This window comes from Leucobacter sp. (genome assembly GCF_053528595.1).
Genome location: NZ_JAIVPF010000062.1, coordinates 1 through 57,259, shown reverse-complemented (window position 1 = coordinate 57,259; position 57,259 = coordinate 1). Strand labels below are relative to the sequence as shown.

Annotated in this window: 50 protein-coding genes (1 of these 50 cut by a window edge); 31 read left to right on the top strand and 19 right to left on the bottom strand. The window is 70.5% G+C overall.

All coding sequences use genetic code 11. The features are described 5' to 3' along the window. The 3 genes in view from ACWKZU_RS12775 to ACWKZU_RS12765 are tightly spaced (at most 30 nt apart) and all read left to right on the top strand, a layout consistent with a single transcriptional unit that may run on beyond the window. A protein-coding gene (locus ACWKZU_RS12775) for an ATP-binding cassette domain-containing protein (protein ID WP_449282709.1) crosses the window boundary here: on the top strand, positions 1–90 show its final stretch. Its footprint begins 759 nt before the window's first position; only the last 90 of its 849 coding nucleotides appear in the window; its start codon lies off the left edge, out of view; it ends in the stop codon at positions 88–90. Beyond that, a complete protein-coding gene (locus ACWKZU_RS12770; RefSeq protein ID WP_449282708.1) occupies positions 87–1,664 on the top strand; it encodes a chlorohydrolase family protein in 1,578 nt (525 codons plus the stop codon). The genes ACWKZU_RS12775 and ACWKZU_RS12770 overlap by 4 nt, the downstream gene beginning before the upstream one ends. Before the next feature lie 30 nt (positions 1,665–1,694). Next, positions 1,695–2,093 (top strand): acyl-CoA thioesterase, encoded by a 399-nt coding sequence (locus tag ACWKZU_RS12765; RefSeq protein ID WP_449282707.1) that lies wholly within the window; start codon positions 1,695–1,697, stop codon positions 2,091–2,093. A gap of 135 nt (positions 2,094–2,228) precedes the next feature. On the opposite strand, the gene ACWKZU_RS12760 is transcribed toward ACWKZU_RS12765, so the two are convergent. Genes ACWKZU_RS12760 through ACWKZU_RS12750 form a run of 3 tightly spaced genes read right to left on the bottom strand, consistent with a single transcriptional unit; the run spans position 2,229 to position 4,283 of the window. Next, complete coding sequence (locus tag ACWKZU_RS12760) at positions 2,229–2,723, bottom strand: N-acetyltransferase family protein (RefSeq protein ID WP_449282706.1); 495 nt, start codon at positions 2,721–2,723, stop codon at positions 2,229–2,231. Beyond that, entirely contained in the window at positions 2,720–3,010 is a 291-nt protein-coding gene (locus ACWKZU_RS12755) for a cupin domain-containing protein (RefSeq protein ID WP_449282705.1), read from the bottom strand. Before ACWKZU_RS12755 ends, ACWKZU_RS12760 begins: the two co-directional genes overlap by 4 nt. A 49-nt stretch (positions 3,011–3,059) precedes the next feature. Then, on the bottom strand, positions 3,060–4,283 hold the full coding sequence (locus ACWKZU_RS12750; protein WP_449282704.1) for a PucR family transcriptional regulator: 1,224 nt from the start codon (positions 4,281–4,283) through the stop codon (positions 3,060–3,062). A 171-nt stretch (positions 4,284–4,454) separates the two neighbouring features. On the opposite strand from ACWKZU_RS12750, the gene ACWKZU_RS12745 reads away from it, so the two are divergent. The 3 genes from ACWKZU_RS12745 to ACWKZU_RS12735 all read left to right on the top strand — a co-directional run bounded on the left by ACWKZU_RS12745 (position 4,455) and on the right by ACWKZU_RS12735 (position 10,257). Beyond that, complete coding sequence (locus ACWKZU_RS12745; RefSeq protein ID WP_449282703.1) at positions 4,455–6,494, top strand: hydantoinase/oxoprolinase family protein; 2,040 nt, start codon at positions 4,455–4,457, stop codon at positions 6,492–6,494. After that, the gene (locus tag ACWKZU_RS12740; RefSeq protein WP_449282702.1) at positions 6,494–8,482 is read left to right on the top strand and encodes a hydantoinase B/oxoprolinase family protein; all 1,989 of its coding nucleotides are present in this window, start codon (positions 6,494–6,496) and stop codon (positions 8,480–8,482) included. Before ACWKZU_RS12745 ends, ACWKZU_RS12740 begins: the two co-directional genes overlap by 1 nt. Positions 8,483–8,856: 374 nt before the next feature. After that, on the top strand, positions 8,857–10,257 hold the full coding sequence (locus tag ACWKZU_RS12735) for a purine-cytosine permease family protein (protein ID WP_449282701.1): 1,401 nt from the start codon (positions 8,857–8,859) through the stop codon (positions 10,255–10,257). Between the two features lie 137 nt (positions 10,258–10,394). On the opposite strand, the gene ACWKZU_RS12730 is transcribed toward ACWKZU_RS12735, so the two are convergent. Beyond that, a complete protein-coding gene (locus tag ACWKZU_RS12730) occupies positions 10,395–11,861 on the bottom strand; it encodes a helix-turn-helix domain-containing protein (protein ID WP_449282700.1) in 1,467 nt (488 codons plus the stop codon). A 93-nt stretch (positions 11,862–11,954) separates the two neighbouring features. Between ACWKZU_RS12730 and pxpA the strand changes: the two genes are divergently transcribed. The 7 genes from pxpA to ACWKZU_RS12695 all read left to right on the top strand — a co-directional run bounded on the left by pxpA (position 11,955) and on the right by ACWKZU_RS12695 (position 17,283). Next, positions 11,955–12,689 (top strand): 5-oxoprolinase subunit PxpA, encoded by a 735-nt coding sequence (pxpA, locus tag ACWKZU_RS12725; protein ID WP_449282699.1) that lies wholly within the window; start codon positions 11,955–11,957, stop codon positions 12,687–12,689. A gap of 79 nt (positions 12,690–12,768) precedes the next feature. Beyond that, the gene (locus ACWKZU_RS12720) at positions 12,769–13,005 is read left to right on the top strand and encodes an acetyl-CoA carboxylase (protein WP_449282698.1); all 237 of its coding nucleotides are present in this window, start codon (positions 12,769–12,771) and stop codon (positions 13,003–13,005) included. A gap of 48 nt (positions 13,006–13,053) precedes the next feature. Beyond that, entirely contained in the window at positions 13,054–14,409 is a 1,356-nt protein-coding gene (locus ACWKZU_RS12715) for an acetyl-CoA carboxylase biotin carboxylase subunit (protein ID WP_449282697.1), read from the top strand. Continuing rightward, positions 14,406–15,299, top strand: a complete 894-nt coding sequence (locus ACWKZU_RS12710; RefSeq protein ID WP_449282696.1) for a 5-oxoprolinase subunit B family protein — start codon at positions 14,406–14,408, stop codon at positions 15,297–15,299. The genes ACWKZU_RS12715 and ACWKZU_RS12710 overlap by 4 nt, the downstream gene beginning before the upstream one ends. Next, positions 15,289–16,254, top strand: a complete 966-nt coding sequence (locus ACWKZU_RS12705) for a 5-oxoprolinase subunit C family protein (protein ID WP_449282695.1) — start codon at positions 15,289–15,291, stop codon at positions 16,252–16,254. Before ACWKZU_RS12710 ends, ACWKZU_RS12705 begins: the two co-directional genes overlap by 11 nt. A 10-nt stretch (positions 16,255–16,264) precedes the next feature. Further along, a complete protein-coding gene (locus tag ACWKZU_RS12700; RefSeq protein WP_449282694.1) occupies positions 16,265–16,459 on the top strand; it encodes a tautomerase family protein in 195 nt (64 codons plus the stop codon). 251 nt (positions 16,460–16,710) lie between these two features. Beyond that, the gene (locus ACWKZU_RS12695) at positions 16,711–17,283 is read left to right on the top strand and encodes an HdeD family acid-resistance protein (RefSeq protein ID WP_449282693.1); all 573 of its coding nucleotides are present in this window, start codon (positions 16,711–16,713) and stop codon (positions 17,281–17,283) included. A gap of 240 nt (positions 17,284–17,523) precedes the next feature. On the opposite strand, the gene ACWKZU_RS12690 is transcribed toward ACWKZU_RS12695, so the two are convergent. From ACWKZU_RS12690 to ACWKZU_RS12670, 5 genes are all read right to left on the bottom strand, one after another. Continuing rightward, a complete protein-coding gene (locus ACWKZU_RS12690) occupies positions 17,524–18,126 on the bottom strand; it encodes an SseB family protein (RefSeq protein ID WP_449282692.1) in 603 nt (200 codons plus the stop codon). A gap of 367 nt (positions 18,127–18,493) precedes the next feature. Next, positions 18,494–19,108 carry an energy-coupling factor transporter transmembrane component T family protein gene (locus tag ACWKZU_RS12685; protein ID WP_449282691.1) on the bottom strand — a complete coding sequence of 205 codons (615 nt, stop codon included), beginning with the start codon at positions 19,106–19,108 and terminating at the stop codon, positions 18,494–18,496. Further along, positions 19,105–19,812, bottom strand: coding sequence for an energy-coupling factor ABC transporter ATP-binding protein (locus ACWKZU_RS12680; protein ID WP_449282690.1), 708 nt, complete (start codon positions 19,810–19,812; stop codon positions 19,105–19,107). The genes ACWKZU_RS12685 and ACWKZU_RS12680 overlap by 4 nt, the downstream gene beginning before the upstream one ends. A 57-nt stretch (positions 19,813–19,869) precedes the next feature. After that, positions 19,870–20,568, bottom strand: a complete 699-nt coding sequence (locus ACWKZU_RS12675; RefSeq protein WP_449282689.1) for a biotin transporter BioY — start codon at positions 20,566–20,568, stop codon at positions 19,870–19,872. A gap of 328 nt (positions 20,569–20,896) precedes the next feature. Further along, positions 20,897–21,235, bottom strand: coding sequence for a CHY zinc finger protein (locus tag ACWKZU_RS12670; protein ID WP_449282688.1), 339 nt, complete (start codon positions 21,233–21,235; stop codon positions 20,897–20,899). 129 nt (positions 21,236–21,364) lie between these two features. On the opposite strand from ACWKZU_RS12670, the gene ACWKZU_RS12665 reads away from it, so the two are divergent. Next, on the top strand, positions 21,365–21,961 hold the full coding sequence (locus ACWKZU_RS12665; RefSeq protein WP_449282687.1) for a TetR family transcriptional regulator: 597 nt from the start codon (positions 21,365–21,367) through the stop codon (positions 21,959–21,961). Between the two features lie 12 nt (positions 21,962–21,973). On the opposite strand, the gene ACWKZU_RS12660 is transcribed toward ACWKZU_RS12665, so the two are convergent. The 3 genes from ACWKZU_RS12660 to ACWKZU_RS12650 are packed head-to-tail and all read right to left on the bottom strand — an operon-like array spanning position 21,974 to position 25,672. After that, on the bottom strand, positions 21,974–23,479 hold the full coding sequence (locus ACWKZU_RS12660; protein ID WP_449282686.1) for a sugar ABC transporter ATP-binding protein: 1,506 nt from the start codon (positions 23,477–23,479) through the stop codon (positions 21,974–21,976). Beyond that, complete coding sequence (locus ACWKZU_RS12655) at positions 23,476–24,501, bottom strand: ABC transporter permease (protein WP_449282685.1); 1,026 nt, start codon at positions 24,499–24,501, stop codon at positions 23,476–23,478. Before ACWKZU_RS12655 ends, ACWKZU_RS12660 begins: the two co-directional genes overlap by 4 nt. Before the next feature lie 28 nt (positions 24,502–24,529). Then, complete coding sequence (locus ACWKZU_RS12650; protein WP_449282684.1) at positions 24,530–25,672, bottom strand: sugar ABC transporter substrate-binding protein; 1,143 nt, start codon at positions 25,670–25,672, stop codon at positions 24,530–24,532. Positions 25,673–25,956: 284 nt separating this feature from the next. On the opposite strand from ACWKZU_RS12650, the gene ACWKZU_RS12645 reads away from it, so the two are divergent. The 5 genes from ACWKZU_RS12645 to ACWKZU_RS12625 all read left to right on the top strand — a co-directional run bounded on the left by ACWKZU_RS12645 (position 25,957) and on the right by ACWKZU_RS12625 (position 32,737). Further along, positions 25,957–28,083: a hydantoinase/oxoprolinase family protein gene (locus ACWKZU_RS12645; protein ID WP_449282683.1), complete on the top strand. Its 2,127-nt coding sequence runs from the start codon at positions 25,957–25,959 to the stop codon at positions 28,081–28,083. Beyond that, the gene (locus ACWKZU_RS12640) at positions 28,080–29,852 is read left to right on the top strand and encodes a hydantoinase B/oxoprolinase family protein (RefSeq protein ID WP_449282682.1); all 1,773 of its coding nucleotides are present in this window, start codon (positions 28,080–28,082) and stop codon (positions 29,850–29,852) included. Before ACWKZU_RS12645 ends, ACWKZU_RS12640 begins: the two co-directional genes overlap by 4 nt. Positions 29,853–29,906: 54 nt before the next feature. Continuing rightward, positions 29,907–31,841 carry a hybrid sensor histidine kinase/response regulator gene (locus ACWKZU_RS12635; protein WP_449282681.1) on the top strand — a complete coding sequence of 645 codons (1,935 nt, stop codon included), beginning with the start codon at positions 29,907–29,909 and terminating at the stop codon, positions 31,839–31,841. After that, entirely contained in the window at positions 31,838–32,476 is a 639-nt protein-coding gene (locus tag ACWKZU_RS12630; RefSeq protein WP_449282680.1) for a response regulator, read from the top strand. Before ACWKZU_RS12635 ends, ACWKZU_RS12630 begins: the two co-directional genes overlap by 4 nt. 81 nt (positions 32,477–32,557) lie before the next feature. Next, positions 32,558–32,737, top strand: coding sequence for a hypothetical protein (locus ACWKZU_RS12625; protein WP_449282679.1), 180 nt, complete (start codon positions 32,558–32,560; stop codon positions 32,735–32,737). A gap of 221 nt (positions 32,738–32,958) precedes the next feature. On the opposite strand, the gene nucS is transcribed toward ACWKZU_RS12625, so the two are convergent. From nucS to ACWKZU_RS12610, 3 genes are all read right to left on the bottom strand, one after another. Further along, positions 32,959–33,651, bottom strand: a complete 693-nt coding sequence (gene nucS / locus ACWKZU_RS12620) for an endonuclease NucS (protein WP_449282678.1) — start codon at positions 33,649–33,651, stop codon at positions 32,959–32,961. Between the two features lie 18 nt (positions 33,652–33,669). Next, positions 33,670–34,971, bottom strand: coding sequence for an MFS transporter (locus ACWKZU_RS12615; RefSeq protein ID WP_449282677.1), 1,302 nt, complete (start codon positions 34,969–34,971; stop codon positions 33,670–33,672). 77 nt (positions 34,972–35,048) lie between these two features. After that, entirely contained in the window at positions 35,049–36,404 is a 1,356-nt protein-coding gene (locus ACWKZU_RS12610) for an MATE family efflux transporter (RefSeq protein ID WP_449282676.1), read from the bottom strand. Positions 36,405–36,504: 100 nt separating this feature from the next. Here ACWKZU_RS12610 and ACWKZU_RS12605 point away from each other — a divergent pair, with 100 nt between their 5' ends. Continuing rightward, entirely contained in the window at positions 36,505–38,490 is a 1,986-nt protein-coding gene (locus tag ACWKZU_RS12605; RefSeq protein WP_449282675.1) for a M13 family metallopeptidase, read from the top strand. Positions 38,491–38,503: 13 nt separating this feature from the next. On the opposite strand, the gene ACWKZU_RS12600 is transcribed toward ACWKZU_RS12605, so the two are convergent. Continuing rightward, positions 38,504–39,001, bottom strand: a complete 498-nt coding sequence (locus ACWKZU_RS12600) for an Lrp/AsnC family transcriptional regulator (protein WP_449282674.1) — start codon at positions 38,999–39,001, stop codon at positions 38,504–38,506. A 260-nt stretch (positions 39,002–39,261) separates the two neighbouring features. On the opposite strand from ACWKZU_RS12600, the gene ACWKZU_RS12595 reads away from it, so the two are divergent. The 11 genes from ACWKZU_RS12595 (at position 39,262) to ACWKZU_RS12545 (ending at position 52,145) form a co-directional block, all read left to right on the top strand. After that, entirely contained in the window at positions 39,262–40,485 is a 1,224-nt protein-coding gene (locus ACWKZU_RS12595) for a M24 family metallopeptidase (RefSeq protein WP_449282673.1), read from the top strand. Between the two features lie 50 nt (positions 40,486–40,535). Then, positions 40,536–42,077: a sugar ABC transporter ATP-binding protein gene (locus tag ACWKZU_RS12590; protein ID WP_449282672.1), complete on the top strand. Its 1,542-nt coding sequence runs from the start codon at positions 40,536–40,538 to the stop codon at positions 42,075–42,077. After that, positions 42,074–43,102, top strand: coding sequence for an ABC transporter permease (locus ACWKZU_RS12585; protein WP_449282671.1), 1,029 nt, complete (start codon positions 42,074–42,076; stop codon positions 43,100–43,102). The genes ACWKZU_RS12590 and ACWKZU_RS12585 overlap by 4 nt, the downstream gene beginning before the upstream one ends. A gap of 95 nt (positions 43,103–43,197) precedes the next feature. Continuing rightward, positions 43,198–44,361 (top strand): sugar ABC transporter substrate-binding protein, encoded by a 1,164-nt coding sequence (locus ACWKZU_RS12580; protein ID WP_449282670.1) that lies wholly within the window; start codon positions 43,198–43,200, stop codon positions 44,359–44,361. 92 nt (positions 44,362–44,453) lie between these two features. After that, positions 44,454–45,233, top strand: a complete 780-nt coding sequence (locus ACWKZU_RS12575) for an SDR family NAD(P)-dependent oxidoreductase (RefSeq protein ID WP_449282669.1) — start codon at positions 44,454–44,456, stop codon at positions 45,231–45,233. Between the two features lie 8 nt (positions 45,234–45,241). Continuing rightward, on the top strand, positions 45,242–47,056 hold the full coding sequence (locus ACWKZU_RS12570) for an ABC transporter substrate-binding protein (protein ID WP_449282668.1): 1,815 nt from the start codon (positions 45,242–45,244) through the stop codon (positions 47,054–47,056). Positions 47,057–47,347: 291 nt separating this feature from the next. After that, positions 47,348–48,673, top strand: a complete 1,326-nt coding sequence (locus tag ACWKZU_RS12565) for an ABC transporter substrate-binding protein (RefSeq protein WP_449282667.1) — start codon at positions 47,348–47,350, stop codon at positions 48,671–48,673. Further along, entirely contained in the window at positions 48,673–49,488 is an 816-nt protein-coding gene (locus ACWKZU_RS12560; RefSeq protein ID WP_449282666.1) for an ABC transporter ATP-binding protein, read from the top strand. Before ACWKZU_RS12565 ends, ACWKZU_RS12560 begins: the two co-directional genes overlap by 1 nt. Then, positions 49,481–50,191, top strand: a complete 711-nt coding sequence (locus tag ACWKZU_RS12555; RefSeq protein WP_449282665.1) for an ABC transporter ATP-binding protein — start codon at positions 49,481–49,483, stop codon at positions 50,189–50,191. The genes ACWKZU_RS12560 and ACWKZU_RS12555 overlap by 8 nt, the downstream gene beginning before the upstream one ends. Next, positions 50,188–51,075, top strand: coding sequence for a branched-chain amino acid ABC transporter permease (locus ACWKZU_RS12550; RefSeq protein ID WP_449282664.1), 888 nt, complete (start codon positions 50,188–50,190; stop codon positions 51,073–51,075). The genes ACWKZU_RS12555 and ACWKZU_RS12550 overlap by 4 nt, the downstream gene beginning before the upstream one ends. Beyond that, positions 51,072–52,145 (top strand): branched-chain amino acid ABC transporter permease, encoded by a 1,074-nt coding sequence (locus ACWKZU_RS12545; protein WP_449282663.1) that lies wholly within the window; start codon positions 51,072–51,074, stop codon positions 52,143–52,145. Before ACWKZU_RS12550 ends, ACWKZU_RS12545 begins: the two co-directional genes overlap by 4 nt. A 106-nt stretch (positions 52,146–52,251) precedes the next feature. On the opposite strand, the gene ACWKZU_RS12540 is transcribed toward ACWKZU_RS12545, so the two are convergent. From ACWKZU_RS12540 to ACWKZU_RS12530, 3 genes are all read right to left on the bottom strand, one after another. Continuing rightward, positions 52,252–52,983, bottom strand: a complete 732-nt coding sequence (locus ACWKZU_RS12540; RefSeq protein ID WP_449282662.1) for an SDR family NAD(P)-dependent oxidoreductase — start codon at positions 52,981–52,983, stop codon at positions 52,252–52,254. A gap of 208 nt (positions 52,984–53,191) precedes the next feature. Beyond that, positions 53,192–54,847 (bottom strand): hydantoinase B/oxoprolinase family protein, encoded by a 1,656-nt coding sequence (locus ACWKZU_RS12535; protein WP_449282661.1) that lies wholly within the window; start codon positions 54,845–54,847, stop codon positions 53,192–53,194. Between the two features lie 7 nt (positions 54,848–54,854). Beyond that, complete coding sequence (locus ACWKZU_RS12530) at positions 54,855–56,912, bottom strand: hydantoinase/oxoprolinase family protein (protein ID WP_449282660.1); 2,058 nt, start codon at positions 56,910–56,912, stop codon at positions 54,855–54,857. Between the last annotated feature and the right edge of the window lie 347 nt (positions 56,913–57,259).

Here is a 57,259-nt window from a genome sequence, read left to right as displayed (position 1 = left end):
GATCCGACGCACCCGTACACGCGGGCGCTGCGCGCGGCGGTGCCCGGGCCGGGCTGGAAGCCGGTGCGGCGGGAGAAGCTCGCATCGTGAGCGAGGGATCATCCCGCGCGGGCGAAGGCCTCTCTCCGTCGGCCCGCCCGAGCGGAGCGAGTCGCAGGATCCGGACCGTCGCCATCCGCTCCGCCTTCGTCATCGCGTTCGACGAGGACCGCGCGGGCGGGGCCGGATTCGTCGAGCTGCGCGACGCGACGGTCCTCGTGCACGGCGAGCGCATCGAGGCGGTGGCGGACGGGGCCGCGGGCGCCGCGCTCGCGACGACCGCCGACGAGACGATCGACCTGGGCGAGAGCCTGCTCATGCCCGGGCTCATCGATCTCGAGGGGCTCGTCGACATCGACCACCTGCTGCTCGACTCGTGGTGGGCGCCGGAGCACGAGGCGCGCCTGGAGTGGTCCGAGGTGTACGCCCGCGCCCCGCGCGAGGTGCTGACGCCGGCGGAGCGCAGCACGCTGCGGCGGTACGGGCTCGTGCAGCTGATCCTGCACGGCATCACCACCGCGATGCCGATCTCGACCGAGATCCACGGTGCGTGGGCCGAGACCCACGACGACCTGCTCGACACGGCCCGCACGGCGAGCGAGCTCGGGATCCGCGCCTTCCTCGGCCCCTCCTACCGCTCGGGCGTGCACGTGACCCGTGCCGACGGCTCCCGCGGAATCCACTGGGACGAGGTGAGGGGCGAGGCGGCGTTCGCCGACGCCGTGCGCTTCCTCGACACGGTCGCCGAGCTCGGCGACCCGCTCCTCACGGGTGTGCTCGTGCCGTGCCGCGTGGAGACCGTGAGCGACGCGATCCTCGCCGAGACGGGGCGGGTATCCGCGGAGCGCGACGTGCTGGTGCGCGCGCACGCCACGCAGGGGCTCGACTCCGAGATCGGCGTCCTGGAGCGGCAGCGCGGCACGACCCCGCTCGGCCTGCTCGAGCGCAGCGGCCTGCTGACCGGGCGGCTGATCCTCGCGCACGGCGTCTACCTCGACGTGCACCCCGACGTGCACGGCGAGGATCGCGGCGACCTCGCCCGGCTCGCCGCAGCCGGCGTCAGCATCGCGCACTGCCCGCTCACCAACAGCCGCTACGCCTTCTGGCTCGAGCGGCTCTCGCAGTACCTCGAGGCCGGCGTGAACGTGGCGCTCGGCACCGATTCGTTCCCGCCCGACCTCGTCCGCGCGATCGACACGGGGGTGCAGCTCTCGAAGGCGCAGCACGGCGACCTCGGGCGCGGCCTGCTGGCCGAGTACGTGGAGGCGGCGACGCTGGGCGGTGCGCGGGCGCTGCGGCGCCCGGACCTCGGCCGCATCGCTCCCGGCGCCTCGGCCGACCTCGTGGCGTTCTCGCTGGCGGATCTGCGCATGGGGGCGATCGACGATCCGGTGCGCACGCTGACGCTCGCCGGCACGGGCCGCGACGCGCACTTCAGCATGGTCGGGGGGCGCACGCTGATGCGGGGCGGGGAGGTCCCCGGCGTCGACGCGGGAGCGCTGCGGGCGGAGGGCCAGCGCATCTTCGAGAAGCTGCGCGCCGCCTATCCCGAGCGCGACGCGCTCGCCGGACCCGCTGGCTCGAGCGAGGAGGAGCTGTTCCCGTCGGTGTTCCCGCGCGCGTGATCTCCCGCGCCGCCGCGTAGGCTTGCGGGCATGAGCGACTACCGTCACATCGTGCGCAAGTGGGTCAAGCCCGAGGATCTCAACCAGCACGGGGCGCTCTTCGGCGGGCGTCTGCTGCAGTGGGTCGACGAGGAGGCCGCGATCGTCGCCGTGACGCAGCTCGGCACGATCGACGTGGTGACGCGGCACATGTCCGAGATCGACTTCGCCGCGCGCGCCGATCGCGGCGATCTGCTCGAACTCGAGTACCGCGTGGCCGGCTTCGGACGCACCTCGATCACACTCGCGTGCCGCGTCGAGAACGCGGTCACCGGGCAGGAGGTGCTGACCCTCGAGAGCATCGTGTTCGTGGCCGTCGACGGGGCGGGCCGGCCCGTCGTGCACGGCCGCACGGAGGCCACCGGCGGCACCGAGCGCCTGCGCGGGTGAGCACCCGTGGCTGACGGCCCCACCTCGTCATCCTGCGTGCGCTGCGCTCTCTTCGCACGGGATGACGAGGCGGGGCGCCGTCCGTCCCGCTGATCGGGCGACGCCGGAATCCGGGTCCGGGCTCAGGCCCCCGGTCTACTCCGCCGGCTGCAGATCGTAGGTCACCCAGGGGGTCTGCGCGGCGAGGCGGTCGTACAGGCCGCGGGCGGTCGTGTTGCTCTCCGCGGTGATCCAGCGCACGAGCGCCGCGCCCTCGTCGCGCGCGATCTCCGCGAGGCGGTGCAGGATCGCGGAGGCGGCGCCCGTGCCGCGCGCTTCGGGCGCCGTGAAGAGGTCGTCGAGGTAGAGGCCGTGCCCGCCGTCGATGGGCCGTGCGAAGCGGCGGAAGTGCCCGATCCCCACGGGCGCCCCGTCGACCTCCGCGATGAGGCAGCGGCTCTCGTGCGTGGGATCCATGAGCCAGGCCCACACCGTGTCGTAGACCGCGGGATCGTGCGGCTTCTCGTAGAAGTCGCGGTACCCGCGGTAGAGCGATCCCCAGGCCTCGCGATCGCCCGCGGCCGCGAACCGCACCGCGACGCCGTCGCCCGCGATTCCGGCCCCGTCCGCACCCGCGGTGACGCCGGTCATGCGAGCCGCTCCACCTCGACGAAGACGATGGGGTCCGCGGAGGTGCGGTTCTCCACCTGATGCTCCGACCCCGCGGGCCGGGTGTAGCTCTGCCCGGCGGTGAGCTCGGCCACGATCTCGCCGCCGTCGGCGTTCGTCACGTGCATGGTGTCGGTGACGAGCGGCACCACCACGTACTCGTGCTCGTGCCGGTGCATCGGGATCACCCCGCCCGGCTGGATGGTCCACCGCGTGACGCGGAAGTGCTCGTTCTCGAGCTGAATGTCTCCGTGCGATCCGGTGCTCATGATCCTCCTCGACGTTGCGTTGCCGCGTGTGCGGATGTCGATCCTCAGCTTACGGGGCGGCCGGCTCCTCGGACTCCCGCTGCAGTTCCGCGGTGCGGCCGATCAGCTCCGGGTGGAGCGCGAGCGCCAGGTTCGTCAGCGCGAGCGCGGAGGCGATGGGCCGCCCGATCGCCTCCTCGATGCGGCCGAGGCGGTACCGCACGGTGTTGGGGTGCACGAAGAGGGTGTCCGCGGTGCGGGCGATGTTCTGCTCGGCGGCGAGGTAGGTGGTGAGGGTGTCGCGCAGCTGCCGGGAGCCGAGGGGCGCGAGCGTGCGGGCGATCCGCTCCTCGAGCTGGCGGGGGTCGACGTGCGACAGCAGCCAGGTCGTGAGATCGATGCGATCGATCAGCACCGGTCCCAGCGTCTCGGGCGACTCGGAGGCGGAGGCCCACTGCCGCGCGATGCCGAGCCCCGTCTCGGCCTCGCGCACGCAGCCGGGGACCTGGGACAGGGCGGAGAACGGGGCGGACGCCCCGACGAGGAAGTGCTGCGATGCGGCGCCGATCCACTGCTCGCTCGCCGGCGAGTCCGGCACGATCGCCGCGATGGTCGATGGCGAGTCCATGTCGACGCGCCGCAGCATGGTGAGGAACGGCAGGTCGTCCGAGCGGGCGCGGCCGATCAGCTGCGTCAGGTGCGCCTCGCTCGCCGAGGAGCCGTCCGCCGGCGCGAGTTCGAGTGCGCGCACGGGCGCGTAGGCGGGGAAGCGGAACTGCGCGAGCTGGCTCCAGAAGCGGTGCTCGCGGGCGGGCAGGATGCCGTCGTGCAGCGAGGCGATGAGCTGCTCGTTGTCGCGCCGATCTCGCTGAGTCGCCCCGTACTGGATGCCGTGCACGGCGCCGAGCAGGCGCTCGGCGGTGTCGAGCAGGAGCTCGCCGATCTGGTCCAGGGTCTCCGAGCCGCGGCTGGCGAGGGCGATGACGTGGATGCCGTCGCGCAGCGACACGCGGCGGGTGCGCACGTGCCACCGCCCGATCGGGATCGCGAGCTCGCGGCGGTGGGTGGCGGCGACCTCGTTCCAGATGAGCTGCGCGGGGGCCTCGCCGACGCTCGCGACCATCGATCCCTCGAAGTCGTAGATGATCGCGGTGCCCCGGCAGATGGTGCTCAGGCGGGAGGCCAGCGCGTGCACGGGGTCGGGGGAGGACACGGCGGAGAGCAGCGCATTCGTGATGTCGAGGGTGGTGCGCAGGCGCTCGACCTCCGAGAGCGTGTCGGGCTGAGCGGTCACGAGCCTCCTCTGCTTGTGCGAACGGGAGGTTTCGAAGCCGGATACCGTCCCGTTTTTGGAGATTCTACAATGGGAGTTGCGGAAAGCTTCGTATTCTCTAGTGACCGTGCTGGGGCGGAGGGCGAATCTGGAAGGCATCCGGAACTCAACGACGAACTCCAGGAGGAGCCCATGAGCAGTGTTCGTGTCGCGGTCGACGTCGGAGGGACGTTCACAGACGTCTGCATCTTCGACGACGACACCCAGCAGATGCGGGTGACCAAAGTCCCGTCCACCCCCAGCGATCCGATGATCGCGGTGATGAACGGCGTGGAGCGCGGTGAGATCGACCTCGGCGAGGTGGCGCTGTTCTCCCACGGCACGACCGTCGCCACCAACGCGCTCATCACGCGCAACTTCCCCGCCGCGGCGCTGGTGACCACCCGCGGATTCCGCGACGTCCTCGAGATCCGCGACGGCACGAAGGACGACCTGTGGGACGCCTACAACGACGTGTCGGCGCCCTACATCCGCCGCCGCGACCGGTTCGAGGTCTCCGAGCGCGTCGACTACGACGGCAAGACGATCACGCCGCTCGACGAGGACGAGGCGCGCGGCATCGCCGAGCTGCTGAAGCGCCGGGGCGTGAAGACGATCGCCGTCTGCTTCCTCAACTCCTACGCCAACGCCGCGCACGAGACCCGCATGCGGGAGATCCTCGAGGAGGTGATCCCCGATGCCACCGTCTCGACCTCGGCGGAGGTGCTGCCCGAGATCTTCGAGTATCCGCGCTTCAACACGGCCGTCGCCAACGCCGTGCTCGCGCCGCTCGTCTCCGGCTACGTCAACCGGCTCGCCGGCCGTCTGCGCGAGGGCGGTTATCAGGGCGATCTGCTGCTGCTCCACTCGGGCGGCGGATCGATGACGCCGCGCCTCGTCGAGAAGTTCCCGGTGCGCCTCGCCGCCTCCGGCATCGCGGCGGGAGCGATCTCGGCGAAGCACATCGCGCAGCAGTGCGGGTACGAGAACGCCGTGAGCCTCGACATGGGAGGCACCTCGACCGACATCTCGCTCGTGGCGGACGGGGAGCTGCGCGTCTCGCAGGAGTGGCAGGTCGAATACGGCCACCCCATCATCTTCCCCTCGATCGAGGTGCTCACGATCGGTGCGGGCGGCGGGTCGCTCGCCCACATCGACATCGCGGGATCGCTGCGCAACGGCCCCCAGTCGGCCGGAGCCGACCCCGGACCCGCCTGCTACGGCACCGGCGGGGACGAGCCCACCAACACCGACGCGAACGTCGTGCTCGGGCGCCTCGGCACCTCGCTCGCGGGCGGCGTGAAGCAGCTCGACCGGTCGCTCTCCGAGCAGGCCATCCGTCGGGTCATCGCGGAGCCGCTCGGAATGGGACTCGAAGAGGCGGCCCAGGCCATCGTCGCGGTCGCCAACGCCAACATGGCCGACGCCGTGCGGCTGGTGTCGATCCGCCGCGGCTACGATCCGCGCGACTTCGCGCTGCTCGCCTTCGGCGGCGCCGGCGCCCTCCACGGCGCCGATGTGGCTCGCGAGCTCGGCATCCCCACGGTGGTCGTGCCGCCGAACCCCGGGGTCACCTCGGCGATGGGGTGCCTGCTCGTCGACATCCAGCACGACTTCGCGCAGATGTACACCGGCCTCGCATCGGGCGCCGATGAGGAGGGCATCGAGCAGGCGTTCGTGACGCTCGAGACCGAGGCCTCGGCGCGGCTGCGCCACGAGGGCGTCTCCGAGGAGAACGCGATGCTGCAGCGCAAGATCTCCATGCGCTACCAGGGGCAGTGGCGCTCGCTGCAGGTGCCGATGGGGTCGGGGCCCGGAGCGCTCGCGCAGGCCGTGCGCACCTTCCACGAGCAGTACGAGCGCGAGTTCGCGTTCCGGCAGGACGACGCCCCCGTCGAGGTCTACCAGCTGCACCTCGCGGCGGTCGGCAAGATCCCGAAGCCCTCGTTCCGCCCGGCCGAGCCCGTGCGGCAGAGCCCCGGCGCCCCCGCCGAGCGCCGCCCGGTCTACTTCGGGGTGACCGGCTGGCTCGACACCCCGGTCTACGACCGCGACACCCTCGCCGCCGGTACCGAGTTCAGCGGCCCGGCCATCATCAACCAGCTCGATTCGACCACGGTGGTGCCCCCGTTCACCCGCGCCGAGATCGACGAATGGCTCAACATCCGCATCCACCTCGAGGAGATCCACTGATGAGTGACACCACCACGCTGACCCGCGACGCCGCGCGGCAGACCGCGCTCGACCCGGTGACGTTCGAGGTGCTCAAGAACGCATTCGCCACCAGCGTCGACCTGATGAGCGAGCAGATCCTGCGCACCTGCTACTCCTTCGTCATCTACTCCCGCGATTTCTCCTCGGCGCTCTGCGACGCCTCGGGCAACACCGTGATGCAGGGATCGGGCGACATCGCCGTGCACGTCGGCACGCTGCACTTCCAGGCGAAGGCCGTGATCGAGCAGTTCGAGGACGACATCAACCCGGGCGACGTGTTCGCCATCAACGACCCGTACCGCGGCGGCACGCACTTCAACGACGTCTCCTTCGTGCGGCCGATCTTCTCGGAGGGCCGCATCATCGCCTTCGCGCAGAACAAGGGCCACTGGGCCGACATCGGCGGCAAGGTGCCCGGCTCGTTCGACGTGTCCGCATCGGAGCACTTCGGCGAGGGCCTGCGGATCACGCCGATCCGCGTGTGGTCGAAGGGCGTCTTCCTGCACGACGTCGCGCAACTGCTCGTCGCCAACACCCGCGCCCCCGAGCAGGCGCTCGGCGATCTGCACGCGCAGTCCGAGGCGACCGCGGTGTGCGAGCGGGAGGTGCTGCGCCTGGTCGACCGCTACGGCACCGACACCGTCGAGCTCGCCATGCAGGAGACGCAGGACTACGTCGAGCGCACGGTGCGCCGCCGCCTCGCCGAGTTGCCGCAGGGCACGTGGGAGACGGTCGACTACCTCGACCTCGATCCCGGCAAGTCCGAGGGGCTCGTGCCGATCAGGATCCGGATGACGCTCGACGGCGAGGGGATCCACTACAACCTCGAGGGCAGCGCCGACGTGGTCGACACGTTCCTCAACTCGGGCTACGGCACCACCTTCTCGGCGATCTACGCCGGCACGAAGACGTTCTTCCCCGATGTGCCGCTCAACTCGGGCTTCTACGCCGCCGTCACCGCCGACATCGGTCCCGAGGGCACGGTCGTCAACGCGGGCTGGCCGTACGCGGTCACCGGCTTCTGCTCGGGTCCCTACGAGAAGCTCATGAACGGCATCTTCGAGATCTGGTCGCAGCTCATGCCCGAGCGGGCGATGGCCTGCGCCTTCAACCTCGAGTACCTGCTGGTCGGCGGCCGGGACGCCCGCAGCGAGAGCAAGCCGTACTTCATGTGGTACGACTGGATGGCCGGCGGCTGGGGCGGCCGCTCGTCGAAGGACGGCTCGAGCGCCACCGCACCCGTGTTCGGGGTCGGCCTCGCGGTGCAGGCCTGCGAGGGTCAGGAGCGGCTCACCCCGGTGCTCACGACGATGCACCGGATCGGCACCGACTCCGGCGGGCCGGGGCGGTTCCGCGGCGGCTGCGGCGTGGAGAAGGGCGGCACGCTCACCGACGCCGACGCCTCGGTGATGAGCTACTGCTGCGACCGCGCCCGCTCCATCACCTGGGGCATCGAGGGCGGCCTGCCATCGATCCCGCACGGCGTCTGGCTCAACCGCGACACCGAGAACGAGCAGTTCCTCGGCTCGATCTTCTCCTCCGTCCCCGTACAGCCCGGCGACACCTTCTACCGCCCCTCCGCGGGCGGCGGCGGGTTCGGCGATCCGCTCCAGCGCACCCCGGAGGAGGTGCTCGAGGACGTCATCGACGAGTACGTCTCGCTCGAGCGCGCCGCTGCGGACTACGGCGTGGTGATCACGCCGATCGACCCCGAGCTCGACCGGTACGAGGTCGATCGCGAGGCGACCGCGGCCCGGCGCGCCTGGATCCGCGAGCATCGCGCGGCCTGGCTCGAGACCGATCCCGCGGAGATCGCCGCGAAGTACCGCGCCGGCGAGATCGACCTGCTCGACGTCATCCGCAGGCACGGGGTCATCCTCGACTGGGGCACCGGCGAGCTCTTCGAGGAGACCACTCGCCAGCACCGGGAGCAGATGCTGCGCCGCTCGGCGAAGCACTGGAGCTGACGCTCCGATCGCCCGTCGGGTGCGCGAGCACCCGATCCACCGGGGCGGGCGACAGGCCGCCCGCCCCGGTCCCGGTCGCGACCCCTCCGGGCCGCGCACCCCTCCGCCGCACGGCGGAGCGGCGAGAAGATCCTCCTCGCGCGGGCTTTATGCAGACGACAGAGAAGTCAGCTGGTTTTCCGGCTCATGCACAGTACTCTTCAGCCGCACCCCTCATCAGAATGAATTGTCAGTGCGCTGCACACGGCGCACCGGCCCGGCATCGCCCGGCCCCCGCCGAAGCGAATCCCCCCCATGACTGCCGCCTCGCTCCGCGCATCGCTGCGCGGTCGCGTCGTCGTGCAGTTCTCGAAATACCAACGGAGGTATGAATCGTGACCCTCAATCTCACCGGGAGCAACGACGACGTCGAAGCGACCGATGCACTCGCCCGCCAGGGCGATGACGACGACCAGATGAAACGAGGATCGCTCGCACTGGCGTGGTACGGCGTCGCGAGCGCGTTCTTCTTCGTCTACATCGGGGCGGCCATGGCCGTGGCCTACGGCACGGTCAACGCGATCATCGGCATCGTGCTGACCATCATCTGCTACGGCGCCATCAACGCCGTGCTCTCGAAGTACGCGATCAACAACCGCACGACCGTCGCCCAGTTCTCGCGCACGATTCTCGGGACCGCGGGATCCTCGATCGCCACGATCATCTTCGCCCTCGTCGCGATCTACTACGCGGTGTTCGAGGGCTCGATCGTCGCCTACGCCTTCATGGCGGCCTTCGGCGGCGAGATGTGGATGTGGAGCCTCGTGGTGGTGGTCTACTCGACGCCGCTCATCATCGGCGGCGTGCGCCGCTTCCTCGACAAGCTCAACGGCTGGCTCATGCCGCTCTACTTCTTCGGCCTGATCGCGGCGGTGCTCTGGGCCGGTGCGGTCTACGGCTTCAGTGACGCCTGGCTCACCCACGCGCCGGCGGTCGAGCTGCCGTTCGCGCTCGGCGGCCCGGGCTGGCTCGCGACCTTCGCCGGGTACATGGGCATCTGGATCATGATGATGTTCACGATGGACTACGCGGCGCTCGGCAAGCGCAAGGACGTGAAGTTCCACCAGAGCTTCACCTTCGGCCCGGTCTTCTACGTGCTCGCCTACGGCTTCGCGGCGTTCGTCGGCATCTTCCTCACCTTCACGATCCCGGGCCTCGAGGTCTCGGAGACCGGCCTCGCCGGCGGCATCGTCAACCTCATGGGGATCCTCGGCCTGATCGTCATCATCGCGTCGCAGACCCGCATCAACACGGCGAACTACTACCTCGGCGCGGCCAACCTGAAGTCCTTCGGCGAGCGGGTGCTCCGGCTGCGCATGCCGAACATCGCGTGGGTGCTGATCTCGTCGCTGATCATCTTCCTGCTGATGCTGCTGCCCATCGTGCAGTACCTGCTCCTGGCGCTCGCCTGGCAGGGGGTGCTCGTCACCGCCTGGGTGGCCATCGCGCTCACCCACGTGCTGCTCGACCGGGGCCGCAACCAGGAGCACGCGGCGATCGGGGACAAGCACTACCGGGCGTTCAACAGCAACGGCCTCATCGCGTGGGTCGTCGCCACCGTGATCGGCATCCTGATGCTGCAGCTCGGCTCGATCAATCCCGAGCTCGCGGGCGTCGGCGCCACGTGGGGGCCGATCCTCACCGCGCTCTCCGCGGGGGTCATCTACGCGATCCTGTGGCGCGCGCACCCGGCCAGCCGCACGGGCCTCATCAAGGTGGTCGGAGCGGAGCGGTAGCGCCGGGAAGGGCAGCCCCTTTCCGCTGATCGCGCGAGCGCAGCGAGTCGAGATCGTCGAAGTATCGGTTCCGACTCGCTGCGCTCGCTCAACCGGCGGCGGCCGTCGGCGCAGCCGCGGGGCTGCGCCGCCCGCGGTCAGTACGGCTCGAGCTCCACGAGACGCAGCGCCATGAGGCAGGTCGCCTTGCCGTCGAGGGCGTCGAGGGAGAGGCCGAGGATCTGCTCGATGCGGCGCAGCCGGTAGCTGAGCGAGTTGCGATGGATGAACAGCTCCTCGCACGTGCGCGACGGCTGCGCGTCGTTGCGCAGCCAGGCGCGCAGCGTGGGCAGCAGCTCGGTGCTGCGCTGCTCGTCGTGCGCGATGAGCGGGGCGAGGAAGCGCTCCGCCGACTCGCGCGCGCCGCGTCCGGCGGCCGCGGCGACGACCGCGCTCAGACCGAGCGACGGGGCGACGACGGGCGCGGACGTGTGCCGCACGAGGTCCAGCGCGTGCACGAGCGCGATGCGCAGCTCGTCGATCGTGTGCGTGGGACCGCGGAAGACGAGCGGCAGATCGGGCCGGATCCCCAGCAGCTGGGCCGACGCCTCCGGGAACCCCTCGCGCGGGAACTGGGCCAGCGCGATCAGACGCTCATCGAGTTCGGAGACGCGCACGTCGTGGAAGGCGTCGTGCAGGGCGACGCGCAGTTTCCAAGCGGCGGCCGCGTGCTCGCCGCTCATGTCCGCGACGACGAGGGCCGTCTCGGCGCGGCGGCTGAGGCCGAGCTCGTGGAAGGCGTTGGCGACGTCGCTGCGCGTCGATTCCGACCACGCGACGCAGCGGTTGACGAACCGCAGCATGTCCTGGTGCTTGCTCGCATCGACCGTGACGGAGCGGTTGAGGTGCAGCGCGAGGATCGAGGTGACCGGCGCCAGCAGCGACTCCACCTCGCCCGCGGAGCGGTGCAGCCGCACCGCCAGCTGGCACGGGTTGCTCAGGCCCATCGGCAGCGTCACGTTCAGCACGTCCGGCTGGTCGGTGCGGGCCGGGCCGGTGCGCCACGTCACGGTCTCGGGGTACTGGGCGATGAGCGAGTCGAATGCGTCGTAGACCGCGATGGGCACCTCGAGCGCCGCGTAGACGGTGGCGAGCAGCGTCGAGACGTCGGCGCCGCGGCTCGCGAGCCGGGCGCACTCGTCGGCGAGCCGCCAACCTCGGTTGAGCAGCTCGATCCGCTCGGCCTGCAGCATGTTCTCCACGTGGTGGTCGATCTTGAGCAGCGGCACGGTGGTCGGCACCTCGAGCAGCGGCACGTCGTGGCTCGTGCACGCGGCGATGAGGCCCTTGGGCAGCGTGGCGTGGGCCGTGCCCACCGCGAACGCCAGCGCGGACACGGGGACCCGGGCGAGGCGCTCGACGTAGCCGTCCCAGATGCTCTGCTCGGTGAAGTTCATGCCGATCCCCGAGGTGAGCAGCAGCACGTTCGCGTCGAGGAACGGCGTCGGATCGAGATGCTCGGTCGGGGCGCAGCGCACGATCTCCTGATCGAGCCGCTTGGGGCCGGTCGGCGTCTCCAGGCGGAGCTGGAGGGAGTGCTCGGTCAGCAGATCGGTGACGCGCATGCGATGCTCCTTCGCGAGTGCACAATTTCAGGCTGAAGATTCTTGCGTTTGCATAGTAACGCTCTCCGGCGCCTTCCACGTAGCTTTGAGGCCATGACAGCACGACGCGGTGATGCGATCTCAGTGAACTCCGACATGGGAGAGGCCTTCGGTCTTCACACCTTCGGCAACGATCCGGCGCTCATGGGGATCATCGACGTCGCCAACGTCGCCTGCGGGTTCCACTCCGGCGATCCGGGCGCGATGGAGGCCACCGTGGCGCTCGCGCAGGAGCGCGGCGTGCGCGTCGGGGCGCACCCCGGCCTGCCCGACCTCGTCGGATTCGGCCGCCGCGAGATGAAGCTCACGCCCCAGGAGGTCGAGGATCTCATCCGCTACCAGGTCGGCGCCCTCAGCGGGTTCCTGCGCAAGTACGGCATGCCGCTCAACCACATCAAACCGCACGGCTCCCTCTACGGCATGCTCGCCCGCGACGAGGAGCTCATGGCCGGTGCGGTGCGCGTGGCGCAGGACTACGACGTGCCGGTCTTCGGCATCGCCGGATCCGCGCATCAGCGCGTCGCGGCCCGCGCGGGCGTGGAGTTCGTCGGCGAGCTCTACGTCGATCTCGACTACAACGCCGAGGGCGGCCTCGTCATCCTGCGCCAGCCCCACGCCACCGACCCGCTGCGCGCCGCTGAGACCGCGCGGCGCGCCCTCGCGGACGGCGTCATCGTCACCACTGCGGGCACGGAGCTGCCGATCGAGTTCGGCAGCATCTGCGTGCACTCCGACACCCCCAACGCCGCCGAGGTCGCCGCCGCGGTGCGCGCGGTCGTCGACGCGTAGGCGATCCGCGACACCGCATCGCCATTCCCCGAACCGTCCCCACCCTTCCTTCCCCGACAAGCTGGAGAGCAGAACACACATGAGCACACAGGTCATCGCGCCGATCCCGGGCATCTTCTACCGTCGTCCCGCCCCCGACAAGGCCCCCTTCGTCGAGGTCGGCGACTCCGTCGAGGCCGGCCAGACCATCGGGGTCATCGAGATTATGAAGCAGTTCACCGAGGTGCGGAGCGAGACCGCGGGCGTCATCGAGTCCTTCGACGTCGAGGACAACGGCATGGTCGGCCCCGGCGACGTGATCGCCACCATCGCATAGACCCGAGCATCACCCTCCCGTCACTTCCAGGCTCGAAGGAGCGCCATTTTGAAGAAACTGCTGATCGCCAACCGGGGCGAGATCGCCGTACGAGTCATCCGGGCTGCGCGCGAGATGGGCATCGCCACCGTCGCGGTGGTGAGCGAGGCCGACCGCGGATCGAACGCCGAGCGACTCGCCGACGAGTCGGTCGTCGTCGGACCGGCTCCGGCGGGGCTGAGCTACCTCAATCACGACGCCGTCCTCGGGGCCGCCGCGCAGACCGGTGCCGACGCGATCCACCCCGGGTACGGCTTCCTCTCGGAGAACGCCGACTTCGCCCGCAAGGTGATCGACGCCGGGCTCACCTGGGTGGGGCCCGATCCCGACACCATCCTGCTCATGGGCGACAAGTCGCGCGCCCGCCGGGCCGCGATCGACGCCGGGGTCCCCGTGCTCGCCGGAACCGAGGGGGTGCTCGACGTCGAGAGCGACATCGAGACCATCGCCGACGGGATCGGATACCCGCTCGTGGTCAAGGCCTCCGCCGGCGGAGGGGGCCGCGGAATCCGGCGCATCGACTCTCGCGAGGAGGTGCGCAGCACGGTCGAGGTCGCGCGGGCCGAGGCGCTCGCCGCATTCAACTCCAACGAGGTCTACTTCGAGCGCTTCGTCACCCGCGCCCGCCACGTCGAGGTGCAGGTGCTCGGCGACGGCGAGACCTGGGTGCACCTGGGGGACCGGGACTGCTCGATGCAGCGCCGCCAGCAGAAGGTCATCGAGGAGGCCCCGGCTCCCGGGCTTCCCGAGGAACTGCGCCAGCGCATGCGGGACACCTCGGTCGAGCTGGCCCGTCAGTCGAACTACTCGGGCGCGGGCACCGTCGAGTTCCTCTACGATCCCGATCGGCAGGAGATCGCCTTCATCGAGATGAACACGCGCCTGCAGGTGGAGCACCCGATCAGCGAGGCCATCACCGGGATCGATCTCGTGCGCGAGCAGCTGCGCGTCGCCGCGGGCGAGAAGCTCGGCTACACGCAGGAGGACATCGACTTCGAGGGCCACGCCTTCGAGTTCCGCATCAACGCCGAGGATCCCGACAACCGCTTCATGCCGAGCCCGGGGCGCATCGACGCCCTCGAGCTCTCGGGCGGGCCCGGGGTGCGCGCCGACTTCGGCTTCTCGGCGGGGCAGACGGTGATGCCGTTCTACGACTCGTTGCTCGGCAAGCTGATCGTGTGGGACATCGACCGCGAGCGGGCGCTCGCCCGGGCGGCCCGCGCGCTCGACGAGGTCGAGATCGCCGGCATCAAGAGCACGGTGCCGCTCATGCGCCGCCTGATCGCGCTCGACGACTTCGCCGCCGCGCAGCACTACACGACCTACATCGAGTCCGTCCCCGGCCTGTTGGGAGAATCAGCATGACCCTGCCCGATCACGCTCGCTACACCTGGGGCGGCGACGAGTTCCTCGTGGTGGAGATCGCCCCGGACATGTCGCTCGAGGCCAACTTCGTGTCGAACTCGATCGCGGTCGGGCTCGAGCAGCGCGGCCTCCCGGGCATCATCGACATCTGCCCGGCGAACGCCTCGCTGCTCATCCGATTCGACCCCGACGAGCTGCCGCACACCGAGCTCGAGGGCATCGTGCGGGAGCTCGAGGCGAACGTGCGGCGGGTCTCGGGCGGCGTGCTCGAGACCCGCATCATCGAGGTGCCGGTCTGGTACGACGACCCGTACACCCGCGAGACCGGCGAGCGCTTCCGCGAGGGATACCATCAGGATCCCAGCGGCACCGATCTCGACTACGCCGCCGCGGTCAACGGGCTCGCCGACGCGCAGGAGTTCATCCGCCGCCACCACGAGCGCCCGTGGATCGTGTCGATGGTCGGCTTCGTCGCGGGGCTTCCGTTCCTCTTCCAGCTCGCCCCGCAGGAGGAGCAGCTCGAGGTGCCGAAGTACCTGAGCCCGCGCACCGACACCCCGCCGCTCACCGTCGGCCACGGCGGCTGCTTCACGGCGCACTACTCGGTGCGCGGCGCGGGCGGATACCAGATGCTCGGCATCGCGCCGGCGCCGATCTACGATCCCGAGCAGCGGCTCGGCGACTTCGAGGACTTCTCGGTACTGTTCCGCACCGGCGACATCGTGAAGTACCGCCCGGTCGACGAGGCCGAGTACCGCGCGATCCAGGCGCAGGTCGAGGCGGGGACGTACCGCTATCGGCAGGCCCCCGTCACCTTCTCGCTCGCCGCGGCCCTGACCGACCTCGAGGGCCACAACCGCTCACTTCTGGAGGCTCTCGATGCCGCTTGAGATCATCACCCCCGGGCTCGCGACCACGGTGCAGGACCGCGGACGCTTCGGCTACTACCGCTTCGGCATCCCGCAGGGCGGCGCGATGGACCAGTACGCGGCCGCGCTCGCGAATCGCCTCGTGGGCAACACCCCCGACGATGCGGTGCTGGAGTGCACCTACCTCGGCCCGAAGCTGACCACCCGCGACGACGCGGTCGTCGCGGTGACGGGCGCACCCGTCGATCTGCTCGTTAACGGGGAACCGGCGCCGCAGAACACCCGGCTCGAGCTGCGGGCGGGCGACGAGCTGTCGTTCGGCGTGATCCGGGGCGGCGCGAAGTTCTTCATCGCCATCGCCGGCGGCATCGACGTGCCCGTGGCGCTCGGCTCGCGTTCGACCTACCCGATCGGCCGCATCGGCGGCGTGGAGGGGCGTGCGCTCGCCGCGGGCGACCTCGTGCTCGTCGGCGCGCCGGGCGAGGAGAGGCTGCCGCGCCTCGAGCGGATTCCCGATGACCTGCTGCCGAGCTACGATCAGCAGGTCGAGGTGCGCGTGATGCTGGGCCTCTACGACCACAAGCTCACCGACGAGGGCCTGCGGAACCTGACGGAAGCGGAGTGGACGCTCACACCGGTCGCCGACCGGATGGGACTGCGCTTCGACGGCCCGGGCGCGCCGTGGAAGGACGAGCCGCAGCCCTTCGGCGCGGGCCAGGACCCCTCGAACATCACCGATGCCGGCTACCCGGTGGGCTCGATCCAGATCCCGGGCGGCACCCAGCCCATCGTGCTGCACTACGACGCCGTCTCGGGCGGCGGATACGCGCAGGCGGCCACCGTCATCAGTGCCGACATGGACCTGTTCGCCCGGATGTCGCCGGGCACCCGGGTGCGTTTCGTGCCGGTGACGATGGAGGCGGCGCTCGAGGCGCGGGCCGAGCGCCGGGCCCGGCTGGCGCGGGTCTGGTCGTGAGGGGGGCGACGTGCCGCTCGTGAGCGTGAAGATGTTCGAGCACCGCCTGCAGCAGGACCCCGAGCTCGCGAGGCGCCTCGCCGTCGCGATCGACGCCCTCGTGGCCGAGCACTGCACGGGGCCCGACGGGCGGCGGCCCGACACCTGGGTGACCGTGGAGGGGGTGCCGCGCGAGCAGTGGACCTTCAACGGGGACACGCGCTGAGGCGGACCGCGTGGCGGCCGGCGCCGGCGCGGCGGGTGCGGCCTGGAGCGCCGGGGGCGACGGGTGCGGCCTGGAGCGCCGGCTGCGGCGATCCCGCACCCGGCACTCCGGGCTCTCGGTCTCCCGTTCTCCCCGATGGGACACGATTTCGCACTCATCGGTGCGCGGGATAGTGCAAAGCCTCTGCATGGGCCATGATGAAGTCATGCACCGCAGTCGCGGCGCGATCCGTTCTCTGTGAAGGAGTTCTCATGACTTCCCCCGAAACCAAACTGTTGCAGCGCGCCGGCGACGGCGTGCGCACCGCCCTCGGCGTCGGTGGTCTCATCGCAGTCGTGCTCGGCCTGCTCATCCTGTTCTTCCCCGCGAAGTCGGGTGCCGTGGCGATGCAGATCGTGGCCGCGGTCATGGCCGCGTACGCGCTCGTCGTCGGCGTCGTGTACATCGGATCCTCGATCTTCAGCCGCTCGCTCGGCGGGTGGGCCCGCATCGGGCACATTCTGCTCGGCCTGCTCTACGTGATCGGCGGCGTCGTGATGATGGTCAACCTCGGCGCCGCCGCCGCGGTGCTCGCGATCTTCCTCTCGGTGACCATCGGCGTGCTGTGGCTGTTCGAGGGCATCATGGCGTTCACCGTCGTGAAGCAGAGCGAGAACAAGGTGTGGACCGTCGTCTACGGCATCATCAGCGTGATCGCCGGCCTCAGCCTCATGTTCTCGCCGATGCTCGGCGTCGTCACGCTGTGGCTGCTGCTCGGCATCGCGATGGTCGTGATGGGCGCGGTGCAGGTGGTGCGCGCGTTCACGCTCAAGACGGCGGAGTAGCCGCTCGCCGGCGCGGCCGCCGCGCAGTCGGCGGACGCATCTGGCGCGGGGCCGGGTCCTTCGGGATCCGGCCCCGTTCGCGTGTGCGGTGCGGTTCGCGTGTGCGGTGCGGCGCGGTTCGCGGTGCGGTTCGCGTGCCCGTGCGCGGTGCGGTTCGCGGCGCCGTGCTGTGCTCGGTGAGTGCCCACCGCGATCCGGGTGCGCGGCGAGTGCCCCGCGCAGTGCTCCCGGGGCGATCCGCTAGCGCAGTGCTGCGAGCGACTCCGCGGTGATGGGCTCCTCGCCCGCCGCGAGCGAGATGTACTTGCGCAGCACCACGAGGGCGGCCGAGGCCTTGTCGAACTCCGCGGCCACGAAGCGGTCGGAGCCGATCAGCGCGAGCGCCTCCCGCGCCGGCATCACCGCGCCCTTGAGCTGGTCGCGGCGGTCGGCCGGCACGACCGAGCGCAGTTCGTCCATCGACGTGAAGAGCGGCAGCACGAGCTGACCCTTCGTGGAGCGGATCGTGCGCACGCGGTGCCCCTTCCGCTTCGACGGGGCCCCCGTCACGTCGACGACCAGGTACCCCTCGCGCAGCGATCCGAGGAACGCGGCGAGGTGCTCGTAGTCGGGGGTCTGCTGCAGAGCGCGGAGCGCCTCGCGCACCCCCGCGTTCGCGTAGTCGGCGTGCACATCGTCGGGGATCCGCGGGTGCTCGGGGTGCTCCGAGGCTCCGGGGTGCTCCGAGGTGCCGGGGGGCTCGGGAGTCGCGGGGGTCTCGAGTGCGTCGGGCGTGTGGGCGTTCTCGGGGCGTTCCGGCGTCGCGTGGGTCTCGGGGGTCTGCGGTGCGTCGTCTCGAGCCATGCCCTCTAGCCTACGGGGCGCTCGTGCTCGTGCTCTTGTCTCTCCCTCTCCCTCTCCCTCTCCCTCTCCCCTTCCCCCTGCCCTCACTCCCGCTCGTTCCACATAGGGTTCGCAAATCGCCCATTCGCGACCCGAATAAGGGCGATTTGCGAACAGTAGATCGATCGAGGTGCGCTCCGGGTATCGAGGTGCGCCCGGACCGGGCACGTTCGGGGCGCGGTGCGCTGCAGGCGGGGCGCTCGGCATGCGGCGCGCTGCAAGGCGCGCTGCGGGCGGGGCGCGGCCGGGACGGGGCACACGCGGGGAGGGGCGTGCCCGGGGTGAAGCGCGCTGCGGATGCGGGCAGCCGTGCGGGCGCCTGCCGCCCCTACTCTTCGCCGATGCCCCGCGCGGCCAGCGCCTCGCCGGTGGTCTGCGCGTGCGCCACCGTGCGCAGCACGAACGGCACGAGCAGCGCTCGCGGGTCGCGCTCGAGTCCCCGGGCGCGGGCGGCCTCGCGGGTCTCGCCGGCGATGCCGAGAATGCTCGGGATCGCGCGGATCACGAGCGAGAACGAGAGCGCCACGCGCTCGGGCTTGACGCCGAGGCCGCGCAACGGGCCGAGCGCCCAGGTGATCGTGTCGATCATGTCCTCGACGGCGGTGCTGGCGGTCACGGCGCTCGCCGCGAGGATCAGCGCGAAGAGGTCGCCGACCACCTCGAAGCCGCGCTCCCACCCCTGCTGCCAGACCTGGAAGGCGAAGAGCGGGATCGCCACCAGCGCGAAGCGCCGGGCCACCCGCCAGAGGTCGCGCCCGCGCAGACCGGCGAGGATCGCGAGGGCGATGGCGATCCCGAGCCACACCGCGGTGATGAGGGCGCCCGAGGTCCACACCACCACGATCGCGAAGCCGAACAGCCCGAGCAGCTTGGCGCCCGGGCGCAGCCGGTGCAGCGGTCCGCGTCCGGGGCGGTAGGAGCCGAGCGGTGAGACCGCGGTCACGACAGCGCCTCGCTCAGGGCCCGGTAGTGGGCTACGGCCTCGGCGGGCGCGCCGTCGAAGACCACGCGTCCCGCGTCGATGACCAGTGTGCGGTCGGCCCGCGCCGCCAGTTCGAGGTCGTGGGTGACGAGCACCACCTGCTGCGGCAGCGACAGCAGCAGATCGCCGATCATGCGGGCGTTGCGCAGGTCGAGCAGGGTGGTGGGCTCGTCGGCGACGAGGATCGCCGGGTCGGTCGCCAGCACCGACGCGATGGCGAGCATCTGCTTCTGGCCGCCCGAGAGGGTGTGCACGCTGCGCTCGGCGAGCGCCCCGAGGCCGAAGCGGTCGAGGGCCGCGAGCGCCGCCCGCCGGCGCTCCCGCTTGTCGCGGTGCGCGCGGCGCAGCGAGAGGGCCACGTCCTCGGCGGCGGTCGGCATGATGAGCTGCGCGTCGGGATTGGAGAAGACGAAGCCCACCTCGCGGCGCACCGCCGCGCCGTTCGCGACCGTGTCGAGGCGGCCCCGATCCGCGGTGATCGCGACGCTGCCGGAGGAGGGCTCGACCACGCCGTTGATGAGGCGGGCGAGCGTCGACTTGCCCGAGCCGTTGGCGCCGATGACCGAGATGCGGTGCTCCGCGAGCGCGAGCGATGCGGGGTGCAGGATCGTCGTGGCGCCCTCGGTCGCGGGCACGACGACGGCTGCGTGCTGGAACTCGATCACTCGGCGATCCTACGGGGTCGGTGGGACGGTGGGCGGGGATCCCGCGCCGGGAATCGCTCAGCCCTGGGGCCGGCGGGGGATCCGGCGGGGGAGCAGCGCGGGGAAGGCGCGGTGCACCGCGGCGGCGATGACGGCGGCGAGCAGGGCCTTGACGACGTCGCCCGGCACGAAGACGAGGTCGGCGAGCGTCGCCTGGCCGAGGGTCATGTCGGCGCGCCACACGAGGCCGAGGATGCCGAGCCCGTGGTTCACCACGACGCCGACGAGCGCGGCGAGGAAGATGAACAGGGTGCTCAGCGCGACGCCGCGCCGCGGGATCCGGCTCACGATGAAGCCGGTCGCGGCCGCCGCGAAGGGGAACGATACGAGATAGCCGACGGTGGGGCCGGCGAACGGCGCCAGTCCCGCGGAGCCGCCGGCGAAGACGGGCAGTCCGATCGCGCCGATCGCGAGGTACAGCAGCGCCGCGAGGAAGCCGCGACGTGCTCCGAGCACGGCGCCCGTCAGCAGGATCGCGAAGGTCTGCAGCGTGAACGGCACGGGGCCGGCGATCGTGATGGCGGGGATGATCGCGCAGACGGCGATGAACGCGGCGAAGGTGGCGATGAGGGCGAGATCGGTGGCGGGGTTGGTGCGCTTCGGTCGCGCGGCGGCGGGCGGGGTCGCCTCGGGGCCGGTCGCGGGGGTCTCGGCTGCGGGCGTGCTCGTGGGCTGGGCCGCCCGGTTCTCGTCGGCTGCGGTCTCTGGGTTCGACATGGGGTCTCCGGGATCTCTGCTCACAGGGGGACTCAGCACGCCCGGGTCCATCCGACCTGAACGGTGTTCAGCTGAATGGTGTTCAGGTTAGCCGGATGCCCCGGCTCGCGCAACTCCCGGTCCTCGCGGAAGCCCGGACCGCCGTTCGGCGTGCGCGGAAAGCTCGGGACGGATCGCGTCGGCGTTCCGCGCATTCCGCGCATTCCGCGGTGACGCCACCGCGCCGGCGCGATCCGCGGAATCCGCATGGCGAGGGACCCCGCGACTGCGCGCGCTTCGCTCTCTCCGCGCAGGACGACGGGAACTCGGTCCCACGCTCCCGCCTCTCTCAGTCGCGCCCGGTCGGTCGGGGAAAGGCGAAGTAGGCGTCGTGGTGCAGCCGGCACCCCGGGTTGAACGGGGCCGCGCAGACCGGGCAGCCGCTCGCGACGAGGTACTCCGCGATCCGGAGCTCGTGACCGCATGCGCCGCAGAGCACGGCCCTGCGTTCGAGATCCTCGGCGGCCCATCGCTCGATGGGATGCGCCGGGGACGTGTACTCCTCGTGGCAGTGCAGGCACGGGAAGTACTCGTCGCAGCACTTGAATCGCATGGCGATCACGTCTGTGGGCCCGTGGTAGTGGACGCACCTCGTCTCGTCGTCGATGACGCCCCCGAGTACGCGCATGATCCTCCTGACCCGACGACGACCGCACTCGCGTCCGTTCGCCTCCGGTCGTGTTCGCGCCGACCGCACGCGATCGTGGGCCCGCCGCCGCCACGTGAATGGTGTTCAGGTTACGGCTATGCTGAGGGAATGCGCAACACCCTCTCCGACGTGGTCGCCGCGGCGCTGCGGGTGCTCGATGCGCAGGGCCTGGAGGGGTGCTCGATGCGGCGGGTCGCCGCCGAACTGGACGTGCAGCCCAGCGCCCTCTACCATCACGTGCCCAACAAGCAGACGCTGCTGGCGCTCATGGCCGACGAGATCGTGCGCGGCGTGGGCGCGTCGGCGCACGACCCCCGCGCCTTCTGCGTCGAGCTGCGCGACGCGATGCTCGCGGTGCGCGACGGCGCCGACGTGGTGGCGACCGCGGCGGCCTTCCGGCTCGGGGCATCCCGGATCGAGGATCGCCTCGCCGAGCTCGCGGGCCCCGACGGCGCTCGCACGCTGCTGCTCTACACCTTCGGCCACGCGCAGTCGACGCAGACGCACGTGCAGGCGGCGGCGCTCGGCGCACTCCTGACCCCCGCCCGCCCGGCCGCGCCGGGGCAGCCGGGCGGGTCCGGCCCCGCTGCCGGAGCCGAGGCCGGCCCGGCGGCCGCCGGCGCGGCGGCCGACCCCTCGGCCGACCTCGACGCCTCGTTCGGCCGCGGTCTCGACATCATCCTCGCGGGGCTCGCGGCGGCCTAGCGGATGCGGGGCTCAGGCGGAGCACGCCAAGAGCAGGGATTCCTCGCTCAGGTCGTCGCGAGCAATCTCGGTCGCCGAAACTCCATCGATCATCACGACGACGCGATGGCAGAGCTTGACGAGCTGCTCATGGTCCCCTGAAACGACGATGACCGCTGCGCCTGCTTCGGCGCGCGAAACGATGCGGTCCATGAGCTCTCGACCTGCTGCGGGATCGACGCCCTGCGTGGGTTCGTGCAGCACGAATACTCGGGGCTCGAGCTGATCCCATTTCGCGAACATCACCTTCTGCTGATTGCCTCCGCTGAACGAGGCCATCGGTCGCTCGGGCGCGAGCGGATGCAGGCGCACGCCTCCGAGCAGCTCTGCCGCGTAGTCGGACTCCGCCGTGCGCCGCAGCAGGCCTCGCTTGAAGAAGCGCGGCAGCACCGGCAGCGTGAGGTTCTCGCGGGCGCTCCCGTCGACCCAGCAGCCGTCGCCCAGACGGTCGGCGGTGATCCGCCCGACTCCGGCCGAGACGGCATCGGCCGGATGATCGAACTGCACGACCTCGCCGTCGACCTCGATGCGACCCGAGTCGGGGGTGTGGTCGCCGGTCAGGAGGGCCGGCACCTCCTCGTGGCCCATGCCGAGCAGGCCGGTGATACCCACGATCTCGCCGGCCCGGACCGAGAGGGAGAGGCGCTCGACCGGGCCTCCGTGGAGCGCCTCGACGCGGAGGCGGACCTCAGAGGATTCGAGGGGTGGGGGATCGGGGAAGAAGGAGCCGATCCGCGCGCCCAGCATGTGCTGGACGACGGAGTTGTGGTCGAGCGCGTCGATCGGGCCCGAATGCGCGACGCTTCCGTTGCGGAGCACGGTCGTCCGGTCGCACACGGAGAACACCTCGGTGAGGCGGTGCCCGATGAAGATGACCCCCGCGCCGCTCGCGGCGATCCGACGCATGAGATCGAGGACGATCTCCGCCTCAGCGCGACCGAGGGTCGCGGTCGGTTCGTCGAGGATGAAGAGCCGTTCGTCCCCTTCTCGGTCGAGGACGTGGAGCGCACGCACGACCGCGAGCATCGCGATGTCCGCCGGGCTGAGCTCGGCGACCTTGGAGTGGAGCGGGATCTCGAGGCCCAGCTCGCGGAGCAGGGCGCGGTACGCGACTTCCTCGCGGAGGCCGCGTACCGGCGCGAGGAGCCGCGCACCGTAGCTCGTGCTGGCGCCGAGGTTCTCGAGTACCGTCATCTCGGGTACGAAACCCGTGTCCTGATGCACCACCGCGATGCCGTGTTCGGCGGCGTCCCTGACCGGGAGAGACATCCTCCGCCCGAAGACGTCGATACTCCCGGACACCGGCGCGTAGACGCCGGTCAAGCACTTGATCAGCGTGCTCTTCCCCGAGCCGTTGAGGCCCAGCAGCGCATGGATCTCCCCCCGTTCCACGCGCAGCTCGACGTCATCGAGCACGCGGACGCCGTCGAACGCCATCTCGAGGCCGCGGATCTCGAGCGCGGGAGCGCTCCCGCTCACTGCGCTCGCCTCCGGCGATCCGCGAGCTTCGCGGCTGTGACGGCGGCTACGAGCGCGAGGCCGTAGAACACGTTCGTCACCCAGGTCTGCGCACCGAGCACCTGCAGGCCGGTGATGCCCACGACGAGCAGATACACGGCGATGACGGTGCCCAGCGCGTTGAACCTGCCGAGCACGATCGCGGTGGTGCCGAGAAATGCGGCCGCCAGCGGCTGCAGCATGAACTGAGCGCCCACCCCCGGGTCCACCGCGCCGAACCATCCGAGGAAGACGAGACCGACAAGCGAGGCGAGGACGCCGGATGCGAGGTAGGCCCCCATGCGGATCCGGTCGACTCGGATGCCGGCCAGGCGTGCCGAGGCCGCGTTCCCGCCGATGAACAGCAGGTATCGTCCGAGCGGCGTCTTCTCGTAGACGTACCAGAGGACGGCGGCGAGCAGCCAGGCGAACCAGGTCGCCGCCGGGATCCCGAGGATCGGGGTGCGCACCACTTCGACGAGTGCGGGCGGGGCGCCGGAGACGATGCTCGATCCGGTGACGAAGTAGCAGAGGCCGGCGAGCGCGGAGTAGGAGCCGAGTGTGGTGACGAAGGAATCGACCCCCACCCTGACGACCAGCCACGCATTGAGGAGACCGACGACCGCGCCGAGCGAGAGCGCCGCGAGCATGCTCAGCAGCAGCGGCACCCCCGCTTTCGACAGCACGATGGTCACGGCGGCGCTCGCGACCATGGTCTGCGAGATCGACAGGTCGAAACCCCCGCTGCGGAGCACGACGGTCGCCACGAGTGCGAGGAGGAGGACGAGGGACTGCGAGTTCAGCATGCCGGCGATGAGCCCCCAGGAGCGGAACTCGGGGATCGCCGCGAAGCAGGCCAGGAAGAGGCCCGCGAGGATGAGCACGAGCACCCAGTTGGCGCCGGGACGGCTCGACCTCGATGACTCAGGGGCAGTGTTCGCTCTCGGTTCGGTTCGCTGGGATGCGTCTCGCGCGCCGTCCGGCGCGATGGTCTCGGCGTTCATCGTCTTCCTCACTCGTCGGTCGGACCGGCTACTCGGACCAGGCCTCGAGGAAGGCCGCCTGGAAATCGACGTACTCCGGCGACACGACGGCGATGCTTCCGTCGCCCACGTTCTCCCCGGTGACGAGACGGGTGGGGATCACATAGCCCGGGTGCTCGTCGCCGAGGATCGCGCGCGCGACCTCGTCGAAGGCGGCCCAGCCGATCCAGGAAGAGGGCGCCATGGCGAGCGTCCCCTGCTGATCCTGACCCGCGGCGATCAGCTGCAGGCTCTCGGTGATACCGTCGTGCGCGAACACGGTGATCGGCCGACCGGCGGTCGCGACGACCGGGGCGACGAGCGGGACGGCGCTGTCCCACACCGGGACCACGTAGTTCGTCTCCGGTGATGTCTGCAGCGCGGTCTGAAGCTGATTGCCGAGATCGTTCGCGATGTTGGCCGGATCGAGGTCGATGGTCTTCACCGCGCAATCGTCCGGGCAGAGTTCCTCGGTCGCCGACTCGAACCCCTTCGCGGCGAGATCCCAGACGTGCACCGGGCTCGACTGGACCACGACGGAGTTCGAGGTGCAGCCCGAGTCGTTCAGCACCCACTTCGCCATCAGCTCGCCGTCGGCGGTGTAATCGGCGGTGAGATTGCCGAACGTCCCCGGTGCCACGGGCTCGGACGGGTCGCCGTTCAGCGTGCTGAGCACCTGGACGCCGGCGGTCTCGGCCGCCTTCAGATCCTCCGCGACGACGCTCGGCTGGATCGCCATCAGAATGATGCCGTCGGCCCCCTGAGCAACCGCCTGGTTGATTCCCTCGCTGTAGCGGTTGGTCGAGTTCTGGCCGTCGAAGATGGTGATCTTCACGCCCGCCGCCTCACCGGCCTCCTCCACACCCGAGGCCATCTCGGTGGAGAACTGGTTGTGACTGTTCGTGATGTACCAGATGCTCTTGCCCGAGAGCGCTGTCAGATCCAGCGGCGCGGTCGGAGCCACGAGCTCGCTCGGAGCGAGGCCCTCCTCAACCGCATCCGCGGCTGCGGCGATGCAGTCGGCGCTGCCACCGGTGGCGGCCCCTCCCGCCGCCGTGGCATCGGTGCCGCTCGCGCAACCGGTCAGCGCCAGAACGACGGCGGCAGTACCCGCCCATGCGCTCACCCGGCGCCTCGGCTCGTGTTGACCCATCATTGTCTCCTCTTCCGACTTCTTCGTCCGGTGTCCGCGGCTCGTGTGCCGCAGACCCCGAGTAAACCGCGACGGGCGATCGAGCGGAACGCGTCGGCGGAAAAATCAGCCGAAGGGATGACCGGGATCTCATCCCTTCGGCTCTCCGAAGGACGGATGTGCTGCGGGCCGGATCGTCCCAGCATTGTCGAAGAGCCCGCAGCGCCGCGTCTCCGCGGTGTCGGCTCGCAGCACAGGCCGGTGCACACGACCGGCACATCACCAAACGGGAACGAGGACCATCCATGGCATACCGGGTTTCTGTGGACACGGGCGGAACATTCACCGACGTGGTCGTCGCAGACGATCACGGAGCCCTCCACATCGGGAAAGCGCTCACCACATATCTACGCGCCTACGAGGGCATCGAGCAGGCGCTCGGCCAGATCGCCGAGCGTCTGGGCTTGAGCGTCGGGGAGCTTCTGGCGCAGTCGTCCCACTTCGCGTACGGCACGACCCGGTCGACCAACGCGATCGTCGAGGGGAAGACGGCTCGAACGGCGTTCTTCACGACCGAGGGCTTCCCCGACACGCTCCTCCTCCGTGAGGGCGGACGACTGGGAGGGGCATTCTCGCCACGGGAGTTCACTCCGCCGTACGTGCCCCGCTACTTGACTCGCGAGATCGGTGGGCGCATCGACAGCGACGGCTCCGTCTTCGTGCCGCTCGACGAGAGGAGCGTCGTGGACGCGCTCTCGGCGGCTCGAGATCAGGGCGTCGAGTCGATCGGCGTGAGTCTCCTCTGGGCGACGGTGAACCCGGCTCACGAACTCCGCGTGGGTGAGCTCATCGAGGAGCACTCGCCCGAGGTGACCTATACGCTCAGCCATCAGCTCAATCCCATCGTCCGCGAGTACCGGAGAGCTTCGTCCACCGTCATCGACGCGTCGCTCAAACCGCTCATGCAGCGGTTCCTGAATGAACTGGCCGAGGACCTGGAAGACGCCGGATTCGAGGGGAAGCTGCTGCTCTCGACGAGCTTCGGCGGATCGTGGCCCCTGGCGCGCATGGTCGACCGGCCGATCTACAGCGTCGGCTCCGGGCCCTCGATGGCGCCGGTCGCGGCGCTCGAGGCGGGGCGGTCCACCCTCGAAGAGGCGGCCCCCGATCTCATCGTGTGCGACACGGGCGGCACGACGTTCGACGTCGGTCTGGTCAGCGGCGGTGACATCCACTACAGCGTCGACACCTGGCTCGGCGAGAAGTGGACCGGGCACATCACCGGTACCAAATCGGTCGACGTGAGATCCATCGGATCGGGTGGAGGATCGATCATCTCCGTGGACGAGGGAGGTCTGGTTCGGGTCGGCCCCGAGAGTGCGGGAGCCGATCCGGGCCCCGCATGCTACGGACGCGGGGGCACCCGGCCGACCATCACCGATGCAGCGCTGATCCTCGGATACTTCGACACCGAGGGCTTCATCGGCGGCAAGCTCGCACTCGATCTCGAAGCCGCACGACGTGCGATGCGCCCGATCGCAGATCGCCTGGGCATCTCCGTCGAGCAGGCCGCGAAGGGGGCGCTGGTGATCGCCACCCAGAACATCGTCTCGGCGATCCGCGAGATGACCATCTCGCAGGGCCTCGACCCCCGCGATCTCACCATCGTCGCCGGAGGCGGGGCGAGCGGCGTGAACGCGGTGCAGATCGCCCGAGAGCTCGGGGTGAATCGGATGATCCTCCCGCGCACGGCCGGCGCGCTGTCCGCCGCGGGGGCCTTGAACGCGGATGTCATCAGCGACTTCGCCGCCAGCCGCTTCACCCAGGCCACCGAATTCGACTTCTCCGGCGTACGCGAGGCTTTCGCCGAACTCGACGCTCAGGGAGCGGCCTTCATCGCGGAGACCGAGCCCCTCGAGCCGCTCGCCGTGCGCAAGCAGTACTCCGTCGACGCCCGGTATCCGGGTCAGGTCTGGGAACTCGAGGTGATCATCGACGGCGATCGCATCGACGACGCCGAAGCGCTCGAGCGACTCGAGGCGGCGTTCCACGCCGAGCATCGACGGGTCTTCCAGGTGAACGACCCGTCGCAGCGCCCGGAGTTCCTCGTCTGGAAGCAGCGTGTCACCGCGGTGCTCGATCGCCCGAAGGTGCCCGTGCTCGGGGAAGGCGCAGAGGAAGCGGTTCCCGTGCGGCACCGGCACGTGGGCTTCGCGCTCGAGGAGGTGGAGAACGCTCCGATCTATCGGGGCGAGGAACTCGCCGCGGGCGCAGCGGTAGCGGGCCCTGCCATCATCCTCGAGCCCACGACCACGCTGGTGCTCGATCCCGGCGCGGAACTCGTCGTCGCCGGCAGCGGCGACTACATCATCTCAGTTGGAGCGAATGCGACCGCGAGCGAACTCGTCGGCGCGAAGGAGGCAGCACGATGAGCACCGACCCGATCCTGATGGCGGTCATCTCGAACCGGCTCGACAGTATCGTCCGCGAGATGGAGAACACGCTCCTGCGGACAGGACGCAGCGGCGTGCTGAACATGGCGCGCGATTTCTCCTGCGCGATCACCACCGGCCAGAACGAACTGCTCTCCTCTGCCGAGGGCCTTCCCTGCCACATCTTCGGTGCGCACCTGATGACGGAGGCGATGACCGCTCTGCATCCGGACCTGGCCGACGGCGACGCGTTCCTCCACAACGACCCCTACCGGGGGAACTCGCACGCAGCGGATCACACGATCCTCGTCCCCGTCATGTTCGAGGGGGAGCACATGTTCACCGCGCTGGCGAAGGCGCACCAGGCGGATATCGGCAACTCGGAGCCGACGACCTATATGCCCTTCGCCAAGGACGTGTATCAGGAGGGCGCTCTGGTCTTCCCCTGCGTGCGTATCCAGCAGGATCGCGCCGATGTCGACGACATCATCCGCATGTGCCGTTCGCGCATTCGCGTCCCCGACCAGTGGTACGGCGACTATCTCGCGATGGTCGGCGCCGCGCGTGTGGCCGAGGCACGGCTGAAGGAGCTGTGCGAGCGCTACGGCCGTGACGTCGTGAAGGAGTTCATCCGCGACTGGCTCGACTACTCGGAGCAGCGCATGATCCAGGCGATCACCGAGCTTCCGAGCGGTTCGGCGGTCGGAGTCGGGCATCACGACCCGGTCGAAGGGATTCTGCCCGAGGGCATCGAGATCACCGTGAAGATCGACGTCGATGCGGCGCAGGGCAGGATCGCGATCGACCTCAGTGAGAACCTGGACTGCATTCCCGCCGGTGTCAACGAGTCGGAGGCGTGCACCGTCAGCAACGTCATGGCGGGAGTGTTCAACTCGCTGCGGCCCGGTGTTCCCGCGAACTCCGGCGCCTTCCGGCGGATCGACCTGACGCTGCGCGAGAACTGCATCGTCGGGCGGCCCCGATTCCCGCACTCGACGTCCGTCGCGACCACCAACGTCGGGGATCGACTGACGGTGACCACGCAGAAGGCCATCGCTGACGCCTGGACCGGATTCGGCGCCGCGGAGGGAGCCACCGGGCTCGGCCCGGGCTTCGCGGTGGTGTCCGGCACCGATCGGCGCATGAAGGGCGAGCCGTATGTGAACCAGGTCTTCCTCGGCTCGCAGGGCGGCCCCGCGCACCCCGATATCGACGGATGGGTCACGTACGGACTCGCCGTCGCAGCCGGTCTGATGTTCCGCGACAGCATCGAGCTCGCCGAGCTCAAGTACCCGTTCCGGGTCGGCGAGTTGCGCATCCGCACCGACTCGGAGGGCGCGGGACGGCGTCGCGGCGCCCCCGGCGCCACGGTGCGGTTCGGGCCGAAGTGGGATCCGATGGAGGCTGCGTACGTCACCGACTGCGTCGTCTTCCCCCCGCGCGGTACCCAGGGCGGCGGGGATGCCGCGGGAAGCGTCGCATTCATGCGCGACCAGGACGGCACCGATCGTCCGATCGCGCCGCTCGGGTCGCTCACGCTGCAACCCGGTGAGCAGATCGGCCAGCACTCCACGGGCGGCGGCGGGTACGGGTCGCCGCTGGAGCGGGAGCCGGAGCGGGTTCTCGCGGACGTACTCTCGGGCTTCGTGTCCATGGACCGGGCGCGTGCGGTCTACGGCGTCGCGTTCGACGGGGACGATGCACGTGCGGATCTGCAGGTCGATCAGGCTGAGACCACTCGGCTGCGGGCGCAACTCGCCGGGATCTGAACGGCGACGGGTTCCCCGGGGGGCGGGGGTCCCCGGGGAACTACTATGTGAGAGATGGAGCCGATGTTCAACGAAGAGGATCCGAGACTCGCGCGGTCGGTGCTCAATCAGCTCGGTACTCCGGTCGCGGTGTTCGAGTGGAACGCCGATGACATCGAGCCGCTGCGGTTGCGCGTGGGCAATCGCGGTTTCTCCGAGTTGTTCTCGCGACAGGGACCGTTGCGCGAGCGAGCCATCTCTCGGCTGTCCGAGGGGATGGTTCGAGTGCTCAGAGGGGTGGCGCCGGAGGGCGGCTCCCTGCACACCGTGGTGGTGCCCGACGAGACCGGGACGGGCTATCTCCGCATCATGCTGCAGTTCGTCGAGGGGGACGACGAAGCGTCGCAGCGCGTGATCGCCGAGTTCCAGCGGCTCAGCGATCTCGAGACCGACACGCAGGATCTCCGGTCCCGCGTGCGCCAGCTGCAGGACCTCGCGGACAACTCGACCGCCCTGATGTACGTGAAGAATCCCGCAGGCCAGTACACGATCGTCAACCACTACTTCGCGCAGCAGTTCGGCCGCACCCCCGACGAGATCCTCGGGAAGACGGACCACGATCTCTTCGACGCATCGAGTGCAGATGTGTATCAGGCCAATGACCGGCGCGTTCTCGAGAGCGAGCACGCCGAGGAAGTGGAGGAGCCCTTCTCGCAGATCGGAGGGGCCACGGATCCCGATGCCGACCGGCGCTGGCTCTCGATCAAGTTCCCTCTGCTGGACGACTCCGGCGTCCCCTACGCGCTCGGCGCGATCTCGACGGACATCACGGCCCGGAAGCGCGCGGAGACGGCGGCGCGGCAGGCCATGCACGAGGCCGAGCGAGCGAACCAGTCCAAGAGCGTCTTCCTCTCGCGGATGAGCCATGAACTGCGCACACCGCTGAACGCCGTGCTCGGTTTCGCGGATCTGCTGCGCGATCCGAACGCGGCTCCCGAGTACCGGGAATCGGTGGAGCACATCATCGAGGCGGGGAGGCATCTGCTCACACTGGTCAACGACGTGCTCGACATCAGCTGGATCGAGAGTGGCGCCCCCGGCATCGCGCACGAGGTCGTACCGGCCAGCTCGCCGATCCATCAGGCTCTGGAGATCGTTCGGCCTCTGGCGAAGGGGCAGCGGATCGAGATCGTGAGCGATCTGCACGGTGCCGTCGGCGTCGGCATCCGAGCAGATCCGCATCGTCTGCGGCAGGTCTTCTTCAACCTCCTCGGCAACGCGATCAAGTTCAACCGCCCGAACGGAGCGATTCATGTCGGAACGAAGGTGAGGGGCGGGATGCTCCGCTACCTCATCACTGATACGGGCGACGGTATCCCGCCCGAGGAGATCGACCGCCTGTTCTCGCCGTTCGACCGTCTCAGCAATGCCGACGGGATCGAGGGCTCGGGGCTCGGCCTGGCACTCAGCCGCGGTCTGGTCGAGGAGATGAGCGGCCGGATGGGTGTGCTGCACTCGGCACCGGGAGAAGGCACCACCTTCTACATCGATTTCCCCGTTGCCGAGGTGGATGAGGAGATCAGTCTCCTGTCCCCGGTCGAACCCTTCGATCCCGAGTCCGAGCGCATGCTCTCGAAAGCGACGGTGGTGCAGATCGAGGACACTCCGGTGAACCTGCGTCTGCTGCAGCGGGTGTTGGAACGAATGGGGGTGACCCGGCTGATGAATGCGGTATCCGGCGCGGACGGCATCGAACTCGTGCGCCAGGTCGTGCCCGACGTCGTGCTGCTCGACCTCAACTTGAAAGACATGTCGGGCGTGGACGTGCTCGCCCAGCTCCAGCAGGAGGAGGAGCTGAAGGGCATCCCGGTGGTGATACTCTCCGCGGACGCGACTCCGGCGCGCATCTCCGAGCTGCAGTCGCGCGGGGCCTTCGCCTACCTCACCAAGCCCTTCGACCCGGCGCTCCTCCGAAGCACGCTCCTGAACGCGGTGCAGGTCGGATCATGAGCCGGTATCGAGTCGTCATCGCCGACGATCATCCCGTGTACCGCGACGGTCTGGTGCGGGATTGGAAAGCGTCGGACTGGATCGAGGTCGTCGGCGCGAGCGGGGATGGGCGCCAGGTGCTGGAATTGATCCTGCGCGAACAGCCCGATGTGGCGGTGCTCGATCTGCGCCTCCCGAGCATGGACGGTCTCGCCGTGCTGAGCGAGTTGCGGGCTCGGGGATCCTGCACGAAGGTTCTGATCCTCACCGCCTACGTCGATAGCTCCACTGTGTTCCGAGCGTTCTCGCTGGGTGCCCGAGGCTTCATGGAGAAGGTCGCGTCTTTCGAGGAGATCGCCGATGCCGTGATCACGATCGCCGAGGGACGGACCGTGATGGCTTCCGTCGCTCAGGACATCATCGCCGACGAACTGCGAGAGCGGGAGCTCAGAGAAGCTCAGCCGTCGCTGACCGCCAGGGAGGTCGAGATCCTGCGCCTTGCTGCGGAAGGCAATTCGTCGCAGCAGATCGCCGCAGGCCTGCATATCTCGCTCGCCACGGTCAAGACGCACCTCCAGCACGTCTACGAGAAGCTCGGGGTCAGCGACCGGGCCGCGGCTGTGGCGCAGGCGCTCCGCAGCGGAATCCTCTCGTGAAGCCGTAGGAGCTTCATGCCGGTCTCCTCAGCCCGTGTCAACCGGTTCCCCCATCCCGGGCGGCGCGGGTAGTGTGGCGGCATGGGAGATGCAGTGGAGGAAGGCTTCTCGATCGGCGACGACGTGATCGCGGCGGGCGGCGCCCGCGGCACCGTCTGCGACATCGGTACCATGGCGAACGGGGCCACCGTGTACGGGGTCCAGGACCTGACCGGCGCGGTGCGCTACTACACCGCCGATGGGCTCAAGCGCTTCCTCTGATCGGACAGCACCGCCCGCGGGCGCCGAGGAGCACGCGCGGCGGCGGGCAGAGGTGTGCCCCCAGTCTCGCCATTGTGACTGGGGGCGGGTCGGCCGCTGAGAGGTAGATCGCGACCGATATCGAACATAGACGGGTGTCGTTTCAGCGCGGTTTCGGCTCGGTCACGGGACGCGTCGGGTTGCTCGAACGACCCGTTCCCGCCGAGGCCTCGTCGGGGCGGTCAGAACAGCGTGTTCTGATCCTCCATGCCGCGCATCGCGTCGTAGTCGAGCACGAGGCAGCGGATCCCGCGATCCTCGGCGAGCGTGCGCGCCTGCGGCTTGATCTCCTGCGCCGCGAAGATGCCGGTGACCGGGGCGAGCTTCGGGTCGCGGTTCATGAGCTCGAGGTAGCGGGTGAGCTGTTCGACGCCGTCGATGCCCCCGCGGCGCTTGATCTCGATCGCCACCGAGGCGCCCGAGGCGTCTCGGGCGAGGATGTCGACTGGGCCGATCGCCGTCATGTACTCGCGGCGCACGAGCGTGTGGCCGGGGCCCGCGAGCTCGATCTGATCGGCGAGCAGCTCCTGCAGGTGCGCCTCGACGCCGTCCTTGATGAGGCCGGGATCGACGCCCAGATCGTGCGAGGAGTCGTGGAAGATCTCGAACACCGACACCACGAGCTTGTCGGCGGTCTTCTTGTGGGTGACCTGCCAGGCCTCGACGATTCCCGCCGAGGTCTGATCCTCGTCGAGGTCGAGCGCGGCGAGCGTGCAGGGCGGGCTCATCCAGTTGAGCGGCTTGTACGAGCCGCCGTCGGAGTGCACGAGGATCGAGCCGTCGTTCTTGAGCATGAGCACGCGCTTCGCCCGCGGCAGGTGGGCGGAGAGGCGGCCCGCATAGTCCACGGAGCAGTCTGCAACAACGATTCGCACTCGCGGTAGTTTACCCGCTCACGCTCCGCGCGTCCCGCGCGAACCGCCCGCCTCGCCCGGCCTCCGCTCGCGCGCGGCGCTCGCCACCAGTCCGCCGAGCAGCGCGATGGCCGCGAGCACCCAGAACGCCGACAGCAGGCCGATGTGCTCGCCGAGGAAGCCGAACGCCATGGGGCCGAGCAGCATCGCCGTGTAGGCGATGGCCGAGACCGCGGCGACGTCGCGCACCGCCGTCTCGGGGTTGTCGGCCGCCGCCGAGATGCCGACGGGGAAGCCGAGCGCGCAGCCGACGCCCCAGCAGATCGTGCCGACCACGATGGCCCAGGTGTGGGGCACGAGGATCACCGTGACGACGCCGACCGCGCAGAGGATCGCACCCCCGCGCAGCACGGCGACCCGCCCGAAGCGATGCAGGATCGGGGAGCCGGCGACGCGGGTGACGGTCATCGAGACGAAGAAGACGCCGAGGATCAGTGCGCCGAGCTCGTTGGAGAGACCGCGGCCGTCGACGAGTGCGAGCGGCAGCCAGTCGGCGGCAGTGCCCTCGGCGAGGGCCATGCTCATCGCGATGAATCCGACGAGCAGGATGCGGGGGTCGGTCCACGGGTTGCGGGCGCGCACCGGCTGCCGTGCGGCGCCGCCCGCGCGCGCGTCGTCGGCCGGGACGATGGAGATGGGGCCGGTCTTGGCGGCCGGGACGGTCGGGGCGGCGGATCGGGCGGTCGCGACGCGGTCGCCCGCGGGGATCCATCGCAGCACCGCCAGCGAGATGCCGATGATCAGCAGGAAGACGCCGATGAGGTGCGCGGGGACCGGGATCCGGAGGGCCTCGGCGGCGGCGCCGAGGCCCATGGCGCTCACACTGCCGAGGCTGAAGCCCGCGTGCAGCAGCGGCAGCCGGGGCCGTCCCAGCGCGCGCTCGGCCGATGCGCCGCTGATGTTCATGGCGACATCGGAGTTGCTGAAGGCGAAGCCGTAGCCGAAGAGCAGCGCCAGGCCGAGCGGCAGCTGCCCGAGCCACAGCACGAGCACCGCGGCCGGCATGAAGAGGGCCTGCGCGGCGATCCCGAGCTGCAGCGTGCGCCGCGGACCGAGCCGGGAGATGACCCGCCCGGCGAGCAGCAGGCCCGTCACCGATCCCATGGCCAGGCAGAAGCCGTAGATGCTCATCTGCAGCGTCGTCGCCCCGAGGTGGTCGCGCACCGCCGGAAGCCGCGAGAGCCAGCTGCCGAAGCCGAGACCGAGCATGCCGAAGATGATGACGAGCGCGCTCACCCAGCGGGTGATCGCCCGGACATCCGAGGCGTGGTGATCGGTCACGGTGCTCCTGCTGCGGTCGGGGTCGTGAGAAGGCCGACGATCCAGCGTAGCGCTGAAGCGGGCCGTGCCGCCCGGGCTCACATGAAGCGGCTGGGCGAGCGGTCGAACTGGAGGGCGCGGATCCCGAGCGTCACCGCCCGCGCGAGCATGAACACGATCGTGAAACCCGCGGTGAGCGCGATGAGGGCCGCCGTGCCGCGCGGCACCAGCGCCGTGAGCGCCCAGAGCGCCGGCAGGTAGACCGCCAGGTTCACGATGCTCGTCCAGGCCAGGTAGCGGGCGTCGCCGGCGCCCATGAGTGCGCCGTCGAGCACGAAGACGAGGCCGCCGAGCGGCAGCGAGATCCCGAGCACCAGCACGGCCGGCGGCAGGATCGCGAGGACCTGCGCATCGCTCGTGAAGACGCGCCCGATCACGGGGCTCGTCGCGGCGAGGAGAATCCCGAAGCCGATCCCGCAGGCCACGCCCCAGAAGACGGTGCGCCGCACGATGAGCCTGGCCCGCTGCTCGTCGCGCCGCCCGAGCGCGTCGCCCACGAGGGCCTGGGCGGCGATCGCGAGCGCGTCGAGCGCGAAGGCAGCGGTCGAGAAGACGGTGAAGACGACCTGGTAGCCGGCGGTGGCCGCGGTGCCGTGACTCGTGGCCGCGAACACGGTCGCGAGCAGCGCTGCCCGCAGCCCGATCGTGCGGATGAAGAGCCACCCGCCGCTGCGACCCGCGTGCGCGAGCCCGTCCCGCTGGGGGAGGAGCCCGGACCCGGCCCGCCGCGCGTGCCGCACCACCACGACGAGATAGACGGCCACCATGCCCCACTGGGCCAGCACCGTGCCCCACGCGCTGCCCGCGATCCCGAACCCGAGCCCGTAGATGAACCACCAGTTCAGCAGGGCGTTCGCGGTGAAGCCGATCGCGGCCACGGCGAGCGGGGTGCGCGTGTCCTGCAGGCCGCGCAGCAGGCCGCTCGCGGCGAACACCACGAGCATCGCCGGGATCCCGAGGCACGACACCGTGAGATAGACGAGCGCCTGCTCGGAGGTCTCCGGCGCGGCCCCGAATGCGGCGACCAGCGGCCCGCTCGCCGCCCACAGCAGCGCGCCGACGGCGATCCCGATCCCGAGCGCCAGCCACAGCCCGTCGACTCCCACCTGCACGGCGCCGCGCAGGTCGCCGGCTCCGCGGCGGCGCGCGACGAGCGGCGTGGTGGAGTAGGCGAGGAATATCATGAGGCCGACGGCGGTCTGCAGGATCGCGGCGGCCACGGCGAGGCCCGCCAGCGGCGCCGCGCCGAGGTGCCCCACGAGTGCGGAGTCGACCACGAGGAACAGCGGCTCGGCGATGAGCGCGCCGAGCGCCGGGAACGCGAGGTTCGCGATGCTGCGATCGACGCGCTTGCGCGCTGCGGGGTCGTGGGCCCGGACGGGTGCTGGGGGCATGTGCTCCACGGTAGTGCGAACCGCGGACGTCGGCGGCTCGGCGAGGGGAAGCGCCCCGCTCGCAGCCTTCCCGGCGCCCGCCGCCGCTAGGCTGGTGCGCATGAGCAATGCCGCGCCCGTCTCAGGTATCGACCTCGCCGAACTCGATCCCGCGGTCCGTCCGCAGGACGACCTCTTCCGGCACGTCAACGGCAGGTGGATCGAGCGCACCGAGATCCCCTCCGACAAGGCGCGCTACGGGTCGTTCGCGGTGCTGGCCGAGAACGCCGAGGAGGCGGTGCGCGACATCATCACGGGCACCGCGGCGCCCGCGGAGGGGCTGATCGAGGGCGGCGCCGACGCCGAGGCCGACAAGGTGGCCGCGCTCTACGCGAGCTTCATGGACGTGGAGCGCGTCGACGAGCTCGGCGCCGCGCCCATCGCCGGTGACATCGAGCGCGCGCTCGCCGTCGCATCGGTGCCCGAGCTCGTAGCGCTCGTGGGCGAGCTCGAGCGGCAGGGCCTCGGCGGTTTCACCGGCATGTTCGTCGACAACGATCCGGGAGATCCCGCGCGCTACATCGTGTTCGTGATGCAGGGCGGCATCGGGCTGCCCGACGAGTCCTACTACCGCGAGGAGCAGTTCGCGTCGATCCGCGAGCAGTACCGGGCCCACATCGCGCGCATGCTGGGCCTCGCGGGCGTGGCCGACGCCGAGCGGCTCGCGGGGCTCGCCTACGAGCTCGAGCGCCGCATCGCCGCATCGCACTGGGACAAGGTCGCGAGTCGCGACATCCAGAAGCTGTACAACCTGCGCACCTTCGAGGGGCTGCGCGAGATCATGCCGCAGCTCGACTGGCCCGCCTACCTCGCCGCGATGGGCGCCCCCGAGGCGGCCTTCGCCGAGGTCGTCGCCGCGCAGCCCGAGGCGCTCGCCGGGCTCGCCGAGCTGCTGGTCGACGAGGAGCTGGAGGCCTGGCGCGCCTGGCTCGTGTGGGCGATCGTGCGCTCCTCGGCGGCGCTGCTCTCGCAGGAGATCTCGCGCGCCAACTTCGACTTCTACGGCACCGCGCTCACGGGCGCGCCCGAGCAGCGGGACCGCTGGCGCCGCGGCGTCTCCTTCGTGGAGGGGGCGATGGGCGAGGCCGTGGGCCGGCTCTACGTGGAGCGCCACTTCGACGAGACCGCGAAGTCGGCCATGGACGAGCTGGTGGGGCACCTCATCGAGGCCTACCGCGAGTCGATCCAGCAGCTCGCGTGGATGAGCCCCGAGACGCGCGCCCGCGCCCTCGAGAAGCTCGATCGCTTCACGCCGAAGATCGGCTACCCGGTGAAGTGGCGCGACTACTCGGCGCTGGCCGTCGACTCGGGGGACCTCGTCGGCAACTCGCGCCGCGTGGCCGACTTCGAGTTCCATCGCGAGCTGAACAAGGTGGGCCGGCCCATCGACCGGGACGAGTGGTTCATGACCCCCCAGACGGTCAACGCCTACTACAACCCCGGATTCAACGAGATCGTGTTCCCCGCCGCGATCCTGCAGCCGCCCTTCTTCGACGCGTCGTGGGACGCCGCCACGAACTTCGGCGCCATCGGTGCGGTGATCGGACACGAGATCGGGCACGGTTTCGACGACCAGGGATCCCGCTACGACGGCGACGGCAAGCTCACCGACTGGTGGACCGAGGCGGATCGCGAGGCGTTCGAGGCGCTGACCGGCGCGCTCATCGGGCAGTACAACGCGCTCTCGCCCGAGGGGGCCGACGGCCATACGGTCAACGGGGAGCTGACGATCGGCGAGAACATCGGCGACCTCTCGGGGCTCGAGATCGCGTGGAAGGCGTACCTGCGCTCGCTGGGCGGCGAGGCCCCTCCGGTGGTCGACGGTCTGACGGGCGCGGAGCGCTTCTTCCTGGCGTGGGCTCAGGCCTGGCAGCAGAAGTCCCGCCCCGAGGAGACGGTGCGCCTGCTGACGATCGACCCGCACTCGCCCAACGAGTTCCGCTGCAATCAGATCGTGCGCAACCTCGCACCGTTCCACGAGGCCTACGGAACCCGGCCCGGCGACGGGCTGTGGCTCGACCCGGCGGAGCGCGTCAGCATCTGGTAGCCCCCGCTCGCGCTCACTCCCGCGACGCGTCGTCGCGATCCCGCACCTGCTGCTGCAGGTTGGCGTGCGCGCGGGCGATGTCGTAGCCGAACTTCGAGATCTCCCAGATGTTGAACACCTCGATGTCCTCGCACCCGGGCAGCTGCGCGAGGAACTCCTCGCGGTAGGGGCCGAGGTCCGCGCTGTCGGCGAGGACCACGTCGAAGAGCAGGTCGTACTGGCCCGAGCTCGTCATGCCCACCCACCCGACCTCCGGTCGCGCGGAGAGGATGTCGGAGACCTCGCGCGCGTTCCCGGGCGCGAGCCGCAGCCCGATCGTCGCCTGGTAGAGGCCCTCGAGCAGCTTGGTCGTCGGGATGGCGATCACCTTGAGGTACCCCTCGTCGAGCAGCTGCCTGGCCCGCAGCCGGATGGTGCCCGGGGAGACGTCGAAGTCGCGGGCGAGCTCCCGGTAGCCGCGTCTGCCGTCCTCCTGCAGCGCGGCGACGATCTGCCAGTCGAGTGCGTCCATCCGGGGCTCCCTCCGCCGGTATCCGGCCGTCGTGCGCAGGCCTCGGATGCGCTGATCATCGATCCGGTAGGGCCTGCCGTTAATAATCAAACTTATCAAGAACTTCCCAAAATCTGCACAAAGTGATGAAATTGAAGCGGTGAGTACGTCATTTGACAGATGCTCGCCCGGCAGAAGCGGTCCACGGTGGTACTACTCCGCCGGCGCAGAACCCGAACCGGAGACGCGCACCCGATGACCCACGAGGAAGTGACCGAATCATGATCAATCCGCGCCCCTACGTCGACATGCTCAAGGCCGTCGACATCCCGGACTACCGCATCTTCTCCGACGCCGAGTACGCCTCGCGCCTCGCCCGCGTGCGGGGCAGCATGGCGGAGGCCGGCATCGACGTGCTGCTGGTCTCGAACACGGCGAACTGGGCGTGGCTCACCGGCTACGACACCACGATGCCCTCCTGCTACGGCGTCGGGATCGTCTTCTCCGATGGATCGCTCGCCGTGCACACCGCCGAGCTCGAGGCGCCCTGCGCGCTCGCCAACTCGGTGGTGAGCGACGTGCGCGTGTACGACTGGTACGACAACCGCTCCACCGCCGAGCAGCTCGCGGGTGTGCTGCGCGATGCCGGCGAGGCGGGGAGGACCATCGGCGTCGAGATGGCCTACCCCGACACCTTCGGCCCCGGCGCCTACGACGCCGCGAGCTTCCTCACCCTGCAGCGCGTGATCCCCGAGTCGCGCTTCGAGGACGCGACGCAGCTCATCATGCAGCACCGCATGATCAAGTCGGCGCAGGAGATCGAGTACATGAAGCAGGCGGGGAGCATCACCTGGCTCGGCCTGGAGGCGGCGCTGAACGCCGCCGCAGAGGGGAGGAGCGACCAGGACATGGTCGCCGCCGGCTCCGGGGCGCTGTTCGCGAACGGCTCCGAGCTGACCTCGATCGACGGCATGGTCATGGTGGGCGAGCGGGCCAAGATCGGCCCGCACATGCCGTTCAAGCGGACGACGCTGCGGCAGGGCGACTCGATGTACCTCGAGTTCACCGGCACCTACCACCGCTACAACGCGCCGAGCATGCGCAGCGGGGTGATCGGTGCCCCGAGCCCCGGCCTGCAGCGCCTCGCGGACGCCGCGATCCACACGCTCGAGCTGCTCATCGAGAACATCCGCCCCGGCCGCACCGGACACGACATCGCCGAGGCGGTGAAGCACGGATACGATCCCGTGGCCGACGAGATGTGGTTCCACGGCGCGTACGGCTACGGCATCGGCATGGGCATGCAGCCCACCTGGTGCGAGGCGCCGGTGTACATCGCCCCCGGCGTCGACATCGAGCTGCGGCCCGGGATGGCCTTCCACCTGCCCCAGTGCGTGTTCGTGCCCGGCCAGTACGGCACCGGGTTCAGCGAGAGCGTCGTGGTCACCGAGACCGGCTGCGAGCTGCTGACCCCGGGCCTGGGCCGCGAGCTGGTGATCCGGTAGCCCCGGCCGGGAGCCCGCCCGCCGCATCCGTCGGAGTCGAAGGAGACATCATGACGAACCCACCCGCCGGCCCTCCCCTCGCGCTGGAGGTGCGGGGGCTGCGCAAGTCGTACGGAGCGACCCGCGCGCTGCGCGGCGTCGACCTCGAGGTGCGCCGGGGCGAGGTGATGGCGCTCGTCGGCGGCAACGGATCGGGCAAGTCCACGCTCGTGAAATCGCTCGCCGGCGTGGTGCACCCGGACGAGGGCCGCCTCCGGATCGGCGGGCGGGACTACGACCTCACGTCGTTCTCACCGGCCGAATCGCGATCGTGCGGCCTGTACATGGTGCACCAGCACCGCACGACCTTCGAGCAGCTCACGGTGACGGAGAACCTGTCGATCGGCCGCGGCTTCGAGACCGGCGCGAGCGGGCGGATCCGCTGGGGCGCGGCGCGCAGACGCGCCCAGCGCCTCATCGAGGAGTACGGGATCGGCTGCAGTCCCGACACGCCGCTCGGAGACCTCCGCCCCGCCGCGCAGACCATGGTGGAGATCGCCCGGGCGCTGCAGGATCGGACCGGCGCGGGAGACGGGGTGCTCGTGCTCGACGAGCCCACCGCGAGCCTGCCGCCGCAGGAGGTCGACTTCCTGCTCGACGCGCTGCAGCGCTTCGCCGCCGGTGGGCAGGCGGTGATGTTCATCTCGCACCGCCTCGACGAGATCCTCCGGATCGCCGACCGGGTGAGCGTGCTGCGCGACGGCGGCATGGTCGGCCGGTACCCGGTGGAGCAGCTCGACCGGGACGGGCTCATCGAGCTGATCGCGGGCAAGGCCGTGGAGCTCACCGTCTCCGAGGCCGCGGTGCCCGACACGGAACCGCCCGCGCTCGAGGTGCGGGATCTCGGAGGCGGGTCCCTGAAGCGGGCATCGTTCGACGTGCGCCCGGGCGAGATCGTGGGCGTCGCCGGTCTCGCGGGGTCCGGGCGCAGCACGCTGCTGCGGATGCTCTTCGGGGCGCAGCGCCCGGAGCGCGGCGAGATCGCGCTGCGGGGGAGGCCCTACCTGCCGAGCGGCCCCGGCGAGGCGATGCGTCGCGGCGTCGCGTTCGTGCCCGAGGACCGTCCGAAGGACGCGGTGTTCCTCGACCTGTCGATCGCCGAGAACCTCTCGATCGGGCACATGCGCAACTTCACACGGGCGGGCCTCGTGGATCGCGCCGCCGAGCGGCGGGCGAGCCGCGACGCGATCCGCGAGTTCGGGATCAAGACCGAGTCCGAGAACACGCTGATCGCCCACCTGTCGGGCGGCAACGCCCAGAAGGTCTCGGTGGCCCGGTGGCTGCTCGACCAGCCGCCCGGGCTGCTGCTGCTCGACGAGCCGTCCCAGGGCGTCGACGTGGGCGCGCGCTCGGAGATCTGGGAGATCGTGCGCGCCGCCGCGGCGCGCGGCACCGCGATCCTCGTCGTCAGCTCCGATCTCGAGGAGCTCGTGTTCCTTTCCCAGCGGATCCTGATCATGCGCGACGGCGCGCTCGCGGGATCCATCGTCAGCGCCGGCGCATCGCCGGAAACGATCAATCACAAGCTCCACAGCATGGAGGTGGGAGCATGAGCACCCAGAGTCCCGAGACCACCGAGCAGCCGACTCTCGCGCCCACCGGGGTGATCCCGCTGTCGCAGCGCACCCCGTGGCTGCGCACCCTCTTCGAGTCGGGCGGGCTCGTACTGGTCACCGTCGCCCTCGCGATCGTGTGGTCGATCCTCCCCGAGACCGCCCGCGCCTTCCCGTCGCTGCCCAATCTGCGGGTGGTGCTGCTCAGCCAGTCGGTGCTCGTGATCATCACCATGGGCGTGCTGATCCCGCTCATCACGAGGCAGTACGACTTCTCGGTCGGGGCGGTGTGCGGGGTGTCGTCGCTCCTCGCCGCCGGCGCGCTGAACGCGGGCCTGCCGCTCGCGGCCGCGATCCTCATCGCCCTCGCGGCCGCCCTCGTCGTCGGCGCGATCAACGGGATCCTCGTCACCGTCGTCGGGGTCGACTCCGTGATCGTGACCCTCGCCATGACCACGCTGCTCGCGGGCGTCGCCACCTGGTACACCTCGGGCAAGAGCATCGTGACCGGCATCCCCGAGTCGCTGCTCGCGGTCTCCGACCCCATCGTGGCCGGGATCCCGATCTCGTTCGTGATCGCGCTCGCGATCACCTGCATCACCGCGTTCGTGCTGAAGAACACCCCCTTCGGCCGGTACCTGCACGCGATCGGCTCGAACGCCTCGGCCGCGCACCTCGTGGGGCTCCCCACCAGGCGGTACACGCTCACGGCGTTCCTGCTCTCGGCGCTGTACTCCGGGGTCGCCGGGGTGCTGCTGCTCGGGATCACGGGCGCCGGCAACCCCCGCGTCGGGCCGGAGTTCATGCTCCCGGCGATCGCAGCGGCCTTCCTGAGCGTCGCGGCCATCAAGCCCGGCCGCTTCAACGTCTGGGGCGCATTCGTCGCCATCGTCTTCCTCGCCGTGCTCAACAGCGGACTCAACCTGCTCGGCGTGGACTCGTACGTCAACGACTTCGCCAACGGGATCGCCCTCATCGCCGGCGTCTCCCTCTCCGCGCTGCTCAGGCGCCGCAAGCGCTCCTGACCCGCGACCGGCGTGCTCGCACGCGCCCCGCGCCCCCGCAGGATCACCCCCTTCGCACGATCCCAACGCCCGATCCCCACGAAAGGTCCAGTCCCATGAACACCACATCGAAACAGCGCCGTTCCGGGCTCTCGGCGGCGGCCCTCGCCGCGGGCGCCCTCCTCCTCGCGGGGTGCGCCGACGCCGGCGGCGGCGTCGTCGACGAGAACAGGCCCGAGGGGGCCGGCGTCGCGGCTGTCGCGGACGACCTGCAGCGGTGGCTCGAGGGCACGAGCGTCGAGCCCGACACCTCCGACAGCCCCGAGCCCGCGGCCGACAAGGAGGTCATGCTCATCTCCTGCGGCCAGTCGACGAGCTCCTGCGCGCGGGGCATCCAGGGTGCGGAGGAGGCGGCCGAGGCGATCGGCTGGAAGTCCACCGTCTACGACACCAAGGGCAACCTCTCGGCCGCCGGCGACGGCATCCGCCAGGCCATCGCCTCCGGGATCGACGGCATCTTCATCTACTTCATCGACTGCAGCTACATGCAGCAGCCGCTCGAGGAGGCGAAGGCGGCGGGGATCCCCGTCGTGCAGGCGGAGGGCGTCGACTGCGACGTCGCCGATCCCGCCGCGCCGTCGCTGTTCAGCTACAGCGTCGAGTACGTCGAGGGTGATCTGCTGACCTGGATCGAGGACTTCGGCGCGGGCTCGGCCGCGTACCTCATCGACCAGACCCGGGGCTACGCGGACACGCTGTTCGTCGCCGACAACGCGGCGATCGGCACGGAGCACGTGATCGCCGGTTTCGACCGCATGATGGAGCGCTGCCCCGACTGCACCGCCGAGGTGCTCGAGTACTCCTTCGACAAGCTCTACGGCGAGGGCGTGAGCCAGGACCTGCAGCAGCAGCTGCTGAAGCGGCCCGACGTGAACTCGGTGGGCGTCGCCTACGACGCGATCCTGCTGAGCGGCGTCGCCGACGCGGTGCAGCAGGCCTCGAAGAGCGGGCAGGACTACCTGCTCACCGGTGGCGAGGGCTCGGAGGCGGCGATGGACTACCTGCGCAGCGGGCTCGTCGTCGCGGGGGTCGGCCTCGACAACGAGTGGGAGGGGTGGTCGGGCATCGACAACCTCAACCGCCTCTTCCAGGGCGCGCCGACGGCCAACAGCGGCATCGGGATCGAGATCTACGACGCCGAGCGCAACACCCCGGAGTCTGGCCCGTTCGTCTCGAAGATCGACTACGAGTCGGTGTACCGGGAGGCGTGGGGGCGCTGAGCCGCCCGAGAATACGTCAAACACCCCATGAGCGGCGGGTTCCGCACGCGGCAGAGTGGTGGGGCACACCACCGCCGAAGTCCGAGGATGACATGCCAGCAGCAGACCACCGCAGAGTCGCAATCGTCACCGGGGCCGCATCGGGGATCGGGCTCGCGATCGCCGCTCGCCTGCTCTCCGACGGCTACCGGGTGGGCCTGTGCGACTTCTCGCCCCGGCTCCGGGAGATATTCGAGGCCGAGGTCGCGAGCGGCGAGGCGGTGGCCGTCGTCGGCGACCTCGCCGACGCTGAGGTGCGGCGAACGCTCGTCGATGCCACCCGAGCGGCCTTCGGGCGGATCGACGCGCTCGTGAACAACGCTGCCAGCGGCGGCGAGGCCGCGGAGGTCGAGACGCTCGACCTCGACGGGCTGCGCCGCACGCTGGAGATCAACGTCGTGGCGGTGGTCGCGCTCGCGCAGCTCGTGATCCCCGCGCTGCGCGAGTCGCCCGCCGGAGCCGTCGTGAACATCGGCTCGCTGTTCGGCGACGAGCCGGTCGCGGGCGGCGCGCCTTACTGCGCGAGCAAGGGCGCGATCCACACGCTGACGCGGGTCATGGCGCTCGAGCTCGGCGGTGCGGGGGTGACCTGCAACACGGTCGCCCCCGGCTTCATCCTCACGCCGATGCACGCCGAGGAGGTCGAATTCCAGGCCGGGCAGCGCGGGATCACCGCCGAGCAGCGCTACGCGGAGCTGCGCGCGCAGGTGCCCCTCGCGCGCCACGGCGAGCCCGCCGACATCGCGGACGCCGTGGCGTGGCTCGTGGGAGGGGATGCCCGCTACGTCACCGGCCAGCGGATCGCGGTGAACGGGGGTGTGCAGTTCGGCTGAGCCCGGACTTGCTACTATCTCCCCAGCCGCCCGGCGCCACCGATGTCCTCGCCGGGCGGATCCACGACGGCGGGGTGGCCGCGAATCGGGAGGTCGGCGTGCTGCAGGGGGTGGTTGAGCGGACGATCGCCGCGGACACGCCGGTCGCCGCGCTGCCGCGGCAGGTGCCTCCCGGGATCTGGGGCTACGCGAAGGCGTTCCTCCTCATCCGCCGGCCGGCCCTCAGGTTCGTCTGGCGCGAGGAGAACCAGTGGCTCGACGTGCAGCTCACCCTGGAGAACGCCCCGGGCGTGCGCCCGCCCGGGACCGAGCGGGTGTTCGTGCGGATCCGGCCCAGCGAGATGCCGCGCGGGCTCACCGTCCGCGAGCTCGACGTGCTGACCCTCGTGGCACTGGGCTTCACGAACGGCGGGGTCGCCGAGCGGCTCGGCACCTCGGCGCGCACCGTGTCGACCCAGCTCGAGCGGCTGCTCGAGAAGCTCGGGCAGAGCTCGCGCGGCGGCCTCGCCGCGATCGCGGTCGACCTCGGGCTGCTGCGGATCCCGCTCCCCGGCGGGACTCCCGAGCCGGGCGGCATCGGCGTCGCCGAGCTGGAGCTCGCCTACCAGCGGCGCCTGGGCCACGCGCACCAGCCGATCCGGGCGGATGACTCCTCGCGCATGCCGATCCGCCTGGGGATCGTGGTGCCGGACGCCTCCTCATCCGACGGCGCGCAGGTGCTCGGCGGCGCACTGCTCGCGGTCGACGAGATCAACCAGTACGGCGGCCTCAGGGGCCGCTGCCTCGAAGCGGTGCGGGTGGAGGTCGACCTCTTCGACTGGGCGAGCGTGAGCGCCGGCCTCGACCGCCTCTTCGCCGCGGACGTCGACGCCATCGTCACGAGCTACGTGAGCGCCGAGCACCCAGAGGCGATCGATCGCATCGCCGAGTACGGCAAGCCCTTCCTCCACACCGCGACGTTCGAGGCCGACGTGCAGAAGACCGAGAAGGAGCCCTGGAAGTACGGCATGGTCTTCCAGACCTGCGCGTCGGAGACCCACTACGCGCCCGGAATGCTGAGGGTGCTCGACGAGCTCGAGCGCGCGGGCTCCTGGACGCCGCCGAGCCGCACGATCGTGCCGCTCGAACTCCCGTCGGCGAGCATGCATCTCGCCACCCCCGCGTTCAGGGAGTTCGCCGCGGAGCGGGGCTGGCGGGTCGTCGAACCCGTCCTCGTGCCGGCGGGGGGCACCGACTGGGACCGCGTCGTGGCCCGGGTGGCCGATGAGGACCCCGCCGCGATCCTCTTCGCCAACTACCTCGAGCGGGAGTTCGCGGCCTTCCAGCGCGCGTTCCTCCGCCGGCCGCGGAACGCGCTCGTCTACGGCATCTACGCGCCGTCCAATCCCGCCTTCATCCGCGACCTCGGGCCGGCGGCCGACGGCGTGATGTGGTCGACCACCACCGGCACCTACGACGACGAATTCGGCGGGCGCTTCCGCGAGCAGTACCGCGCGAAGCACGGCGAGGATCCCGGCTGGTCGATCGGCGGAGCGCTCTACGACCAGGTGCGCATGCTCGCGGCCGCGTGGTCGTCGGTCGACGCGGGCGATGTGTCGGAGGTCGTCAAGCACCTGCGCCGCTGGCCGTACCGCGGTGTGAACGGCGTCTACTACTTCGGGGAGAGCGGCCAGAGCCCGAAGCTGTACCCCGACACCACCGCCGACGCCGCGCTCAGCCAGGCGCACCTCATCTACCAGATCCAGAACGGCGAGCACGTGCTCATCAGCCCGGAGCCCTTCGGGCGGGTCTCCGACTTCCAGCGGCCCGGCTGGATCGCCTGACCCGGCTCTGCGCCGGCTGTTTCGACGTCCGTCATCCTGCGCGATACTGCGATTCGCTTCGCTCGCGCAGCATGACGAGAAGCAGCGACTGCAAGAAGACCCTGCTGTTCCGCCGCGCCTGACGCCGCGCGGCGTCGGCGGAGACGCACGGCCGCAACCGGTCCGCGCCGCGCCGCCGGATCCGTCAAATGACCCATGCCGGCACCCGCTGGTGTGTCCTACGGTATGAATCTGACGTGGCATGGGCCTCCCCCCAGCAACGAGTGATCATCGTCACAAAGGAGTGGAATGTTGAGTGAGAACCAGGCTCCGGGCGGAGCCAAGAGGAAGCGGATCACACGCCGCGACCTGGTGCGCACCGCGGGCATCACCGGTCTCGCGGGCCTGGCCGCCGGCGCGGCCGGCGGGTACTTCGGCGCACCGCGCGTCGGCTCCTCCGCGGCCGCGGGGGGCGGCGGCACCATCAAGTTCGGCCTCGTGGCTCCCGTGACCGGCCCCTACTCGGGCGACGGCCAGGAGATGGAGCGCGGCGCGCGCCTCGCGATCGAGGACATCAACGCGCTGGGCGGCGTGCTGGGCCAGGAGGTCGAGCTCGTCATCGGCGACGTCAGCGACCTGGCCCCCGAGAACTTCATCCAGGCGGCCGAGCGCCTCGTCTCGCGCGAGCGGGTCGCCGCGGCGGGCGGCGGTTACACGACCTCGACCTCCGTCGAGTTCGACACCTACGCGCAGGGCGGGGTGCCGCTCTTCCACACGAACACGTTCCAGGAGAACTCCGACTACGTGGCGCAGAACGGCATCACGAACATCTTCCAGTGCTGCCCCACCGAGCCCTGGTACGCGAGCGGCTTCCTCCAGCTCATGCAGGGGTGGATCGAGGCCGGCCTCTGGACGCCCTCGTCGAACACCGCGGCGGTCATCTCCAGCAACGACGCGTACTCGATCTCCATCGCCAACGTGATGATGGACGGGCTGAAGGAGCTCGGCTGGACGATCACGATGTACGAGGAGGTGTCCGTCCCCTACGCCGACTGGGGCCCGCAGCTCTCGAAGATCCGCAACGACCCGCCCGGCCTCATCTTCGTCACCGACTACCTCGCGGGCGATCTCGCGAGCTTCGCGAAGCAGTTCGCCACCGCGCCCACGCCCTCGCTCCTCTACCAGCAGTACGGACCGAGCGTGCCGGAGTACCTCGAGCTCGCGGGCGACGCGGCGAACGGCGTGATCTGGTCGACCACCATCGGCACGCTGCCCGACGAGATGGGCGACCGCTTCCGCGAGCGCTACGTCGAGGCCTACGGCACCGAGCCCGGCCTCAGCCAGTCGGGCGCGCAGTACGACATCCTGCGGCTCTGGGCCATGGCCGCCTCGCGGGCGGGCGACGCGTACGACTCCGACAAGGTCTCGGCCGCCGTCAAGGACCTCGTCTTCCGGGGAGTGGTCGGCACCTACCGCTTCAGCGACGACGATCTGACCGCGATCCCGTACCCCGACGCGGTGAACGATCCGAGTCTCGGCATGCCGCACCTGACCTATCAGATCCAGGACCAGCAGCAGATCCTGATCTCGCCCGAGCCGTACATCAACGGCGAGTTCGTGCTGCCGGGCTGGCTGTGATGAGCGGCCCGGGCACCGCGCTCCTCGAGGTGCGGGGAGCGACGAAGCGCTACGGCGGCCTCATCGCGGTGAACGACGTCAGCTTCAGCGTGCGCGAGGGGGAGATCTTCGGCATCGCCGGGCCGAACGGCGCCGGGAAGACCACCCTGTTCGACGTCGTCACCGGCATGGTGCGCGCGACCAGCGGCGAGATCCTGTTCGACGGGGCCTCGATCGTCAAGTCCTCCGTGCACGAGATCTGCCACCGCGGGATCACCCGCACCTTCCAGAAGCCCTCCGTGTTCGACAGCGAGACGGTCATGGGCAACGTCGTCGTGGGCGGGCACTTCGGCTCGGGAAAGCCCTGGTGGAAGAGCCTCAGCCGCGACCCCGAGGTGTGGGACCGCTCGGCGTGGGCCCTCGAGTTCGTCGGACTCGCCGATCGCGCGGACGAGCGCTCAGGCGATCTCCCGGTCTACGACAAGAAGCGGCTCATGATCGCCTCGGCCCTCGCGAGCTCGCCCCGGGCGCTGTTCCTCGACGAGCCCTTCGGCGGGCTCAACGACGAGGAGATCGACGCGCTGCTCGAACTGCTGGGCCGCATCAACCGCGACCGGGGCATCACCATCGTGCTCATCGAGCACGTGATGCGGGCGCTGATGGCGCTCGCCGACCGCGTGCTCATCATGGACCAGGGCAAGACCCTGCGCCAGGGGGATCCGCACGAGGTGATGACCGACCCCGAGGTCGTGCGCGTCTACCTCGGGTCCTCGGCGGAGGAGGCGGCCTCGACGGCCGCCATCAAAGTGGCGCGAGAGGAGGAGCGCAATGCTTGAGCTCACCGATGTGGTGGCGGGCTACGGCTCGACCACCATCGTGCAGGGCATCTCGCTCGAGGTCAACCGGGGCGAGTGCTCGGTGCTGGTCGGCCCGAACGGACACGGCAAGACGACGCTGCTGCGCGCGATCAGCGGGCTGATCCGCGTGAGATCGGGCCGCATCGGCTTCGACGGGTCCGACATCACCCGCGAGAAGGCCGAGCGGCTCGTCGAGCGCGGCCTGATCCACATGCCCCAGGGCGACCTCGTGTTCCCCGACATGACGGTGGAGGAGAACCTGATCCTCGGCGCGTTCACGAAGCGCGCGTCGAAGCAGGCGAAGTCGAAGATGGAGGAGGTCTACGACATCTTCCCGCGGCTGCTCGAGCGCCGCACCCAGCGCGCCCGCACCCTCTCGGGCGGCGAGCGGCGCATGCTCGCCATCGGCCGCGGGCTCATGGGCGACGGGAAGCTCATCATGATCGACGAGCCGAGCCTCGGCCTCGCCCCCGTGATCGTCGACGAGGTCTACCACCGCATCCGGCGCATCGTGGACTCGGGTATGACCGTGCTCCTCGTCGAGGAGAACGTGACGCGGGCCCAGACGCTCGCCGACCGCATCCACCTGATCGAGAACGGCGACATCGTCCGCTCGGCCGCGGGCACGGAGCTGCTCGACGAGCAGGCGCTCCGCGAGACCTACCTGGGGGTGTCCGAATGAATCTCGTGCTCCAGACCCTCGTCAGCACGGTGGTGCAGGGCTCGATGCTGGCCCTCATCACGATCGGCATGAACCTCGTCTACGGCACCCTGCGCGTGCTGAACATGGCGCAGGGCGTCATGGTGATGGTGGGCGGCGTCGCCGCCTGGACCTTCGTCGCCCGCATGGGCATGTCGCCCTGGGTCGCGATGATCCTCGCGATGATCGTCGCCGCGCTGCTCGGCATGCTGAGCTACAGCGTCGGCATCAGCCGGCTCATCGGGCGCGCCGGCGTCGACTTCGAGATGACCGCCTTCATCTCGACGTTCGCCGTCGCGTCGATCATCCAGAACCTCGTGCAGCTCATGTACGGCCCGCGCCAGAAGGACTTCCCGGCGCTCGTGCCGGGCCGCATCCAGCTGACCGACGGCGTCTCCATCACGTGGCAGCAGATCCTCACGGCCGCGATCGCGATCCTCGCGCTCTCGGCCCTGGGGCTGTTCCTCACCCGGTCGCGGTACGGCCTCGCCATCGTCGCGGTCGCGCAGAACCTCGACGCGGCGCGGCTCATGGGCATCCCGGCCCGGCGGGCGTACGTGCTCACGATGGGGCTCGCCGCGGGGCTCGCCGGCCTCGCGGGCGTGCTGCTCGCGCCGGTCTACTTCGTGTCGCCCAGTATGGGCGAGCTGCCCATGCTCCAGGCGCTGATCGTCGCCATCTTCGCGGGCCTCGGCAGCACGCGCGGCACCATCATCGCCGCATACATCATCGGCTTCGTGCAGGCGGCGGTCTCCATCTTCTGGAGCTCGACGTACGCGATGCCCGTTCTCTACGCGCTGATCGTGGTCGTGCTCATCGCACGGCCGTACGGCATCGCGGGCAAGCCGCAGGAGGCAAGGCTATGAGTTCGAATCAGACGCTCGACGCACCCGTCGGGGAGGAGGCCGCCGCGCCGCTCGGAGACGCGCGGAGGTGGGACGCCAAGCGGATGGGCTGGCCGCGCCCCCGCCCGGCGCTCGCCGGAGCGGTGCTCCTCATCGCGATCGTGTTCCCGTTCATCGCCCCCGACCGCAGCTGGCTCAGCACCGCGGCGCTCGCCATGATCACCATCACGCTCGCGCAGAGCTGGAACCTGGTGCTCGGCTACGGCGGCGTGTGGAACTTCGGGCAGCTGGCCTTCTACGCGCTCGGCGCGTACTCGGCCGCCCTCCTCGCCACCTACCTGCCGGTGCCGCCGTGGATCGCGATCCCGCTCGCCGGCGTCGTGTCGGGCACGATCGCGCTGCTCCTGTCGATCCCGGTGCTGCGCCTGCGCGGCATCTACGTCTCGCTGCTCACCTTCGGCTTCGCAGAGGTGGTGCGCCTGCTCATCGTCGCCGACCAGTCGGGCGTGACGGGCGGCAGCTACGGCATGTCGGGCTTCGCGGGCTTCGGGTTCTCGGGGCCGCAGGCGCTGAGCATCAACTACTGGATCGGCCTCGGCGCCGCGGTGCTGACCACGCTGATCCTGTTCGCGCTGATCCGCTCCCCGCTCGGGAACGGCATGATCGCGATGCGCGACAACCCGGCGCTGGCGTCGGCGCGCGGCATCGGCCAGCGCACCTACCAGATGCTCGTCTTCGCGATCTCCGGCTTCCTCGCGGGCGTGGCGGGCGCGGTGTACGCGAACGTGTTCGAGATCGCCTCGCCCACGCTCATGGGGCTCGGGCCGATGACCCTCATCGTCACGATGATGGTGGTCGGCGGCCTCGGCACGATCACGGGCCCGATCGTCGGCACGCTGCTCATCTCCTTCGTGCAGATGCAGCTGCAGGACGTGCCCGAGGTGCGGTTCATCGCGCTCGGCATCGTGCTGCTCATCGTGATCCTCGCGATGCCGCGCGGTCTCGTGCCGTTCTTCAGCGCGCTGTGGGCGCGGTTCCAGTTCTGGGTGAACGAGGATCAGGACTGGACCGACGAGGACTACGAGGACTGAAGGCGCCTGCTCCGGTCATCCCGCGCGAAGTCGCGGGATGACCGGAGAAGCGCGCCACCCCGTCATCCTGCGCGCAGTCGCAGGATCCATGAGAATCCCGGGCCACTCAGCTGGCGAGGTACCCGCCGTCCACCGGCAGGGTGACGCCCGTGATGTAGTCGGCGGCGGTGCTCGCGAGGAACAGACAGGCGGCCGCGACGTCCCCGACCGTGCCGATGCGCCTCGCCGGCAGGTGCGCGGTGAGCGCCGCGATCGCGCCCGGGGTGTCTCCGAGCGTCAGCATCGGCGTGTCGATCATGCCGGGCGCCACGGCGTTCACGCGGATCCCGCGGCCGCCGAGCTCGGTCGCGAGCTGGCGCGTCAGGCTCACGACCGCCCCCTTGCTCGCCGCGTAGACGGCGCCCGGCTCGGTCTCGTCGCCCCGTCCGTAGGCCACCGAGCTCAGGAGGACGATCGCCCCGCGGCCCATCGTGCGCGCCGCGGCCTGCGACACGAGGAACGCGCCGCGCCCGTTGATCCGCATCGAGAGGTCCCAGTCCTCGACCGTCATTTCGACCAGCGGCTTCCAGCGGTAGACGCCCGCGCAGTGCACCACCGCGTCGGGCGCGCCGCCCAGCAGCTCGGCGGCGTCGGCGAACACCTCGGCGATGCGCGCTGCGTCGGCGACGTCGGCCTCGCGCTGCACCAGCCCCGCGGCGGACCAGTCGCCCGCCGATCGCAGGTCGATCGCGAGCACGCGTCCGCCGGAGGCGAGCACCCCCTCGGCGACCGCCCGGCCGATTCCGGAGGAGGCTCCGGTGACGACGACGCGGCGGGGGAGCGTGCGGTTCAGATCCATCGATGTGTCCTTCCAGGTCCGGTGCCCGTCCATCAGACCACGGCGCGGCGCGTCTCCGCCTCCGTTATTCGGCGGATGCGCGGGCCGCGTGCGCCGGATGCGATCGGATGCGCTGCGTGCGCGCCGGCGGGACGCGCGGACGCGCAGAGGGCCCCGCGGCGTCGGTCGGCCGCGGGGCCCTCTGCGCGCTCCTCATCGGTGCCCTTCGTTACAGGCGGCCCTCCGCCTCGTCCCACTCGGCGAGATCCTCGGGGCGCTCGGCCGGATCGCCGTACCCGCCGCCGCCCGCGGTCTCGAAGCGCACGATCGTGCCGGGCTCGAGGATGCGCGAGGTCTTGCGCGGCGTCTCGAGCACCCGGCCGTCCGGGCCGATCACCGTGATGACGGTGGGGGAGGCGCCGGATCCGCCGCCCGCACCCTCGGGCGCGTAGCGCGCATCGGTCTGTTCGGCGTAGAAGGTGACGTGCTGCGGGTGCTCGAGGATCTCGTACTCCCGGCGCAGGCCCAGCCCGCCGTTGTGCCTGCCGCGGCCCTGCGAGCCCGGCAGGAACTCGGTCTTGCGGATGCGGATGTTGTAGTTGGTCTCCACGACCTCGGTCGGCATCACACCCACGTTCGACATGTAGGTGTCGACGCCGTCGAGGCCGTCGGACTCGGGCGTGGCGCCGGTTCCGCCGCCGATGACGTCGGCCATCACCGAGGGGAGGCCCGTCAGCGGGCTCGTCGATCCCGCGTTGAAGCAGGCGAAGCTGACGGTGCTCGACGCGACGGCGCGGTCGGGCCAGATGGCCTGCAGGGCGCGGATCAGGGTGTCGGCGAGCCGCTGGCAGGTGTTGTGGCGGATCGACACCGCCGCGGGCGGCCTCGGATTGACGACGGTGCCCTCCGGCGCGATGACGTCGAGGCGGCGCAGCAGCCCGTCGTTCGAGCCGATGCCGGGCGCGACGACGCAGCGCACCGCGTAGACGAGGCCCGCGCGGGCGCTCGCCCACGGCACGTTCATGGCGCCCGCGGTCTGCGGATCGGAACCGGAGAGGTCGATCTCGAGGCGGTCGCCGCGCTTGGTGATCCGCGCGTGCACGCGCGTCGGCGGACCGTCGCGGCCGTCGTCGTCGAGGGATCCCTCGGCCTCGCCCGTGCCGTCCGGCAGTGCGGCGAGCGCGTGGGCCACGGCCTGCTCCACGACGTCGAGCATGCGGTCCATGACGGCGAGCAGCCGCTCCGTGCCGTAGAGGCGGGCGAGCTCCTGCACGCGTTCGTCGCCGAGCTTGCAGGCGGCGCGCTGGGCGCGGAGGTCGCTCAGGGTGGAGAGGGGGTCGCGGAAGTTCTCGGTGAGCAGAGCGACGAGATCCTCGTTCTCCCGTCCCGCGATGGAGAGCCGGATCGGGGGCATCACGACCCCCTCGCCGTAGAGCTCGGTGAGCTCGGGCCCCTCGGAGCCGGGGTTCACGCCGCCCACGTCGATGTGGTGCGCGGCCGTGCCCGCCCAGGCGGCGAGCTCGCCGTCGAGGAAGATCGGGGTCACGATGTTCACGTCGGGCAGGTGCATGGCGCCCTGGTAGGGATGGTTGCAGATGAAGGCGTCGCCCTCGGTGATGCGCCCCTCCCAGCGCGAGAGCACGGACTTCACGACCAGCGACATCGCGCCGAGCTGGGCGGGGATGTAGTCGGCCTGGGCGACGAGGTCTCCCGAGGCGGTGAAGATCGCGCACGAGAAGTCGTCCATGTCGCGGATGATCGGACTATAGCTCGAGCGCTTCAGCACCGAGCCCATCTCCTCCGCGGCCGACAGCAGTGCCGCCGAGGCCACCTCGAAGGTGACGGCGTCGATCTGGAGCGCGTCTGCTCCGGGTGCGGTGTTCATGATCGGATCAGGCCTTTCGCGAGTGGTCGGTGACGATGAGGTCGAGGGTGCTGAGCGCTTCGATGCTCTGCTCGGGCAGGATCACGGTCGTGGCGTCCATCTGCTGGATCACGGCCGGCCCCTCGAAGCGGGCGCCCGCGGGGATGCGCGAGCGCTCGATGACCGGCACCTCGATCTCGCCGACGCCGGGGAGGCGCACGTCGCGCCGGGCCACCACGGCGTGCTCGGGCAGTTCGGCCGCGGCCACCTCGGCGACGTGCTCGCCGATGCGCTCGATGTCGCCGGTGGAGGCGAGGCGGATGGTGACGATCTCGACGGGCTCCTCGAGGTTCGAGTGGCCGTAGCGCTCGCGGTGCGCGTCGTGGAAGAGATCCGGGATCGCCCGCAGGCTCTCGTCGCTCCAGTCGGCGATCGGGATGCTGAGCTCGAAGCCCTGGCCGCGGTAGCGGCAGTCGACCGATGCCTCCTCGCGGATCCGGTCCGCGGGCACGCCGTCGTGCTCGAGCTGGGCGCGCGACTCGCGGCTGGTGCGCTCGAACCACTCGACGAGAGCCGGGTAGGCCGCGGCGGAGGCGGTCGTGAGCACCGTCTGGGAGCGGTCGCTGCGGAGCCCCGCGACGAGCAGGCCGTCGGCGGAGAAGAGGCCGGGGCGCAGCGGCAGGATCGCCTTGCCCAGGTCCATGTGGCGCAGCAGCAGCCCCGTGTGGAGCGGGCCGGCCCCGCCGAACGGCACGAGCGAGAACTCGCGGGGGTCGAGGCCGCGCTCCACGCTCACCTTGCGCAGCGCGCGCACCATGTGGGCGAGCCCGATGGCGAGGATCGCCTCGGCGCCCTCCTCGATGCTGAAGCCGAGCGGCCCGGCGATGCGGCGTACCGCCTCCCTGGCCCGGTCGCGGTCGAGCACGAGCCCGCCCGCCAGCTCGCCGGTGCCGAGGGTGCCGAGCACGGCGTGGGCGTCGGTGATCGTCGGTTCGACGCCGCCGCGGCCGTAGCAGGCGGGACCGGGCACGGCCTTCGCCGACTCGGGGCCCACGCGCAGGCGGTCCGTCGAGTCGATCCAGGCGATGCTGCCGCCGCCGGCCCCGATCGTGTGGATGTCGACGGACGGGGCGAGGAGGGTGTGGTCCTGCACCTCCTGCAGCGTGGTGAAGGGCATCTGGCCGTCGCGCACCAGGCACACGTCGGTCGAGGTGCCGCCCATGTCCAGGCTGATGAGGTGGGGTTCGTCCAGGGTCTCGGCGAGGGCCACGAGGCCGGCTGCGCCGCCGGCGGGGCCCGAGAGCACGAGCCGGTGGGCCTCGACGCCCGCCCGCTCGGCCGGCACCGAGCCGCCGTTCGACTGCATCACGAGGAACGGCGCCTCGACGCCGCTCTCGGCGAGAGCGCCTCCCGCCTTGTTGAGATAGCGCTCGACGAGCGGCCGGAGCGCGGCGTTGATGCCCGCGGTGGCGGTGCGAGGGTACTCGCGGAACTCGCGGGCCACCTCGCTCGAGAGGGTGACCGGTGTGCGGGGGAACGCGGAGCGCAGGGCCTCGCCGACGACCCGCTCGTGGTCGTCGTTCAGGTAGCTGAAGAGGAAGGAGACGGCCACCGCCTCGGGCTCCTCCTCCCGGATCCGTTCGATGAGCTCCGAGAGCTCGTCCTCGGCGAGCGGGGTGACCACCTCGCCCCTCGAGTCGAGGCGCTCGGTGATCTCGAAGCGCAGGCCCCGCTGCACCAGCTCCGCGGGCCGCGCGGGCGTCAGGCTGTAGACGTCGGGCCGATTCGACTGGCGATAGCCGAGCACGTCGCGGAAGCCGCGCGTCGTGATGAGGGCCACGCGGGCGAGGTTGCCCGTCAGCGTCGCGTTCGTCGCGACGGTGGTGCCGTGGCACACGAGCGACACGTCCTCGCGCGGCACGCCCTGCTCGGCGAGCGCCGTGACGGCATTGGCGAGCCCCCGCGAGGGATCGTCGGGGGTCGAGGCGACCTTGGCCTCGCGGATCTCGCCGTCCGCGCGCCGAGCGATCGCATCGGTGAAGGTGCCTCCGGCATCGATGCTGATCGTCCACCGTGGTTCGCTCACGATGGGCTCCTTTCGTCGTTGAAATCTCCGGCCGATCCGCCGGGTCACTCCAGTGTTCCGAGCGGGCGGGACCGCGTCATGCGTCATCCAACGGATCCCCGGCACCGTCCGCCGGGCGCCTCCCGGTGCGGTGTACGTCATCTTGCGGACGGACGGCCCGGCCCCGCCTTGTACCTTTGGCGTGGCCCACTCGGCGGGGCCGTCACGGAAGCAGACCGCGAGGCGGAGGAATCGAAGATGATTAACGGCAATGTGTCTCATTGGTGGCAGCGGGTCGGGGGGCCGAGGCTGCGTCCGGAGTTGCCGGGGAACGTCACGGCGGATGTTGCGATCGTGGGGGCGGGGTA

Excerpts from the sequence above, each read along its gene's own strand:
- ACWKZU_RS12765 (WP_449282707.1), top strand. The coding sequence starts at position 1,695 with ATGAGCGACTACCGTCACATCGTGCGCAAGTGGGTCAAGCCCGAGGAT.
- ACWKZU_RS12760 (WP_449282706.1), bottom strand. The coding sequence starts at position 2,723 with ATGACCGGCGTCACCGCGGGTGCGGACGGGGCCGGAATCGCGGGCGAC.
- ACWKZU_RS12755 (WP_449282705.1), bottom strand. The coding sequence starts at position 3,010 with ATGAGCACCGGATCGCACGGAGACATTCAGCTCGAGAACGAGCACTTC.
- ACWKZU_RS12745 (WP_449282703.1), top strand. The coding sequence starts at position 4,455 with ATGAGCAGTGTTCGTGTCGCGGTCGACGTCGGAGGGACGTTCACAGAC.
- ACWKZU_RS12740 (WP_449282702.1), top strand. The coding sequence starts at position 6,494 with ATGAGTGACACCACCACGCTGACCCGCGACGCCGCGCGGCAGACCGCG.
- ACWKZU_RS12730 (WP_449282700.1), bottom strand. The coding sequence starts at position 11,861 with ATGCGCGTCACCGATCTGCTGACCGAGCACTCCCTCCAGCTCCGCCTG.
- pxpA (WP_449282699.1), top strand. The coding sequence starts at position 11,955 with ATGACAGCACGACGCGGTGATGCGATCTCAGTGAACTCCGACATGGGA.
- ACWKZU_RS12720 (WP_449282698.1), top strand. The coding sequence starts at position 12,769 with ATGAGCACACAGGTCATCGCGCCGATCCCGGGCATCTTCTACCGTCGT.
- ACWKZU_RS12710 (WP_449282696.1), top strand. The coding sequence starts at position 14,406 with ATGACCCTGCCCGATCACGCTCGCTACACCTGGGGCGGCGACGAGTTC.
- ACWKZU_RS12705 (WP_449282695.1), top strand. The coding sequence starts at position 15,289 with ATGCCGCTTGAGATCATCACCCCCGGGCTCGCGACCACGGTGCAGGAC.
- ACWKZU_RS12695 (WP_449282693.1), top strand. The coding sequence starts at position 16,711 with ATGACTTCCCCCGAAACCAAACTGTTGCAGCGCGCCGGCGACGGCGTG.
- ACWKZU_RS12690 (WP_449282692.1), bottom strand. The coding sequence starts at position 18,126 with ATGGCTCGAGACGACGCACCGCAGACCCCCGAGACCCACGCGACGCCG.
- ACWKZU_RS12675 (WP_449282689.1), bottom strand. The coding sequence starts at position 20,568 with ATGTCGAACCCAGAGACCGCAGCCGACGAGAACCGGGCGGCCCAGCCC.
- ACWKZU_RS12670 (WP_449282688.1), bottom strand. The coding sequence starts at position 21,235 with ATGCGCGTACTCGGGGGCGTCATCGACGACGAGACGAGGTGCGTCCAC.
- ACWKZU_RS12665 (WP_449282687.1), top strand. The coding sequence starts at position 21,365 with ATGCGCAACACCCTCTCCGACGTGGTCGCCGCGGCGCTGCGGGTGCTC.
- ACWKZU_RS12655 (WP_449282685.1), bottom strand. The coding sequence starts at position 24,501 with ATGAACGCCGAGACCATCGCGCCGGACGGCGCGCGAGACGCATCCCAG.
- ACWKZU_RS12650 (WP_449282684.1), bottom strand. The coding sequence starts at position 25,672 with ATGGGTCAACACGAGCCGAGGCGCCGGGTGAGCGCATGGGCGGGTACT.
- ACWKZU_RS12645 (WP_449282683.1), top strand. The coding sequence starts at position 25,957 with ATGGCATACCGGGTTTCTGTGGACACGGGCGGAACATTCACCGACGTG.
- ACWKZU_RS12640 (WP_449282682.1), top strand. The coding sequence starts at position 28,080 with ATGAGCACCGACCCGATCCTGATGGCGGTCATCTCGAACCGGCTCGAC.
- ACWKZU_RS12635 (WP_449282681.1), top strand. The coding sequence starts at position 29,907 with ATGGAGCCGATGTTCAACGAAGAGGATCCGAGACTCGCGCGGTCGGTG.
- ACWKZU_RS12630 (WP_449282680.1), top strand. The coding sequence starts at position 31,838 with ATGAGCCGGTATCGAGTCGTCATCGCCGACGATCATCCCGTGTACCGC.
- ACWKZU_RS12625 (WP_449282679.1), top strand. The coding sequence starts at position 32,558 with ATGGGAGATGCAGTGGAGGAAGGCTTCTCGATCGGCGACGACGTGATC.
- ACWKZU_RS12610 (WP_449282676.1), bottom strand. The coding sequence starts at position 36,404 with ATGCCCCCAGCACCCGTCCGGGCCCACGACCCCGCAGCGCGCAAGCGC.
- ACWKZU_RS12605 (WP_449282675.1), top strand. The coding sequence starts at position 36,505 with ATGAGCAATGCCGCGCCCGTCTCAGGTATCGACCTCGCCGAACTCGAT.
- ACWKZU_RS12600 (WP_449282674.1), bottom strand. The coding sequence starts at position 39,001 with ATGGACGCACTCGACTGGCAGATCGTCGCCGCGCTGCAGGAGGACGGC.
- ACWKZU_RS12595 (WP_449282673.1), top strand. The coding sequence starts at position 39,262 with ATGATCAATCCGCGCCCCTACGTCGACATGCTCAAGGCCGTCGACATC.
- ACWKZU_RS12590 (WP_449282672.1), top strand. The coding sequence starts at position 40,536 with ATGACGAACCCACCCGCCGGCCCTCCCCTCGCGCTGGAGGTGCGGGGG.
- ACWKZU_RS12585 (WP_449282671.1), top strand. The coding sequence starts at position 42,074 with ATGAGCACCCAGAGTCCCGAGACCACCGAGCAGCCGACTCTCGCGCCC.
- ACWKZU_RS12580 (WP_449282670.1), top strand. The coding sequence starts at position 43,198 with ATGAACACCACATCGAAACAGCGCCGTTCCGGGCTCTCGGCGGCGGCC.
- ACWKZU_RS12575 (WP_449282669.1), top strand. The coding sequence starts at position 44,454 with ATGCCAGCAGCAGACCACCGCAGAGTCGCAATCGTCACCGGGGCCGCA.
- ACWKZU_RS12560 (WP_449282666.1), top strand. The coding sequence starts at position 48,673 with ATGAGCGGCCCGGGCACCGCGCTCCTCGAGGTGCGGGGAGCGACGAAG.
- ACWKZU_RS12555 (WP_449282665.1), top strand. The coding sequence starts at position 49,481 with ATGCTTGAGCTCACCGATGTGGTGGCGGGCTACGGCTCGACCACCATC.
- ACWKZU_RS12550 (WP_449282664.1), top strand. The coding sequence starts at position 50,188 with ATGAATCTCGTGCTCCAGACCCTCGTCAGCACGGTGGTGCAGGGCTCG.
- ACWKZU_RS12545 (WP_449282663.1), top strand. The coding sequence starts at position 51,072 with ATGAGTTCGAATCAGACGCTCGACGCACCCGTCGGGGAGGAGGCCGCC.
- ACWKZU_RS12540 (WP_449282662.1), bottom strand. The coding sequence starts at position 52,983 with ATGGATCTGAACCGCACGCTCCCCCGCCGCGTCGTCGTCACCGGAGCC.
- ACWKZU_RS12535 (WP_449282661.1), bottom strand. The coding sequence starts at position 54,847 with ATGAACACCGCACCCGGAGCAGACGCGCTCCAGATCGACGCCGTCACC.